Below are 44,799 nucleotides of genomic sequence, written 5' to 3'. Positions count from 1 at the left end.
GCCCTCGCCCTCGCCCTCGCCGGTCGCCCTCGCCCGTCACCGTCGAGCGCCGGTCCGTGAAGGCCTCCTTACCTACCCTGAAGGTAGTGAAGGAGGCCTTCACTACCTCCCGGATCGTCACGGACGCCTCGGAATCACCAGCGGTCACAACGGTTGCGCGTGAAGGCCCCCTGGCCGAGTACATGAAGGCCCCCATCCTTGCGCTAGACGCAGTGAAGGGGGCCTTCATGTACCGGCAGGCAGGCCACCTCGACCCAATGAGCTCCGGAAGGACCCAGCGTCGCGAAAGCCACTTTCGAGGCACCAGACGTCCCGGAAGTGGCTTTCGCGTCGCGGCCGTCGGCGCGTTCCCCGGAAAAGGAATTGGACGATGGACCGTCGTGATCGCCCGAAGCTACCTTCAACGACATGGAGCGGTGCGATGACCACTTGTAGCTGTGACCATTTCGGTGAGTCCGGATGACGAGGAGTCCGTTGATGCTGCCCGGTCTCGTCCCGCGGAACGCGGTGCGCCGCCGCGACGACCGTGACCACGCGGACCGGATCGCGTTGTCGGCCGCGACCACCGACGGGGTGCACATGCGGACCGAGGACGTCCGCGCCTGGATCGCGGAACGCCGTGAGGCCAACACCTTCCACGTCGAGCGCATCCCGTTCGCGGACATGGACCAATGGTGGTTCGAGGAGGCGACCGGCAATCTCGTCCACCGCAGCGGCCGGTTCTTCGCCATCGAAGGCCTGCACGTGGTCGAGCACGATGGCCCGCACGGCGACGGTCCCTACCGTGAATGGCAGCAGCCGGTCATCAAGCAGCCCGAAGTCGGCATTCTCGGCATCCTGGCCAAGGAGTTCGACGGCGTCCTGCATTTCCTGATGCAGGCCAAAATGGAGCCGGGGAACCCCAATCTGATCCAGCTCTCGCCGACAGTGCAGGCCACCCGCAGCAACTACACCAAGGCGCACGGCGGCACCAACGTCAAACTGATCGAGTACTTCGCCCCGCCCGATCCCGAACGGGTCATCGTCGACGTTCTCCAGGCGGAGCAAGGGTCGTGGTTCTTCCGCAAGTCCAATCGCAACATGATCGTCGAGACCGTCGACGACGTGCCGGGAGTGGGCGACTTCCGCTGGCTCACCCTCGGTCAGATCGCGGAGCTGATGCACGAGGACGAGACGATCAACATGAACGCCAGGAGCGTGCTGTCGTGTTTGCCTTACCACGACACGGATCCCGGCGCGTTGTTCTCCGACGTCCAGCTCCTCTCGTGGTTCACCAACGAACGTTCCCGGCACGACGTGCGGGCACAGCGCATCCCGCTCAAGGACGTCGGCGGCTGGAAGCAGGGCGTCGAAGCGATCGAGCACGAGGACGGCCGGTTCTTCAACGTCCGCGCGGTGGCGGTGAAGGGCAGCAACCGCGAGAAGATCAGCTGGACCCAGCCGTTGCTCGAATCCGTCGGTGAGGGTGTCGTGGCGTTCCTCAGGCGTGAGATCGGCGGCGTGCCGCACGTCCTGGTGCACGCCCGCGCCGACGCCGGGTTCCTGGACACCGTCGAGCTGGCGCCGACGGTCCAGCGCACGCCGCTCAACTACGCGCACTTGCCGGCGGAGAACCGTCCGCCGTTCCTCGACTTCGTCCAGGACGCTCCCCGGTCGCGGATCCGTTACGAGGCCGTCCATTCCGAGGAGGGCGGCCGTTTCCTCAACGCGAGGGCCCGCTATCTGGTGGTCGACGCCGACGAGACGGTCGATCCGCCGCCCGGCTTCGCCTGGGTGACCCCGGCGCAGCTGACCACGCTCACGCGACACGGGCACTACGTCAGTGTCGAGGCCCGCACGTTGCTCGCCTGCATCAACGCCGCGGTCGCACAGCCGCGCGCGAACGCCGTCATCGATTTCCCCTCAGTACATGGAAAGGCTCGCGCATGACCACGCGTGTTTGGGACTATCTCGCCGAATACCGGGCCGAGCGGCTCGACCTGCTGAACGCGGTCGAGACGGTCTTCGACTCGGGACAGCTCGTGCTCGGCGCGAGCCTGCGCGGATTCGAAGCGGAATTCGCCGCGTACCACGGCACCGGGCATTGCGTCGGTCTCGACAACGGGACGAACGCGATCAAGCTCGGCCTGCAGGCGCTGGGAGTCGGCCCGGGTGACGAGGTCATCACGGTCTCGAACACCGCCGCGCCGACCGTGGTCGCCATCGACGGCACGGGCGCCACCCCGGTCTTCGTCGACGTCCGCGAGGACGACTTCCTGATGGACACCGACCAGGTCGAGGCCGCGATCACCGAGCGCACCAAATGCCTGCTGCCGGTCCACCTGTACGGGCAGTGCGTGAACCTGGCCCCGTTGAAGGCGCTCGCCGCGAAGTACGGACTGTCCCTTTTGGAGGACTGCGCCCAGGCGCACGGCGCCCGGCAGAACGGCGTCGTCGCGGGGGCGACCGGCGACGTGGCCGCGTTCTCGTTCTATCCCACCAAGGTGCTCGGCGCGTACGGCGACGGCGGCGCGGCCATCACCTCCGAGGAATCCGTGGCGGCGAAGCTGCGCAGGCTCCGGTACTACGGCATGGAAGAGCGGTACTACACCGTGGAGACGCCTGCCCACAACAGCAGGTTGGACGAGGTCCAGGCCGAGATCCTGCGGCGCAAGCTCAAGCGGCTCGACACCTACACCGACGCCCGCCGTGCCGTCGCCCAGCGCTACGTCGAAGGCCTCGGCGACACCGAACTGAAGCTTCCCCGGACCGTCGACGGCAACGAGCACGTGTACTACGTGTACGTGGTGCGCCACCCGCGACGCGACGAAATCCTGGAGCGCCTCAAGGCCTACGACATCCACCTGAACATCAGCTACCCGTGGCCGGTGCACACCATGACCGGATTCGCGCACCTCGGCTACGAGAAGGGCTCGCTCCCCGTCACCGAAAAGCTGGCGGGTGAGATCTTCTCGCTGCCGATGTACCCCGCGCTCTCTCCCGACCTGCAGGACAAGGTCGTCCACGCGGTCCGCGAAGTGCTGTCCACCCTCTGACCGCCGATCACAGGAGAAAGCTGTGCAAGCACGCAAACTCGCCGTCGAAGGCGCGATCGAGTTCACTCCTCGCGTCTTCCCCGACGACCGGGGCATGTTCCTCTCGCCGTATCAGGAAGAGGCCTTCGTCGAGGCCAACGGCGCTCCGCTGTTCCGGGTGGCGCAGACGAACCACAGCGTGTCGAAGCGCGGGGTCATGCGGGGCGTCCACTACACCGTGACGCCGCCTGGCGTCGCGAAGTACGTCTACTGCGCACGCGGCAAGGCGTTGGACATCGTGGTCGACATCCGGGTCGGCTCGCCCACGTTCGGCAAGACCGACGTGGTCCTGATGGACCAGGAAACCCACCGGACGATGTACTTCCCGGTCGGGCTCGGCCACGCGTTCGTGGCGCTCGAGGACGACACCGTCATGTCCTACATGATCTCCGGAACCTATGTGCCGCAGAACGAGCTGGCGCTTTCGGTGCTGGACCCGGCCCTGGAGCTCTCCTTGGACATCGGGGTCGAACCGATCCTGTCCGAACGGGACCGGGTGGCGATCACGCTCGCCGAGGCGAAGGAACGGGGTCTCCTGCCGGATTACGCCACCAGCCTGGAACTCGAACGACGGCTGACCGAAGCCCCGGTCACGGCCTGACATGCTCGAAAAGACGAACGGAGACAACGGAGATCCCGTCGCCGCCTTGCGCGGTGCCGGGGTCGTCGTCACCGGCGCCGGCCGGGGCATCGGTGCGGCGCTGGCGAGGGGATTCGCCGAGGCGGGCGCGCGGGTCGTGGTCAACGACCGGCACGCCGACCGGGCCGCCGTCGTCGCCGCCGAGATCGGCGGGTTCGCGTTGCCCGGCAACGCTTCGGATCGCCTGGTGCCCACGGCCCGTGAACTGCTCGGCGGGCCCGTCGACGTCTACTGCGCCAACGCCGGCGTCCTGAAGACCGGCGGCCCCGAAGCCTCCGACGACGACTGGGCGACGTCCTGGGACATCAACGTCATGGCGCATGTGCAAGCCGCCCGTGACCTGTTGCCCGACTGGCTGGAGCGCGGGCGGGGCAGATTCGTTTCGGTCGCTTCGTCGGCGGCGCTGCTCACCCTGATCGGGTCCGCGCCGTACGCGGTTTCCAAACACGCGTCGCTCGCGTTCGCCGAATGGATGTCGGTGACCTACCGGCATCTCGGCATCCACGTGCACGCGATCTGCCCGCGTGCCGTGCGCACCGAAGCGTACGAAGCGGAACTCGAATCCGCCGAACTGAGATTGCTTTCGACAGCCATCGGTCCCGAGAAGGTGACGGAAGCATTGTTCGAAAGCATCGCGGAGAACCGGTTCCTGGTCCTCCCGCATCCCGAGGTCGCCGACCACGCGGCCCAGCGCGTCACCGACCGCGAACGCTGGCTCAGCGACATCAACCGGATGCAGACCAGCACCTCGCGCTGAAAGATCGCCATCGCGGAAACCAGACGGGCTTCGCGATGGCGATTTTTCTTGTCTCACAAAGGTTTACGGGCTTGGACGCGTTGACCGCCGTGATCGGCGAAGCCTAATTTCGAAATGTCCGCCGACTTCCGCGAAAGGTGAGGGCCATGCGCGCTGCGCCGTTCAAGCAGCTGCTCCGAAGCAAGCTCAGAACATGGGGGTGGATGTACCGATGACTGCCATCGTAGAACCGGCCGAAGAGCTTTCCGTTTTCACCGGCCTGACCGAGATCACCAGGTTCGCCGGCGTGGGGACCGCGGTTTCCGCGTCGTCCTATTCGCAGTCCGAACTCCTCGAAATCCTCGACGTCGAGGATCCGAAGATCCGGTCGGTCTTCCTGAACAGCGCCATCGACCGGCGCTTCCTCACCCTTCCGCCGGAGAGCCCCGGCGGCGGACGTGTGTCCGAACCGCAGGGCGACCTCCTCGACAAGCACAAGAAGATCGCCGTCGACATGGGCTGCCGGGCGCTGGAAGCCTGCCTGAAGTCGGCGGGCGCGACACTTTCCGACCTGCGTCACCTGTGCTGCGTCACCTCGACCGGGTTCCTGACCCCCGGCCTCAGCGCGCTGATCATCCGCGAGCTGGGCATCGACCCGCACTGCAGCCGCTCCGACATCGTGGGCATGGGCTGCAACGCCGGTCTCAACGCGCTCAACGTGGTCGCGGGCTGGTCCGCGGCGCATCCGGGCGAACTCGGCGTCGTCCTGTGCAGCGAGGCGTGCTCCGCCGCCTACGCGCTGGACGGCACCATGCGGACCGCGGTGGTCAACAGCCTCTTCGGCGACGGATCCGCGGCGCTGGCCGTCATTTCCGGAGACGGGCGCGTGCCGGGGCCGCGCGTCCTGAAGTTCGCCAGCTACATCATCACCGACGCGGTCGAAGCGATGCGTTACGACTGGGACCGTGACCAGGATCGCTTCAGTTTCTTCCTCGACCCGCAGATTCCCTACGTGGTCGGCGCGCACGCCGAGATCGTCATCGACCGGCTGCTGTCCGGGACCGGCCTGCGCCGCAGCGACATCGGCCACTGGCTGGTGCACTCCGGTGGCAAGAAGGTGATCGACGCGGTCGTCGTCAACCTCGGCCTGAGCCGGTACGACGTCCGCCACACCACCGGTGTGCTGCGTGACTACGGGAACCTCTCCAGCGGCTCCTTCCTCTTCTCCTACGAGCGGCTCGCCGACGAGGACGTCGCCCGCCCGGGGGAGTACGGCGTGCTCATGACCATGGGGCCCGGCTCCACTATCGAAATGGCGCTTATTCAATGGTGACGCGTAACGAAGACAACGGCGACCTGGTGCTGCGGTTCGACGGTTCCCGTCCGCTGTCGATCGCGGCGGTCGAGGAGATCGACGCGCTCTGCGACCGGGCCGAGGACCGGCGTGAGCCGGGGCCGGTCACGGTCCACCTCACGGGCGCACCTCCGGCCGGCTGGGCGAAGGGGCTGACGGTCGGCCTGGTCTCCAAATGGGAGCGGGTCGTCCGCCGGTTCGAACGGCTCGGCAGGCTCACCGTCGCGGTGGCGTCCGGCGAGTGCGCCGGAACGGCACTCGACCTCCTCCTCGCCGCGGACGTCCGGATCGCCGAGCCGGGGGCGAGCTTGCGGTTGTCCAGCGCGGGCGGCGGCTCCTGGCCGGGAATGACCGTGTACCGCCTCACCAAGCAGGCGGGCGCGGCGGGCATCCGGCGGGCCGTGCTGCTGGGGACCCCGATCGACACCGAGCGCGCGCTTGCCCTCAACCTGATCGACGAGGTGACCGACGACCCGGCGAAGACGCTGGCCGAGCTGGCCGGGGTCACCGACGGCGCCGAGACGGCGATCCGCCGTCAGCTCATCTTCGAAGCGGGCTCGACCACCTTCGAGGAGGCACTCGGTTCGCACCTGGCCGCGGCGGACCGGGCCCTGCGTCGGGAAGCCAAGTCGTGACGACTCTTTCGCCAGGGCCCGATCTCCGGGCCCTGGCGGGGGAGGCTCACCGGGTCGACGACGAAATCCGGGCGCTGCGCACGGCGTTCGTCGAGGAGCACGCCGAAGAGATCTACGCCGGACTCACCGATGGCCGGACGCGATACCTGCGGATCGACGAACTCGTCCGCGCCGCCGCTCTCGCCTGTCCCGGCCTGGTTCCTTCGGAAGAGCAGATGGCGGCCGAGCGTTCCCTGCCCCAGGCGGAAAAGGAAGGGCGCGAGATCGACCAGGGCATCTTCCTGCGCGGGATCCTGCGAGCCCCGAAGGCCGGTCCGCATCTGCTCGACGCCATGCTCCGGCCCACCGAAAGGGCGCTGAAGCTACTGCCCGGGTTCCTCGAAACCGGCGTCGTGGAGATGGAGGCCGTCCGGCTGGAACGCCGTGACGGTGTCGCGCACCTGACCCTGTGCCGGGACGACTGCCTGAACGCCGAGGACGGCCGTCAGGTCGACGACATGGAGACCGCTGTCGATCTGGCGCTGCTCGACCCGTCCGTCCGAAGTGGACTTCTTCGGGGCGGGGTGATGAGTCACCCCCGGTATCTGGGACGTCGGGTGTTCTGCGCGGGGATCAACCTCAAGAAACTCAGCTCCGGTGACATCCCGCTCGTCGATTTCCTGCTGCGGCGGGAAACCGGCTACATCCAGAAGATCTTCCGCGGCCTGCTCACGGACGGCTCGTGGCATTCGCGGCTGACCGACAAGCCGTGGATGGCGGCCGTCGACTCCTTCGCCATCGGCGGCGGGACCCAGCTCCTGCTGGTCTTCGACCACGTGCTCGCGGCGTCGGACGCGTACCTCAGCCTGCCCGCGGCCAAGGAAGGGATCATCCCGGGGGTGTCGAACTTCCGGCTGTCCCGGATCGCCGGACCTCGGGTGGCCCGGCAGGTGATCCTCGGCGGGCGCAAGCTCCGGGCGGACGAGCCGGACGCCCGGTCCATCGTCGACGAGGTCGTCCCGCCGGAAGAGATGGACACGGCGATCGACAGCGCGCTGGCCCGGCTCGACGGGGAAGCCGTGGTGGCCAACCGCCGCATGCTGAACCTGGCCGAGGAACCGCCGGAGGAATTCCGCCGGTACATCGCCGAATTCGCGCTACAGCAGGCTTTGCGCATCTACGGCGCGGACGTGATCGGCAAGGTCGACGGTTTCGCGGTGGGTGCTCGATGAGCGAAACCGTTGTGCGATACGAAAAGAAGGACCACGTCGCCTACGTGACGATGGACCGGCCCGGCGTGCTGAACGCGATGGACCGGCGGATGCACACGGAACTCGCCGGGATCTGGGACGACGTCGAGGCCGACGACGACGTCAGGGCCGTGGTCCTGACCGGCGCGGGGGACCGCGCGTTCTCCGTCGGGCAGGACCTGAAGGAACGCGCGCGGCTGACCGAGGAGGGCGTGGAGGCCTCGACGTTCGGCAGCGGCGGGCAGCCGGGGCATCCGCGGCTGACCGACCGGTTCACGCTGTCGAAGCCGGTGGTGGCCCGCGTGCACGGTTACGCGCTGGGCGGCGGGTTCGAATTGATGCTGGCGTGCGACATCGCCATCGCGTCCGAGGACGCGGTCTTCGCGCTGCCGGAGGTCCGGCTCGGCCTGATCGCCGGGGCCGGGGGAGTGTTCCGGTTGCCGCGCCAGCTGCCGCACAAGGTGGCGATGGGCCATCTGCTGACCGGTCGCCGGATGGACGCGGCGACCGCGCTCCGATACGGGCTCGTGAACGAGGTCGTGCCGGTGGCCGAACTGGACCGGTGTGTCGCCGAATGGACGGACAGTCTCGTGCGCGCCGCACCGCTTTCGGTCCGTGCGATCAAGGAGGCCGCGCTGCGATCGCTGGACGTCCCGCTGGAGGAGGCGTTCAAAACCTTGTATCCGTGGGAAGAACGGCGACGGCGGAGCGCGGACGCGACCGAAGGCGCCCGGGCCTTCGCCGAAAAACGGGACCCGATTTGGACCGGGCGTTAGCTTTTCTCCCCGGGTGACAAATGGCAGAAGATTCCGGCGTAAGAGAAATCACGGTAACGTCCCTCGCGTCACGTGATGCCGGGCTTTCCCGAGCTTCGTCGTTCACCCGAGACCGCCGTCCGGGCCGGGAAATCCCGGCTTTCCCTCGCCCGATGCCGGCAGAAATCCTGGATACCTGTGATGACAACCATCGCCGCCGTCGATCTCGACAACCAGCGCATCGACCGCCTGGTCCCGTTGGTCACCCCCGCCCTGCTGCACCACGAACTCCCGCTCAGCGCCACCGCGGCCGACACGGTGCGACAGGGGCGCGAGGCCGTCGTCCGCGTCCTCGACGGCACGGACGACAGACTGCTCGTGATCGCCGGGCCCTGCTCGATCCACGATCCCGCCGCGGCCCTCGAATACGCCGACCGCCTCGCCGCCCTCGCCGGCCGGTTCGTCAACGACCTGCTGATCGTCATGCGCGTCTATTTCGAAAAGCCCCGTACGGTCGGCGGCTGGAAAGGGCTCATCAACGACCCGCACCTCGACGGCACCGGTGACGTCAACCGCGGCCTGCGTATCGCCAGGGACCTCCTCCTCGAACTCGCCGAGGGTGGCCTGCCCGCCGCGTGCGAATGGCTGGACACGACCATTCCGGCGTACCTCGCGGACACTGTCTCGTGGGGCGCGATCGGCGCCCGGACGGTGGAAAGCCAGAACCACCGCATGCTGGCCAGCGGTCTGTCCATGCCCGTCGGCTTCAAGAACCGGCGCGACGGCGACGTCACCGTCGCCGTCGACGCGATCCGCGCCGCCGAGGCGCGCCACGTCGTTCCCGGCGTCGACCCCAGCGGCCTGCCCGCCATCCTGCACACCGTCGGCAACCCCGATTGCCACGTCGTCCTGCGCGGGGGCAACAGCGCGCCCAACCACAACCCGGCGTCCGTCCGCGCGACGCTCACCACCCTGCAGAACGCCGGTCTGCCGCGCCGCGTCGTGATCGACGCCAGCCACGACAACAGCCGCAAGGACCACCTCCGGCAGGCCGTCGTCGCCGAGCAGATCGCCGAGCAGGTCAGGAACGGCCAGCGCGGGATCGTCGGCGTCATGGTCGAATCCAACCTCCAGGCGGGCCGCCAGGACCTCCACCCCGACCGGCCGCTCACCTACGGGCAGTCGATCACGGACGCCTGCATCGACATCGCCGCCACCCAGGAGGTCCTCGAAACCCTCGCCGTCGCGGCCGCCGCCCGGCGGACCGTGAAGTGACGCTGGACGTTCGGGCGATCACCGCTGACCGATCGCGTCGGCGCACCCCATCGCCGTGTTCGGCGCGCCCTCGCCTTGGATGTGCCGAAGATGCGCCTCGCCCCAGACCCTGACCTCTTCGACCACGGGCAGGACCGTGGTCCCGTACGGGGTGAGCCGGTAGATCACGCGCGCCGGGACCGGCCCGGTCACCACGCGTTCGACGAGCCCGTCGGCTTCGAGTTCCCGCAGCTGCTCGGCCAGCACCTTGGGCGTGATCGGCGCGCCCCGGCGGCGAAGACCGGCGAAATGGGACTCGCCGTGGGCGAGCCAGTACAGCAGCGTGAGTTTCCATTTCCCGCCGATCGCGGCGAACGCGGCGGCCATCGGGCAGCCGGGCAGTGGGTTGGGGCGCGAAAGGTTACCCGCAGGTGCCTTCTTGTCCATGGCCGTTCTCCGCTCCGATAGTCGGACCATGACCGTGCCATACAAACGAATCCTGACAGTGTGCCTTTCGGCCGTCCTGCTGATCGCGACGGCGGCGTCGGGCGACGCGTCGACGTCACCCGACGGCCAACGAGCCTTCGATTGGGAGATCGGCACCTGGCGCTCCTCCGTACGGGTCCTCGCCGAACCGCTTTCGGACTCCGCGGACCAGTGGCTCCCGTTCACGGGCACCAGCACCGTGCGCCCGCTCATGGACCGGCGGGCGAACGCCCTCGAGTTCGAGGTCGCGGGACCGAACGGCCGCATCGACGCGCTCAACCTGCGGTTGTACGAACCGCGGACACAGCGGTGGAGCCTGACCTTCGTCAACCTGCGCGACGGCCTGCTCACCCCGTCGGTCCACGGCGGGTTCCGTGACGGCGTCGGCGACTTCCGCGGCGACGACACCCTGGGCGGCCGTCCGATCAAGGTGCGTTTCCTGATCTTCCGGCCAGGGCCGGACGAGGCGCGGTTCGAGCAGGCGTTCTCGGCCGACGGCGGGACGACGTGGGAGACGAACTGGGTGGCCGTGGACCACCGGATCCGCAAGTGACCTGATCAGTGGCCGAACGGGTTGCCTGCGGTACATCAAGGCCCCCTTCACTGCGTCTAGCGCAAGGATGGGGGCCTTCACGTACTCGGCTAGGGGGCCTTCACGCGCAACCGTTGTGACCGCTGGTGCTTGCGAGGCGTCTGTGACGATCCGGGAGGTAGTGAAGGCCTCCTTCACTACCTTCAGGGTAGGTAAGGAGGCCTTCACGGACCGGACTGTCAACAACAGCAGCCAGAGGCTGGCAGGTCCCTGAGACCCGGCTGGTTCCACCCCGAACCGCCACTCACGACCACCTGTACCTCAGCCGGCGCGGCCGAAGACCATGCCGCGCAGGGCGTAGAACCGCGCGAAGTCCTCGTCGTCCACGTAGGCGTCTTGCTGGCCGTGCGGGCCGGTCCCCGACGGGTTGTTCATGACCAGGCCCGACTCGGTCACGCCGGTGACCAGCACCAGATGCCCGCCCTTGCGGGGCGGCTCGCTCTTCGGCTCCCTGATCGACTTGTGCACCGACGCCATCACCTGGTGCCCCTGGGCGACCAGGCTCCGCAGCTCGGACAGGCCGAAATCGATCCGCACCTCGCCGTCGATCCCGAACCGGTCCGCCGCCCAGCCGAGGAACGGCGCGTAGATCAGGCCGTGCACGCCGGTCTCGTGCCGCACGTAGCCGCCGAACCGCTCGCATTCCTTGGCCAGCTCGACGCTCGGCGGGACCTCTTGCCCCCGATGGGCCAGCATCATCCGCAGACAGGCCATCCCGCAGGCGCGCCACGACCAGAATTCGTATTCCCGTGCGGAAACGGCGCCGGAATCCGCCCAGCGCGGATCGTCCGCGGCGGACATCGCGCCGGTGACGATCGCCGCGACGAGTTCGGGGGATTCCCATTGCGAGAAATACGGAATGGGCATGCGCGCAGTCTTCCACACGCGAATCGGCTACAGGCCGCCGACCGTCTCCGCGATCCAAGGGCGGACAGCCGGCGAGGTCAGGTCGACATAGATCGACGGGCTCGCGCCACAGTGGATCCCGGTGCCCCGGCTGTCGCTGCCGATCAGGTTCCAGACACCGTCGACCTTCGTGATCTGCGGGCCGCCGGAGTCGCCGTAGCAGTCGCCGCCGTCGTTCGGGTTGTCGGTGCAGATCTCGTGCCCCGCGTTGATCTTGTAACAACTGCTGTCCGGGAGGACAGAGGTGTCGAACTCGTTGTTGTGGATGGACATCGGGCCGCAGCTGGGAAGGTCGCAGGTCTGCCCCCAGCCGAGCAGCCGGGTGGCGGTGCCCACGGTGGCGGCCTCGGGGCCGGGGATCCGGATCGGCGCGTACGACACCGGCGCGGCCAGCCGCAGCAGCTTCACGTCGGCGTAGCGATGAGGGACCTGCTCGACGACACTCACGCTCTTGGCCTTGGTCCGGTCGTTGTTCCCTATCCGCACCGAGTTCACCGCCGGGTTGCAGTGCTTGGCCGTGATCACCCAGTTCGGTTTGATCAGCGAACCCGTGCAACCGTCGACGATGTAGACCGCGAAGGGATAGGGCTCGGTGGCTTTGCGGCCACCGACGATCGAGGTTATCGGACCTTCGGCACCGGCCGCCGTCGAGGCGAAACCGGAAACCGTGGTCGCCACCGTGACGAATAAAATCGCCAGCAGGGATCTGACCTTCAAGGTGACTCCGTTCATTCGGTGAAGGAGTTGTGCCAATAAGGGTCACGGGAAATCGGCGAAGACCGCAAGCTGTCCATTTCGGCTCGATACCGGAAAAGAATGGCTCACTCGATCGGGTGGAGACCGGTCACTGAAAGTAACGGCGTCGCCCCGGCTCCGGCGCTGTCGGCATCCGGCCGTCCGCGGGGGTCGGCGAGGTAAGATCTTCGGGTCGACTTCGGGGAACCGACACGCTGCCGGGTGCGTCGATGTACACGAACGGCGGCATCGCCGTTTCCGGAAACGGCGCGCACGGGTGGGCGGGAGCTCATAGGGTGCGCGGTACAGCTGTGTGGGCAGACGAAGTGCGGGCGCAGGCGCCACGACTGGAGGGATCATCCATGACTCGCCGATTCGATCCGGAGCAGATCGCGTCGTTGGCCAAGAAGGTCGGCGGGCTCAAGGAGGGCTTCAGCGGGACGAGCAAGGACCTGGGCGACGGCGACCCCGGTGGCGCGTTCGGTGACCTGAAGAACGCCGCCGGCACGGGCAAGACGATGAAGGGGTTCCACCAGGGCGTGAACGCGCATCTGGACGCCGCCTCGAAGCTCGTCGACGCCGCGTCCATCGCGCTGTCCAACGCCGCCCAGCGCATGCGGAACGACGAAGCCGCGGGTGTGCACACCCTCCGCGGCAACGACCGCGAGCGGGATTGATCGGACTGAAGACGGGAACCAGGGGGATTTACCGATGACCACCGCGGAGCGGAATCCGGGCACGCTCGACGACCCGTCGCACGACCGTCCGAAGTCGCTGGACGCCATCGACAAGCACGCCCAGCAGACGCAGAAGCTCGACTCGGGCGCGGTCAACGACCAGGCCAGGAAGGTCGGCGGAGCCGCCACCAGGGCCAACGACCTCGGCGACGACCTCAAGGTCTTCCGCGACGACGTCCTGCGCCACTGGGAGGGCAAGGACGCCGACGCCGTCGCCGACCACCTCGAGAAGCTCGGGAAGGCCAGTTACAAGGTCAGCGACAAGGCCGAGGCGGCCAAGAACATCCTCCAGCGCGTGTCCGAGATCCTGGACGACGTCAAGAAGAAGGTCGCGCAGCTCGCCCAGGAGGCCAACGACAAGGACGCGGACAACCGCGCGCTGATCGACTCGGCCCGCCGCCGGAAGAACAGCTCCAAGGACGACAACGAGATCGCCATCGCCGCGTCCGACATCGAGCGGCTCCGGCAGCTCAACGAGAAGGACTCCAACGGCAAGAAGGACGAGATCGAGAAGGCGCTGGACGACGCCGAGAAGCAGATCGACGACCTTCTCAAGCCGCTCGGCCTGGAGATCGAGGGCGGTTTCCTGGAGCTGGTGCCCGCCGACACCGGCGGGACCACCGCGTCGAGCGTCCACGCCACCCCGGTCAACCACGTGCCCAGCCATGGCGGCGGGGACGGCGGCGGTGGAGGCGGCGGCCACGGCGGCGGCGGGGGTGGTGGCGGTGGCGTCGCCGGGGTCCAGGGCGACGGGCGGCCCGCCAAGCCGATCGACGCGCGGGGCGACAACCCGGCCAAGATCGCCGAGAAGTTCCTCGGCCGCAACGCCGGCGACCTCAAGGGCAGCGGTGAGCTGCCCGCCATGCAGTCGTGGGTGCCCAACAACGTCAACTGCGCGAACTTCGTCTCCGGCTGCCTGGAAGCGGCGGGCCTGATCGACAAGGGCCAGGCCAGCGCCTCGGTCGCGGGCCTGACGGCCAACCTCCAAGCGGACGGCTGGAAAGAGGTACCGCTCTCCCAGGCGAAACCCGGCGACGTGGTGATCTCGAACAACGGCGGGCACGTCGTGCTGTACGCGGGCGACGGCCAGTTCATCGGTTCGAACAACGTCAACCCCGACGGTTCGCAGAAGATCAGCATGGGCGGCGGTGGCGGCCTCGTGAAGATCCTCACCCCGCCGACCTGATCCGACAGAACGCCATAGCGGTACCGGGCCAGCCGACGCTGCCCCGCCAGTGGGAGGAAGCTTGATGTACACCCGATCGTTCCCGGTGTCGCTGAACCCGGGCGACCCGGCCCGGGAGGCGGTGCTCCAGGCCGCCACCGCCCGGCTCGACGAGGAGTTCGGCGATCAGGTCCAGGTGGCCGTGGAGCAGCTCGACCGGATCGGCCCCTGGGTGTTCCTCCAGGGGACGATGCGCGGCACCCAGGCCGGTCGCCCGTACTACGCCGGCACCATCTACGAGAACAAGCGAGCCGACGGCGTCATGTCCGACGTCTACGTCGCCCTGCTCAAGAAGACCAGCGAGACGACGGTCGACGACGACCCGCGGTCCTGGCGCGTGGCGCGCTACGCCATCGGGCCGACCGACGTCGCGTGGCTGACCTGGCCGGACGAGCACGAGGTGCCGCAGTCCCTGTTCGGGTTCTGACCTGGCCTTCATGTACTTGGGCTGTACTTGGGCTGCGGCAAGGCGCGCGTCGCGAAAGCCACTTTCGGGACATGGTGCCGGGGACGACACGCGTGATCAGACGGACGACACACGTGATCAGGCGGACGACACACGTGGTCAGGCGGACGACTTGCGACGGGACTCGGGTCGCCGCGTGGCGTCCGTCCAGTCACGTGTGTCGTCCGTCTGATCACAGGTGTCGTCCATCCGGTCACGTGAAAGTGAGGTATCGATCGCGCGGGACGCCGATCGTCGTGTTGCGCGGCACCGGCCGCGCCGCTAATCGGATCGCCGGCGCGCGAACCGGTCTGGCAGCCCCTTCGGTCGCCTTCGTCGCTCGTTCTCCGCTGACACGGGTCGTGGACCGCGGGGGACTTCGCCGCGTTCTGTGTGAGGTACTCGGGCTCGCCTGACGCTAGGCCCATTTCGGCAGGGTGCGGGCCACCTCGTCGGGGGAGGGCATGCGCGCGATCTCGTCAGCGATCGCCAGGGCCGCGTCGCGATGTTCGGGGTTTCCGTGCCTCGGCAACAGCTTCCGGGTTCGTTCGGCGACCGCTTCCGCGCTCAGCTCGCCGGGGAGGAGGCTCAGCGCGGCGCCCGCGGCACCGAGGGCTTCGGCGTTGGCGAAGTGGTCGGCTCCCTGAGGGAGGATCAGCTGCGGGGCGCCGACGCCGAGCGCGCCGAGGGTCGTGCCGCTGCCGCCGTGGTGTACGACGGCGTCGACGTGCGGCAGCAGTTCCGCCTGAGGCAGCCACGCCCGCACCGTGACGTTGTCAGGTAGCGCGCCGAGTTCCTCAGGGCGGACACGTCCGGAAGCGACGAGCACCTCGGCGTCCAGTGTGGACAGTCCCCGGATCGCCGTGGCGAGGACTTCCGGCGTGCCGAAAGCGGTGCCGAGGGTCAGGTAGATCAGCGGGCGCGAGGTCTTTTCGAGGCGCCACGGATCCGGTTCGGAACAGGGGACGGGACGAAGTTCGATACGTTCCGTTGTCGCGAGGAAACGCTTGTCCTGCAACGAAGGCGGGCAGATGTCGAAATGCGGCCGGGTCCCGGCGGGGAGCTGGAGCCCGATCCCCTCGGGGAACATACGCCCGAACCCGTGCCAGAGGGAGGGAATCCCGGCCCGCTCCGCCGCGATGGCCACTCCCGGTTGGCCCCATTCGTGTAAGACGAGGTCCGGCCGAAGACGGGCCAGGTCCGGTTCGAGATCCTCGGCGTAGATCTCGTAGAACACGTCCGCCGGGCGAAAGGGCCGCAGTCCGTTCCTGAGCAAGGGCGCGTGGACGTTCTCGCCCGCGGCGAAACGCACCTCGTGTCCGGCGTCCCGGGCGGCGACGGCGAGCGGGATCAGGGGATAGGTGTGGCCGACCGAGGCGAGGGCGGCGAAGAGTACTCGCATGCGACTCCGTCCAGGATGTTTCGAATGTTTATATCAGATGATCTGAACATCTGAATCTCCTGTCCGACGGTGTCCTGCGCGGAGGCCGACATCGCCAAAGCCACTTCGGTGGCGTCCGACGTCCCCGAAGTGGCTTTAGCGAGGGGTCAGGGGTGGTAGATCTCCTTGACCGTGGCGATCTTGTCGTCACCGTTCACGCTGATCTGCGCGCGCACCGGGTTGCCTTCCTGCAGCTGCTGGATCAGCTGGGCCTGGCCGCACGGTCCGTTGCCGAGGCCCGCGTCGTCGATGGTGACCGTGCCCGACTCGCTCGGGCACAAGGTGGCCGCGCTGAACACCTTGCCGCCCGGCTGAAGCGGCAGCCGGTAGGTCTTGCCGTCGACCGGCCTGGCGTCGCCGCCCTTGCCGGGGACGGTCAGCTGGAAGCGGGCCATCCGCACGTCGGCGTCGTAACCGGTGAACTGCACCGAGTGGGTGGAGTTCGGGAACTTGCGGACCTGCTTGTCGGGAGCCTGACCGGTGCCGCCCGAAGGCCGGGTCTCCAGCTGCAGGGAGTCGTTGGGCACGCCGCAGGTGACCGCGCCCTGGGCGCCCGCGGCGTCCGCCTGGCGGGCGCAGGTCCACCGGCCCTGGACGTCGAGGACCCGCTCGCCCGGGCCTTCGGCCTGCGGCAGCTTCTGGTAGTACTCGGCGATCACGTTGAACGCCTCGGTGCAGCCCGGCGTGGTGCCGTCGGTGGCGGCCACCGCGATCAGGTCCATCTTCTGCCTGCCGGGCGCGCCGACCTGGCCGCCGTTCTTGCTGCAATTGACGTCACCGTTCGACGTGGCGCCGGATCCGCCGGTCCCGCCGGAGGCCGCCCCCTGGCCGACGCCTTCCGGCACCTGCTCGGCCGCCGCCGTTTCCGCCGCATTCCGTACCGGAGAGCCATTTCCCGCGACGCCGTTCCCGCCGCACGCGGAAAGGAGTGCGGTGGCGGCGACCGCCCCGCCCACAATGGCCATTTTGATTGTCTTCTTCGCGGTGAAATTCATTTCTGCGCCCCTCTCGCGTCAATTTTCGAAGCTTTGTCAGGAAGACGCGAGAACCGTGATCGGGTTGCTCCCGGGAGCCCTCGCGGCACAGGGTTGCCCGAAGGTTCCGGCGGCCCTGCCCTCACGGGCAAGTCTGGTTCGGGGGAAGCAACCTCCCAGGTCGGTGGACGCGAGAAGGCTGTCGTCGAGAGGTTATTGAGAGGTAGGTCAAAGGTGTCTTGGTCGATTCTGTCGAGCAGGGCCGGTCGCGGCCCGGGTGTCCGTAAAGCCACGCAAAGTTCCCAAATGGGCGTTCTGGCCTGGAAGAGGTGTCTCGGGTGGACGGCTGAAGTCGTGATCTGCTCCCTCAGGCCAGTTCAGGCAGGGCTGCGAAAGCCCTGCTCGGCAGGAGACTCGATCACGCCACTTTGCCTTACTTCTCGATAGGCGGGTGGGGTGTGTGGAAATAGGGACGTTGAACGTCCCTATTTCCACACACCTCTCACCCTGGATGGCAGGTCCCTCGCCGCCGACCTGGATCAGGGCGGCAGAGAAGGAGACTGCCCGGGCGACACGCCGGCGTCAGTGGATCGCGCCGCGGCGGATCACGGAATGACGCGGTTGCGCAGGTTGTTCGGGTACGGGCCTTCGCCGTGAATGTTCAGTTCGTTGCCCACTTCGAAACTGTAATAAGGGTGCGAGGTGAAGTAGCTGTCCAGATTGGTGCCGCCGAAGCAGATCAAATCCGCGCCGCCACCCGAATTGGGGCCGTTGCACAGACTCAACGTCGGATAGCGGAACGAGTCCAGCGGCCGGAAGCCCGCGCCGCTCGGACCGGGTACGGGCAGGTGTCCGATCAGCCCGCCGGGGTCACCCGGCCAGTTCGACTCGCCCGGCTGCCGCCGCCCGTCGGCGAACAGCACGCCCTGGATGTTCCGTCCGGGCGGCTCGGTCTCCAGCACCGTGCCCGCGACGAGCGCCCCGAGGCTGAACCCGACGATGTAGACCTTGGTGTCGAGGTCGCAGCCGTAGGTGACATACAGGTTGTAGAGCGCGGTCCTGAGGTTGGCGACGCCGGCGTCGACGTCGGTGTACAGGTTGATGTCCGCCTCGGCGTTCGGGTACGGAATGCGCACCGGGTTGGCGCCGCCCGGCGCGAGCCCCGGGTCCAGGAGTTTCTGTGCTCCGCCGTCCCGGTATCCCGGCACGACGAACATGACCGGCCCGCACGCGCCGTCCGGTCGGGCGACGGCCGCCTGCGCCGCTCCCGAACCGGCGATCGCGCCGGTCAGGGTGACGATGGACAGGACGGCGGTCGCGAGCAGGCGCGCTTTGAGTCTCTTCATCGGTCTCTCCCCACTGTCGATCTTCCGTGTCGAACAGTAAGGAGGGGCGATGAAATAACGATGAAACGCCGATAATGGTTACTGTCCGACAGGTCGGCGCTCCCGGGCGGCTCGGCGATGTCCAACGATCCGGTCGTGCGTTCGTGGCCGAAAGCTGCTTCCGGAACGGAACGTGACCACCCCGGCGGCCAATGATCCGGATTCCGCGAGTCGCGTCACCCGTTGGGGTAACTCGCGCTCGTCGACGACGAGATCGCGGCCGATCAGCAGCAGACAGGCTCGTTGGGTGACCGCGAGTTGTTGCCACCGTTGAGGAAGGTCGACGTCGGCGTGGCTGAGCAGGGGGCGGACGCGCGGCCAGTGGACGGTGAGACGCGTCTGTCTCCCGTGAGTGGACTCCTTCGAGGTCGCCTCGATCAGCCAGCCGGGAACGGGCGCCAGCGGAACACGCCGGATGTCCGTGGTCAGTGGCAAGCCGCGGGATCGCGCCGCGTGCGGCAAGGCGCCGGGTCCGTGCGCCGAGTGCCGGTCCATCAGGAGCGCCGCGAATTCGCGTTCCCCGAATGTCCAGACGATGCCTTGAAAGCGGATCTGGGTCCCGTGCATCGACAACCCCCCCCCGGTTTCGAAAGTGAAACGATCACCCGAGGGTAGGCCTGGAATACCTGTGCGCCAGGGGCTTCGGAGCGAAGATCACCTCAAGTGACCAAGGTGATTAAATGGGAGGCAATGGTTCGCAAATCTGCTGGGGAAGGCGACCGGTGGCCGATTTCAGTCCTGCTCATCAAGCCGCCGAGATCGACGGCCACGTATAGTCCAGCGAGCCGCTGCGGACCCCCGGCGTCCTTCCGGCGGCGGTCAAGGACGCCAATGCGCCCCTGAAGGCGGATCTGTAAGCGATCCCGCTACCTGGTCGGGTGGGCGCCGCCGTTGACGCCGAAAGTCTGCCCCGTGATGTGCCGGGCACCGGCGGAAGCGAGGAAGTACACCGTTTCGGCGATGTCGGCGGGAATTCCAGCGCGGCCGGTGCTGGTCGCGTCGACCAGTTGCTCGGCTCGCTCGGCGGGGAGCTTGTCCCGGAAGAACTCGGTCTCGCGGATGTAGCCCGGTGACACCACGTTCGCCGTGATCTTGCGGGCACCGAGCCGCTTGGCCAGGTCGACGTTCCACGACGCGAGCCCGGCCTTGGCCGCGCCGTACGATCCGGCGCCCTGGTCGGCGGCGATGGAGCCGATGTGGACCACGGATCCGCCCGGTGCCAGGTCGTCCTCTGCCGCGGTGGTGGTCAGCACCGCGCTGATCAGGTTGGCGTCCAGATTGGCCCGCCAGCGCGCGAGGACCCCGGCGAGCCCGTCCGGCTCGGGGAGGTCGAAGTCGGTGTTGCCACCGGCGTTGTTGACCAGCACGTCGATCGGCCCGTCCAGCTCGGCCAGCGCGGTGGTCACCTGCTCGGGATCGGTGCTGTCGCAGACCAGCGGCCGGACCGACGAGCCCAGCCCGGCCGCCGTCGAGACCAGCACGTCCTTGCGTCGTCCGGTGATGTACACGACGTCGCCGGACACCGCGAATTTTGCCGCGACGGCCTTGCCGATGCCCGTACCCCCGCCGGTGACCAGGATCGTCCGAGTCATTCATCCTCCTTGGTATGCGCCGGTTCCCGCTCACGTTTAGGCCTAAATGATAGGCTCGGTGCCGTGCTCCTGACAACCGCGGTGGAGGGCTGAGATGAGTGAAGCGTCCGAAAAGGACGCCGCGGACGAGATCGAGGCGGCGTGGCAGCGTGAACGGCCCGGCACGTCGACCGCGTCCATCGGCATCGTGACCCGGGTGTGGCAGCTGGCCAAACTGTTCGGTGAGGACCGTCGCCGCGTCCTGCTCGACTCGGACATCGATCCGGCCACCCTCGACCTGCTCAGCGTGCTCCGGCGCAGCTCACCGCCGTACTCGCTGACGACCAGGGAACTGGCGAGGCTGACCCTGGTCACGGCCGGAGCGATCTCGCAGCGGGTGGCTCGCGCCGAACGCGATGGGCTGGTCGAACGGCACACCGAACCGCCCGGCCGCAGCGTGTACGTGACGCTGACCCCGGCCGGGCACGCGCTGGTGGAGCAGACCGTCGATCGGGTGCTCGAACGAGAGCTCGAACTGGTTTCCGGGCTGAGCGAAGAGCAGCGGGACCAGTTCGCCTCACTGCTGCGCGTGCTCCTCGGTCACGTCCAGAGCCGATGCGGTGATCACAGCGTTTCGCATGTCGGTGATACCGGTACGGTGCTTTGACGAGCGCGGCGTCAAGAAGCCACCGGGGGAGAAACGTATGACCACCACACCATTCGCGCCGGACAGCGAAGCGGCGTTCGCTCGTGCCCGGCGCAAGTACCTGATCGCGATGTCGCTCGGCCCGATCGCGTTGGTGGCGGTGTGCGTCGTTTCCTTTGCGGGGCCACGAAACCGGAGTTCGATCCTGCCGGTGCTGGGGCTCCTCGCGTTCGCGCTGATCCTGTTCCTGATCGGATACGCACGGCGGGACTCGCCCGTCCGCTGGAACCGGGTCGCGGCGATCAGCGGGGTCGTCGCGGGGGTTTATGGCGCTGTCGTGGTGCTGGGCTGGCGCGAGGCGGAGAACCGGCTGCTCATCGCCATCGCCGTGCTGGTCGTCCTCTCGCTCGTGCCGTGGCTCGCCGTGCGGAACGCGTCGGCCTCGGTGCTGGCCAGGCCCAACGGCGCCCTCGCCGGCGCCACGGCAGAGTTGTCCTTCGCGCTCCGGGACGAGGCCGACGGCTGGTTCCTGATCCGCGAGGACGAGGTCGCTGTGCGGATCCGGCGCAAAGTCCGCCGAAACCTCGACGACGATCACGACGCCGTGGTCTCGTTCTCGGGCATCGCCGGGATCGAGGTCATCGACCTGCCCGGTGACGACGAGGTCGAAATCGGTCTGTCGTACGCCATCACACCCAGTGCCGGGCCCGCCTTGCGCGTCCTGGTGGACGACAAGGAGATCGACCTCCGGGACGAGTGGATCGTGCCGATCGACGAGGCCCGGCAAGCCGCCGAGGCACTGCGTTCGCGGAAGGGCATCGCATGAAGATCGTCATCGCCGGTGGCCACGGACAGGTCGCCCTGCGGTTGACCCGGATCCTTGCCGGACGTGGCGATTCCGTCCTGGGCATCGTGCGCGACCCCGGCCACGTCGACGACATCGAACGAGCGGGCGGGGAAGGCGCGGTCCTCGATCTCGAACAGGCCACCGTGGACGAGGTGGCCGCGATCCTCGCCGGCGCGGACGCGGCCGTCTTCTCGGCGGGCTCGGGCAGCAACGCCACCCCCGAACGCCGGGACAGGATGGACCGGGCCGCGGTCGTGCTGGTCATGGACGCGGCGGAACAGGCCGGTGTGCGACGGTTCCTGCACGTCAGCTCCATCAACGTGGGCAGCGCCGACGACAGCGGCATCGGTGACGGGTACGCCACCTACCTGCGGGCGAAGCGGGCCGCCGAGGAACACATTTTCGCCAGGGACGAGCTCGACTGGACGGTACTGCGGCCCGGCGTGCTCACCGACGACGATGGCGACGGCACCGTCGAACTCACCACCGGGGACAGGGTCGGGCCGAAGGGCGCCAAGTTCGACCGAGTCGCCAGGGAAGACGTCGCCGCCGTGCTCGCGGCGCTCCTCGACCGGCCCGGCACCGCCGGCCGGATCTACGTGGTGGTCGGCGGCGAAACCCCCATCGCCAAGGCGATCGACGGCTAGCCGAAGTCAACGGGTGAGGGGGATGGAACTCGTTGGCCCTGAAAACGCCTACGTTGTCCGCCAACCGAAATCGTCGATGGCGGCGGCCAGTTCGTCCGGACCGCAGGGCGCCCCGCAGTGGTCGCCCAGCGCCAGTTCGGCTCCGGTGGCCTGCCAGAACCGCGCTCGTCCGGCGGTGGCCAGACCGTCCACGATCACCTCCGCGCCCGCCCGGTGCGCCAAGCCGGGCAGTTCCCGCAGCAGGCCGGCCACCGGCGAGTCCGGCGCGGACCCGTCCAGCAGCCCGCCGTCCAGCCGCACGCCGTGCACCGGCAAGTCGGCCACCACGGCCAGCGCGCCTTCGCCCAGCCCGCCGACGCTGATCACCGGCCGCACGCCCAGATCGGCCAGCGCCCGCAGGTTGTCCCTGGTCTCGCCGAGATCGGCGCTCAGGGCGGACATGGGCAGCTCGACCAGGAGCCGCTCGGCCGGGAACCGCGTCTCCTCCAGCACGCCGACCACCCGGGTGAGCAGGTCCGTGTCGGCCGCCTGGTGCGGGCTCAGGCTGATCAGCAGCCGCAGGTCGCGGTCCAGCCGTTGCCGCCACCAGCCCACCTGCCGGCAGCCGGTGCTCAGCAGCCACTCGCCCAGCGGCAGCATCAGCCCGGTGGCCTCGGCCAGGCGGCGGCAGCTCCGGTCGGACAGCGCGCCCACCCCGGGCGGGTCCCAGCCGAGCAGCACCTCCATCCCGTGCACCGCACCGTCGGCCAGCCGGACCAGCGGCCGGTACCGCGCCCGCACGTCCCCGTGCTCGAAAGCGCCCGGCATGACCGCGGCCAGCGCGTCGGTCTCGCGGTCCAGCCGGTTCTGCTCAGGGTGGGACAGCTCCCACTGCCCGTGCCCGTTGGCCTTGGCCCGGCGCAGTGCCTGGTGGGACTCGCGCAGCAGATCGGCGGCCTCGCGGTCCTGGGCGGGCCGGTTGACCACGCCGACGCTGACCGACAGAGCCAGTCCGTGACCGTCCACATAGGTCGGTTCGGCCAGCTCCTGGCGTAGCTCGTGCACCAGGCGCACCGGGTCCGGGGTGTCCGGCGCGTTCTCCACCAGCACCGCGAACTCGGCACCGTCGAACCGGGCGAGAAGCGCCTTCTCCCCGGCCAGCACGGATTTCAGCCGCTGCGCCACGGTGACCAGCAGCTGGTCGGCCACGCGCTCGCCGAGGCCGTTGCGCACCACGGCGAAGGAGTCCAGCTCAAGCCGCAGGAGCGTCACGCCCAGCTCCGGGTCGGCTCTGCCCAGCGAGGTCTCCATCCGCGTGCCGAAGCACTGCCGGTTGGGCAGGCCGGTGAGCACGTCGTGCAGGGCCTGCCGGTTGATTTCGTTCTGCAGCAGCAAAAGCTCGGTGCCGTCCTCGAGAACGGTGACGAAGTGGCTGGGCTCGCCCCCGGCGCCGCGCAGCAGCGAGGCGGTCAACGACACCGACACCGGCTCGCCGTCGCGATGCAGGAGCCGCTGGGACTGTTTGATCCGCTCGACCTTGCCCGCCAGCAGCGCGCGATAGTCCTCGCGCAGCACCGGCGTGTAGTCGGGGTGCACCAGCTCGAACAGATCGCGTCCGGTCAGCTGATCCGGGGCGTGCCCGAGCATCACGCCCGCCGCGGCGTTCACGGTGACCAGGGTGCCGTCCAGGTCGGCGACCAGGATGCCGCTGGCCGAGGACAGCGCGACCTCGTCGAACCGCGCCTGCGCGGTCCGCAGCTCGTATTTGGCGTCCCGCACGGCCTTGAGCAGCGACAACTTCAAGGTCTCCTGCTGGGCGAGGGTTGCGCCCTGCGCGGCCACCAACATGCCCGCGGCCAGTTCGCCGAGCACGCCCACCACGCGTTCGGCGAACTCGCCGGCGGGCTGGAATTCGGGCAGGGTGAGCAGGCCTTTGCCCAGGATGCCCATGGTGACGGTGAGCGCCTGCCCGCTCGCGCAGTTCAGCTCGACCAGCCGGGCGCCCTCGGCCTCCAGCGACGGCGAGTGCTCCTGCCCGCTCTCGTGGATTTCGGCGCACACGACGTCCAGCAACGCGGTCAGCTCGGTCTCGAAGCGGGAGTGCGTCAGCGGCACGTAGCCGATCCCGCCCAGCAGGTACGCCCACTTACGCGCGAGCAGGCCGCGTTCGTGGCGACCGTCCCTGGACGGCGCCGGGATGTGTCTGCCGGGTTCGGTCATGGGTTCAGGACTTCCGCGCCACGCCTGCGTAGAGCAGCTCGTTCCAGATCGGGTCCTCGGCGATGTCGGTGGGCCCGGCCGGTCGCCAGCTGCCACAGCCCACCAGGCCCGGCTCGACCAGTTCCAGGTCCCCGAGCAGGCCGAGGACCTGGTCATGGGAACGGTCGAGCGGCACTTCGCCGCGCTGCTCGGCCATCTGGCCGGTCGCCGCGGCGATCAACTCCGGCTGGGCGTCGGACGTGACGTGGGTGAAGGCGAGCAGACTGCCCGGGGCCAAGGGTTCCTGGTAGGCGTGTACCAGTCCGGCCGGGTCGTCCTCGTCCGGGATCCAGTGCAACAGCAGCATGCACAGCAGGCCCACCGGCTCGGAGAAGTCGATCAGCCGCCGGACCGCCGAGCTGTCCAGCACGCCGTCCACGTCGCGCACATCCGCGTGCAGGACCGCCGTGCGATCGTCGCCCGCCAGCAGCAGCTCGCCGTGCGCGACCGCCACCGCTTCCTTGTCGACGTAGACCACCCGCGTATCGGGAGCCTCCCGCTGGGCGATCTCGTGCACGTTGCCCACGGTGGGGATACCCGCGCCCAAGTCGAGGAACTGGCGGATGCCCTGCGCGACCATGAAGCGCACCGCGCGGCCGAGGAAGGCGCGGTTGAGCCGCACCGATTGCCGGACCCAGGGCAAGGTTCGCTCGAGGTGGTCCGCGGTGTTTCGATCCATTTCGAAATTGTGGCTGCCGCCTAGCCAGTAATCGTAGATCCGGGCGACGTTCGGTGTTGCCGTATCGACTCCGGCCGGGACCCAGTCCCGTGTACTCACCATCACGCACCTCATCGGGTTCGGGAGACGGACCAGCATACTCACCCCGGTGACAATGGCTTAATCCGTCAATCGTGGTCGCGTTCTACCCGATCGGGTGCTGTCGGCGCGGCCGAATGGTCGTAAGGTGACGGCCTTCCAGTTTTTCCTTCAATACCAAGGAGTTTCTCGTGGCCCTCCGGGTGGCACCCGGACGGTGGCCGTTGCTGGGGCATACAGTCGCGCTGGTCCGCCGTCCCGTCCGATTCACCGCCGGACTGAGGGAACACGGTGACGTGGTCCAATTGTCATTGGGGCCACTTCAAACATATTTCCTCACGAATCCGGAAATCATTCACCGCGTACTGGTGACGAACGGATCGAGCTTCGGAACCGGGATCATGTTCCGCAAATTCCGCCCGTACGCCGGCAATGGCTTGGCCTTGTCCGACGAGCCTTTCCACCGCAGGCAGCGCAAGCTGATGCTGCCCGCCTTCGGACGGCAGCACCTGCGTCGCTACGCCGATATCTGGGTCCGGGCGACCACCGCCCTGGTCGAGTCCTGGCGGCCGGGCGAGGTGCGGCAGCTCGACGCGGACATGCACGCCTTGGCCATGACCAACGTGGGCGAGACGCTGTTCGGCACCGAACTGGGCGAAGAGGCGATCCGCGAAGCCCGCCGCTCGATCCCCCTGATCATTCGGCTGGGCATGTACCGGGTGCTCTCCCCGGGCTTCGCGGAGAAGCTGCCGTTCAACCGGCGTTTCGACCAGGCCACCACGCGGATGAAGGCCGTCGTGCACGAGCTGCTGGCGGGCCGCGACGCCGACACCGACCACGGTGACCTGCTGTCCACGCTGCTGCTGGCCAGGGACGCCGAGACCGGGGAGCGGATGACCCGGGAGCAGGTGCACGACGAGGTGATGACCCTGCTCACCGCGGGCACCGAGACCACCGCGCTGATCCTGGCCTGGTCCTGCCACGAATTGGGGCGTGACCCCGGGATGGCGGAACGGGTGCGGGCCGAGGTGGACCGGGTGCTGGACGGGCGCCCGGTGACCTTCGACGACCTGCCCGCGCTGGTCTACACCGGTCAGGTGGTCAGCGAGGTGCTGAGGAAGTACGCGTTGTGGATCCTGATGCGCCGGACCGAGCAGGAGATCGACCTCGGCCCGGTGCGGCTGCGGCCCGGCGACGAGGTGATGTTCAGCCCACTCGCCCTGCACACCGATCCCCGGTATTGGGATCACCCGGACCGCTTCGATCCGGATCGCTGGTCCACCGAACGCGTGCGATCGTTGCCGCCGGGTGTGTTCATCCCGTTCGGCAGCGGGAACCGGCAGTGCATCGGCCACCTGTTCGCCCGGGCCGAGGTGGTCATCGGCCTGGCCACGATCTTCGCGCGATGGCGCCTGGAACCCGTCGGCCCGGTCCGGGTGCGGTACACCACCATGGCCTACCCGCGTGGCATGCCGATGACAGTGCGCCCGAGGAAGTAGTTGTCCCACAACGGAATATGGAGATACTTGTGCGTTTGCCCTTGCGCCGCCTCATCGCTGCGGCGGCGACCTTGCTGTGCGTCGGCACGGTGCTCACCCCGGCGCAGGCGTCCGCCGCCGAGGCGACCTGCCAGGACCTGAACATCCCCGTGTCACTGGCGGCCACGCCACTGCTCGGGATCAAGGACCAGACCATGTACGGCAGGCTGTGCGTCCCGCCGGGCGGTAGCCACACCCTGCAGGTGCTGGTGCCCGGCGGTACGTACAACTCTTCCTACTACGACCCGCCCGGCCTTTCGGAGACCCACTCGTTCCGCAAGGCGGTGAACGACGCCGGGTACGCCAGCCTGGCGGTGGACCGCGTCGGCTCGGGGCGCAGCTCCAAGCCGTTGAGCGCGCTGCTGTCCGCGAGCGCCCAGGCCAACGCGGTGCACCACGCCATCCAGGCGATGCGGACGGGGACGTCGGGGCCCGGGTTCGACAAGATCGTCCTCGTCGGGCATTCGCTCGGATCGGCCACCACGATCATCGAGGCGGGCACTTTCCACGACGTGGACGGCGTGGTGATCACCGGGTTCACCCACCGGATCGCCCCGCTGACGGTGGTGCCCACGGTGGCCTCGCTGACCCCGGCGTTGCCGAACCCGGGGTATCTGACCACGGCGCCGGGCATGCGGTACACCGCTTTCCACCACCCCGGGCCCTTCGACCAGCAGGTCATCGACGTGGACGAGGCGACCAAAGACCTGATCGCGCCCGGCGAGATGGTGGACGCCGTCGTGCTCGGTGTGGTGCTTCCCTACAGCAGGCAGATCAGCGCGCCCGTTCTGCTCGCCATGGGAGAGCGGGACGGCGTGTTCTGCGGCCCGCTGGCCAGCGACTGCTCCAGCGCGGAAAGCCTGCGGCAGAGTGAGGCCGGGTACTACTCGCCCGCGGCGAACCTGCGCACGTTCGTGCTTCCGGGCTACGGGCACTCGATCAACCTCGCGCCCAACGCGCCGCTGCTGCACGACGCGGTGACCGGCTGGACGAATGAGACGGTGGGGCGGTAGCCGCCGGATCGAGATCTTTACGCCGAGCTGTGGACAGGAGCACCGAGGACGTGTTGGGCTGAGACCGGCCGAACCTGACGTGGTCGGCGATTTTCTCCCTGCTACGTCGAGGAGTGGCGCCCTGAGCCTGTCGGAGTATCTCCGGGAGAACTGGATCGACGTCGTCAACGACGCGATCCTGCACGTGGATCTCACTCTGGCGGCGATGGCACTGGCCGTGCTGATCGGGATGACGATCGGCCTGCTCACCTACCGGCGGCGATGGCTCGGCGCGATGGCGACCACGACGACGGCGGCGTTCCTGACCGTTCCGTCGATCGCGCTGCTGGGCATCCTGATCGGCCCGTTCGGGTTGGGGCTGACGAATGTCCTGTGCGCACTGGTGCTCTACGCGCTTCTGCCGATCACGCGCAACACGATCGTCGGGCTGCGCGGCGTCGATCCGGCCGTGGTGGACGCGGCGCGCGGGATGGGGTTCGGCCGCGCGCGGCTGCTGTTCCGCGTGCGCCTGCCGCTCGCCTGGCCGGTGATCCTTTCCGGCATCCGGGTCTCGACGCAGATCACGATCGGCATTGCGGCGATCGGCGCGTATGTCAAGGGGCCCGGCCTCGGCAACGAGATCTTCGACGGGCTCGGCCGGTTCGGTTCGGTCAACTCGCTGAACCAGGTCCTCACCGGAACGCTCGGGATCATGGTGCTGGCGCTGCTGTTCGACCTCGCCTTCGTGGTGGTCGGCAAGCTGACCACCCGGCGACGCCCCCGTGCCGGCCGGGCGGCGGCCCCGGCGGCGTCGACGGCTGTGGCCGGCAGTAGCGGTAAGGCGATCGAGCTGCGGGACGTCGGCAAGCACTACCCCGGACGAGCGGTACCGGCGGTGGAAGGTCTGACGATGCGGATCCCCGCGGGCGAAATCGTCGTGCTGACCGGTCCGTCGGGATGCGGCAAGACGACGACCATGCGGATGATCAACCGGCTCGTCGAGCCCACCGCGGGCGTCGTCACGATCGGCGGCACCGACGTGTCGGCGCTCGACCTCGACGAACACCGGCGCAACACCGGCTACGTCATCCAGCAGATCGGGCTCTTCCCGCATCTGCGGGTGGACGCCAACATCGGCGTGGTGCCGCGGCTGCTCGGCTGGACTCGACGACGTGTCGCCGACCGCGTGCGCGAACTGCTCGACGTCGTCGGCCTGAACCGCGAGCACGGCAGCCGGTATCCGCGTGAGCTTTCCGGCGGTCAGCAGCAGCGCGTCGGGGTGGCGCGGGCGATGGCCGCGGACCCGCCGGTCATGCTGATGGACGAGCCGTTCGGCTCCACCGACCCGATCACCCGCGCCCGGCTGCAGGACGAATTCCTCCGCCTGCAACGGGAAGTGCGCAAGACGATCGTGTTCGTCACACACGATTTCGACGAGGCGCTGAAGGTCGGCGACCGGATAGCCGTGCTGCGGCCCCGGTCGGTGATCGCTCAGTACGACACGCCCCAGGCGATCCTCGCCGCGCCGGCGGACGACTACGTCGCGAGCTTCGCCGGCTCGAAGCGGAACCTGAAGCGGCTCGCGCTGATCCGGGTGGGCGACCTGGACCTCCGGCAGGTGGCGAGCCCGGACGGCCTGCCACCGGCCCGGCCCGACGCCACCCTGCTGGACGTGCTGGACGTGATGGTGCGGACCGGAAGCACCGCGGTCGTCGTCACCGGCGAGAACCCCGCGCGGCCGCTGGGGGTGTGCGACGTGGACGGTCTCGTCGCGGCGCTCGGACATACCGGCGAGACAACCACGCCCGCGATCCCGGAGGCGCCTGCCCCCGGTCCGGACACCACGGCACCCGCGCGGCCTCGCCGTCGACGGCTCGGGCTGCTGGTGCGCCCGATCCTGTTGACCCTCGCCCTGCTGACGCTCTTCTTGATCGTGCGCGCGCACCCGATCGACTCGATCGAACAGCGTTTTCTCAACGCCGGCGAGATCTTCACCGAACTGGGCCAGCACCTGCGGCTCACCGTGATCTCGACAGCGTGCACCGTCGCCATCGCCCTTCCGCTCGGCATCCTGCTCACCCGCGCCGGCGCCCGCTGGGCCAGGCCCATCGGGCTGGGGCTGGGGAACCTCGGCCAGGCGATCCCGTCGATCGGGCTCGTCGTGCTGCTCGCGCTCTGGATGGGCACGGGCACCGCCACGGCGGTGACGGCGCTCGTCGTCTACGCGACTTTGCCGGTGCTGCGCAACACGATCGTCGGGCTCGACGGCGTCGACCCGACCCTCGTCGACGCCGCGCGAGGCATGGGCATGGGCAAGACGGCCATCCTGTGGCGGATCGAACTGCCGCTGGCCGTCCCGGTGATTCTCGCCGGGATCCGGACCGCGCTGGTGCTCACGGTCGCGAGCGCGACGCTGGCGACGTTCGTCGACGGCGGCGGCCTCGGCGGCGGGCTGGTCGCCGGGATCGGGCTGTACCGACCGATCCTGAGCCTGACCTTCGGCATCATCGTCGCCGCACTGGCGCTTTTCGTCGACTGGCTGGGCCTGGTCGCCGAGGAGGTCCTGCACCCGCGCGGCCTGTAGCTCGACCGACTTCGAAGGAGGACCAACCATGCGGATGCTCCAGCGCACGACCGCCGTTGTGCTCGCGCTCGTCGCGACCGCGGCGCTCTCGGTCGGCTGCACGATCGGCAAGGACGAGACCGGTGCCCAGGTGGGCGCGGGATCCATCAAGAAGATCGACGCGCTGAACGGCGTCCAGATCCGTGTCAGCTCCAAGGAGTTCGACGAGCAGCTGCTGCTCGGCCAGATCGCGCTCGTCGCACTGCAAGCGGCCGGGGCGAGCCCGCAGGACAAGACCAACATCACCGGCTCCAGCAACGTCCGCCAAGCGCTCACCAGCGGCGCTGTCGACCTGTACTGGGAATACACCGGCACCGCCTGGATCAGTTATCTCAACCAGACCAAGCCGATCAGTGACCCGCAGGCGCAGTACGAAGCGGTCAAGCAGGCCGACATCGCCAACGGCGTCACTTGGTGGGCACGCTCGCCCGCCAACGACACCTACGCCCTCGCCGGCAACCCGGCGACAGTGGCCCGGACCGGCGTCAAGACGCTGTCCGACTACGCGGCCCTGGTGAAGCGGGATCCGGCAGCGGCCTCGACCTGTATGGGGCCGGAGTTCAAGAGCCGGGACGACGGCTTCCCCGGCCTGGCGAAGGCGTACGGGTTCGCACTGCCCGACCCGCAGGTGCATCTGCTCAACGACGCCGTCGTCTACCCGAGCATCGGCAAGGGGGAGCCCTGCGGCTTCGGCTCGGTCGCCTCCACCGACGGGCGCGTGGCCGCGCAGCAGCTCACTGTGCTCGAAGACGACAAGCATTTCTTCCCGACGTACAACCCCGCCATCACGATCGCCGCTCCGCTCGCCCAGAAATACCCGCAACTGGAACAGGTCTTCACGCCGATCGCCGCGAAGCTCGACACCGCGACGCTCACGGACCTGAACAAGAAGGTCAGCGTCGACGGCCAGAAGGCCGCCACGGTCGCTCACGACTGGCTCAAGTCGGCGGGCTTCGTCAGCTGAACCTTCCGGGGCCGCGGACCTTTTGACTGCGCCTGAAATCCCCGAAGCCTGCGAGGAGGCTGCCATTCGCGCGGTCGATCACGACAAGCCTGAAGATGCGTTGGTCTTTTCGAACTTGGCGATCTCCAAGGCGATCAGCCGACTGACAGATATCGTCGGTCGGCCGGAGGGGTGAACCGGTCCTTCCCTTTTGTTCTGATTGATCCCGCCGCTGTGCTGGTATCAGTGGCTGTGTCTTTGGATGTGGCGTCGTCGGCGATCTTGCGATGCCGAAAGCGATCGTGGTCTGGAAGCAAGCGTCTGTGTCGTGTGCCCACAGCACGGGTAAGTCCGGTCCTCCTGTTCTGTCGTTCCCTCCGGATCCGCGGTCGGCTGGCTGGCCGCGGATTCGATGAATATCGCGAAACTCTTCGTGAAGTTTGCCTGCTTATTCGAGTGTCATAGTGGCGGATGCATGGTTCTTGGCGTGCAGCTGCGAACCGAGTGCGGCTGGGGCGATGCCCGAATCTGTGAGCGCGAGCCGCCCCCAGGGCCCCGGATGCTCGATGAGCAGCCATCGTTGCGCCGGAGGAGCCGTGCCCTCGCTGGGGTCGTTCGCGGCGTCGGCCAGGTCCGCGCATCGGTCCCGATCCGCGTCCGGAGGGGCTGTCATGGCGTAGTGGCCATGAGCACGCCTTCCCGGAGCAGCCGCCGCACGAGCACGGCTTGATCGTCCACGCTCAGCCCCGGGATCTCGCCGACGGTCCATGTGCTCCCATCGAGCAGTGCGGTGAGAGCGATCGATGTGGAAGAAGGGAGCGAAAGCCGTCGGTCCGGCAATTCGAGCACGACGTTCCCGTCGCCGTTGTCGCGAACGCGAAAGCGCAGGCCGCCGCGACGGCGCACGGTGTCTCCGGCGGCGAGATTCGAAACGAATGTCGCCGCGGCGATCGGGGCAAGCGGCTCGGGCCTGTTTCCCGTCCACACCTGACCGCGAACGTGCCGTGCGATGTCTTCGGGGGCGACGGCGGTCAGCGCAGCGATCAAGTCCTCCCGCACCGCACCGATGTGTGGACCGAGTGCGGCCGGGTCGGCGACATCGATGCCCAGCGGCAGGGAAACGCGCAGCCGTTCATCAGAGGCGACCAGCGCGGCGATGGCTTCCACCAACGCGAACCGGGTGACGACATGGATGCCGACGGTCAGATGAGCGGAAATCTCCCCGAGAGCGGTTGCGGAGTGCAGCCAGCCGCGGGGGAGGTACATGACGTCGCCGGGTTCGAGCACTTTGTCGATGATCGGAGCATCGTCTCGGGCCCGGGTGGCGACGGCGCCGGCATGCTCACCCCAGGGCTGACCGCGTAGCGGGGCCGGGTGGACGGGCGCGTGGACCTTCCAGTGTTTCCGGCCAGTGAGCTGGAGGACGAACACATCGTGCACGTCGTAGTGGGCGGAAAATCCTTGAGACGACGGCGGGGTGATGTAGGCGTTGACTTGCGCGGGGTGCCCCAACTCCTCGGTCAGCCTCGTGGTGAAGTCGATGATGCTCGGCCAGGTGCGGTGCAGCGCCTGCAGCACGATCGTGGCGCCTTCCGCGAACAGCGCGGCGACCTGGTCGTCCCGGATTTGGTCGCCGATATCCGCGCCGACACCGCCACCGCCGGTGAACGACCTCGAATCAAGTATCGAACCGTGCCGTGCCAGGCGTAGGAACGGCGTGCGCAAACCCCGCCGGGAGAGCAACTCGTCGACCGCATCGAGATCGAGGAGATCTCGGAAAGAGCCGCAGTTTCGCTTCAGCAGCGGATTCTTTCCCCAATGACGGTCGGAGAAGCCCGCGACGTCGGGGCCGACCAAGCGAGGCAAGACAGTTGTCGGGGAGTGCCCGTCGACCGGTACCGGGAGGCTTTTGATGCCTTGCCCGGTACCGGTGATAGACGGACGCGGATCAGCTGGCGCCACTGTCCGCGCCGCCGTCGGCTCCGCCGTCGTGCTGACCGGGGGTTCCTGATCCGGCACCGGAATCGGCCGGACCCTCGGCACCGCCGTCGGCTCCACCGTCGTGCTGGCCGGGTGTTCCCTGGGAGGCACCGGAGTCGGCGGGGCCTTCCTTTTCCTTGTCCGATGTGGTGGAGATGTCGTCGTCGTTCAGGCTCACTTCGGTTCCCTTCGCCATAGCCCGGCTGATCGCCGGGTTGATCACCGCCCGGCTACCCCCTTTTCGTGCCGCGCACACCTGACGAGACAAATTCGGACGGGTTTTCGGCTTGGACGTCGGAAGTGTGTCCTCATGTCCGAGGCCGCCGGGCTGCGCGCCGGACCCGGGGTAGTTCAGCACGAAGCCGTGGTCGTCGGCGTCGAGGTTGTCCTGGAACCTCGGCTCTGGCGGCACGACCTTGCCTACGTCGAACGTCGTTACGCCGTCGGAGCGAGCGGACGTGGCCGAACCTCTGGACCTCACGCCGAGGCGAGCTGATCCGGTTCGTCGAGTTCGGCGAGCCAGGCACGGAATGTTCAACTCTCGGAGACGGCGGAGTTTCGCGGTGTCGGCCCGGCTGCCGCTGCCGCTGAGTACGACGTGGTCGGCGATCGCGCAGACCAGTGCGGGATGCGGAATCTCGACGGCGCCGAAACCACGCGACGCGGCGGCCCCGATGATCTTTCCGAGGACGGCGGGATCACCCAGATAAAGGACCGTCCTGCCGTGCGGTGGCGAGGTCATCCGCTTCCACCATGTTCGCATGACGTGCGAATGCCTGTGAGCACGCGAACAAACCATGAGCGGGCACGAAATGTGGCCGGCCCCGTGCTGACGGGCCGGCCACATTCTGGGCAAACGGCGTGGGCCGGGAGGACCGGCCGTTCTCCTCACCGTCTGGTCGGGCAACGACCCTGGTGTGGTGAGGTGGTCCAAGGAGCTAAGGCTGGCCGGGGCGTTTCACGTCGCCGCGCCAGGCGCCGGTCTCGGAGCCGCCGCGGTTTTCGAGGAAGGTCTTGAAGCGGTCGAGGTCGCCTTGGACGCGGCGGTCGAGGATGCCGAGTTTGTCGGCGACGTTCTCCACGAACCCGTCGGGGTCGATGTCCATTTGGACGGTGACCCGGGTGTGCTGGTCGTCGAGCCGGTGCACGGTGACGACTCCGGCGTGGTTGGGGCCGTCGTCGGACTTCCAGGCGACCCGTTCGTCCGGGTGCTGTTCGGTGATGGTGGCGTCGAACTCGCGCGTGACGCCGGCGATGCTGACCGTCCAGTGGGTGTGGGTGTTGTCGCGCTGCTCGATGCGCTCCACGCCTTCCATGAAGCGCGGGAATTCGGTGAACTGGGTCCACTGGTTGTAGACGTCGCTGACCGGCGCCTCGACGTCGACGGACTTGGTGATCGTGCTCATCAAGCGCCTCCTTTGGGTGCTGGTCCTGTTTCATGTTTGCCTCCTGATACCCCGCCATGTCCGGTCGAAACCAGGCCAACCGGAATCGAATCTTGTCGCCAGTGACGACAGGGACGACGAAGCGAGTGAGTTTGACGCGTCATCAGGACCTCCAGGGGGTATACCGCGTTCGGTGAAGTGAGCGCGACATCAGCCCGAGCGATCAGTCCGGGCGTCGGGAGTCGACAGGAAAGAGTGCCGAGTGTCTTCTGAGGATGCCGGGGGCGGCGGGGCTGACGTGTTCGCCGCGGATGGGGAGGTGGGGCGTGACCTGGCCGCGGTGGATTGGACGGCCACTCCGCTCGGCCGGCCCGACGGCTGGCCGCTGAGTCTGCGGACGGCTGTCGGCATCGTCCTGTCTTCGCGGTTCTCCATGTGGATGGCGTGGGGGCCGGAACTCACTTTCTTCTGCAACTCCGCGTACCGCCGCAACACCCTGGGGCGGAAATACCCGTGGGCCCTCGGCCGCCCCGCGAACCAGGTGTGGTCGGAGATCTGGGACGACATCGGACCGCGCATCGACACCGTGCTGTCCAGCGGCAAGGCGACGTGGGACGAGGGATTGCTGCTGTTCCTCGAGCGCTCCGGCTATCCGGAGGAGAGCTACCACACGTTTTCCTATAGTCCGCTGCACGACGACGCCGGACAGGTGGTCGGCATGTTGTGCGTGGTGAGTGAGGACACCGACCGGATCATCGGCGAGCGCCGCATGGCGACATTGCGCGATCTCGGCTCGGATCCCACCGTGATCACCACTGAGGCCCAGGTTCTCGCTTTCGCCGTCCACCAGCTCGGCCGAAACACCCGTGACCTGCCCTTCACCTCGACCTATCTGTTCGAAGACGACGGCTCGGCCCGGCTGGCCGCTTCGACGGGATCCACCGTTGACGCCGCGCTGCCTCTGCCGGAGTTGCCGGTGGAGCAGCTCGCCGACGGGGCGACGATGCTGATCGAGCTCGACGAAGACCGGACCGCCGAGCTGCCCGCCGGGGTCTGGCCCGAACCTCCCACCCAGGCGTTGGTCATTCCCCTGCGGCAGCAGCAGGGAGGAGTGCCCCACGGGTTTCTGGTGGCCGGGCTGAACCGGTACCGAGATCTCGATGAGGGGTACCGCGGCTTCATCGAGCTGGTGGCGGCGCATATCGCCGCGGGGATCGCCAGCGCCCGCAGCTATCAGGCACAGCAGCGGCGGGCGGAGGAACTCGCGGAACTGGACCGGGCGAAGACGGCTTTCTTCTCGAACATCAGTCACGAGTTCCGCACCCCGCTCACCTTGATCATGGGGCCGGTACAGGAACTCCTCTCCAGGAAACCCGGCTTGGACGACGCCGCCCGCGCGGACCTGGAAGTCGTCCACCGCAACGGGTCGCGACTGAGCAAGCTGGTCAACACGCTCCTGGACTTCTCACGGCTCGAAGCAGGTCGTATGCAGGCCCGCTTCGAGCCGGTGGATCTCGCGGCCGTCACCGCGGAACTGGCCAGTGTCTTCCAGGCCGCCGTCGAGAGAGCGGGCCTGCGCTTCGTCGTCGACTGCCCACCGCTGGGCGAGCCGGTGCACCTGGACCTCGGACTGTGGGAGAAGGTCGTCTTCAACCTTTTGAGCAACGCCGTGAAGTTCACCTTCGAGGGTTCCATCACGATCGCCGTGGCCAAGGACGCGGCGGCGGCGACCGTCGTCGTGGCCGACACCGGTGTCGGGGTGCCTGATCACGAGATACCTCGCCTGTTCGAGCGGTTTCACCGGATCGAGAACACTCGCGCCCGCTCCCACGAGGGCAGCGGGATCGGGCTCGCGCTGGTGCGGGAGCTCGTGGAGCTGCACGGCGGCACCATCGCCGCTGCCAGCACCGAAGGCGTGGGAACGACCTTCACCGTCCGGTTGCCGTTCGGCTCCGGTGACCTTCCCGTCGGAACGCAGGCCACATCCGCCGCCACGGCCGAACCGTATGTGCTGGAAGCGATGCGGTGGTCCTCCGGCCCTCCTGCCACCGAAGGCGCCGAAGACACCGAAGCTGCCGCAGCCACGGTGGGGCGTCCGTCCATCCCCGCCCGGGTCGTGATCGCCGACGACAACGCCGATATGCGGGAGTACCTGACCCGGCTCCTCGCCGCGTCGGGGTACGTGGTCGAGGCCGTCACCGATGGCGACGCGGCGATCGACGCCATTCGTTCCGAGGCGCCGGATCTCGTCATCAGCGATGTGATGATGCCGGGTCTCGACGGGCTTGGCCTGGTCGAGAGGCTGCGAAGCGAACCGCGCACCGCCACGGTGCCCGTCCTGCTGCTCTCGGCGCGGGCCGGGCAGGAAGCGTCCATCGAGGGGCTGCAAGCCGGCGCTGACGACTACCTCGTCAAGCCGTTCGCCTCGGCCGAGCTGCTCGCCCGCGTTCGGGCGAACGTCGAACTCGCCCGGCTGCGCACACGGTCCGCCCGGTGGCGTGCGGCGCTGATCGACTCGCTGCAGGAAGCCTTCTTCGTCTGTGACGAACAGGGCGCTGTCGTCGAGATCAACAGCGCCTTCACCGCCATCCTCGGATACGGCCCGAAAGGCCTGCCGTACCGGCCGATCCACCCGTGGTGGCCCGATGCGAACACCGATCCCGACGCGTACCGGCTCGTCGCCGACGCCTTCGACACGGTGCTGATGGATCAACGGGGCGGCTACACCATTCCCGTGGTGCACCGTAACGGGCACCGGGTGTGGGTCACCGCCAGCTTCAACCAGGTCGAGGAGCCCGACACCGGCAGACGCGTCACGGTCGGCACGTTCCGCGACGTGACCGCGGAGCACTACGCGGTGCAGCGCCAGAGCGCCCTGGCCGGTTTGAATCAGCAGCTCGCCCAGGCGGACTCCGTCGAGGAAGCAGTGCTCGCCGCGATGGACGAACTTCGCCGCGTCTGGAAGGCGCGGCGAGTCCTGGCCGTCCTCTTCTCCGCCCAGGCGGGCAAAACCGATCCAGTGGTCATCGGTGAACCTGTCCGCTGGGAGGACCTGACGGCTCAGTGCCGGAGCGCCGTCGCTGCCTTGCGCGATTCCGATCCGCTCGGTTTCGCGGCTGGTGAGCTCGGCACGGCGGGGGTTTCGCTTCAACACCCCGACGGTGACCTGGTCCTCTGGCTCGAGTTGGGCGAATCGCGGCCGATCACCGGTGAGGACGAGACCTTGTTGACGGTGCTGGCCGGACGGCTGGGCCAAGGATTGGCCCGGGTGCGTCAAATCGATCAGCAACGGGAGACCGCACTGGCGCTCCAGCACGCGATTCTCGGCCCACACGATCTACCCGACGGCTTCGTGGCCCGATATCAGCCTGCGAACAGCCCACTGCAGGTCGGCGGCGACTGGTACGACGTGGTGGAGCTGGAGGACGGGCGCGTCGCCCTGGTCGTCGGTGACTGCGTGGGGCACGGCCTCGCCGCGGCCACCGTCATGGGGCAGTTGCGCAGCGCCTGCCGTGCCTTGCTGCTGGAGAACCCGAGCCCGGCGGCCGCACTGACCGGCTTGGATCGGTTCGCCGCCCGCCTGCCCGGCGCCGTCTGCACCACCGCGTTCTGCGCGGTGCTCTCGCGAGATACCGGCGAGATGAGCTATGCGGCCGCCGGCCATCCGCCGCCCGTGCTGATCCACGCCGATCGCTCCACGCGGTTGCTGGAAGACGGACGATCGATCCCGCTGGGTGTCCGGCCCGGCAGGCCACGATCCGAGGCTCGGACGGTCATCCCCGCCAGGGCCACCCTGGTGTTGTACACCGACGGTCTTGTCGAACGGCGTCGGTTCCCGCTCAGCGACGGTATCGAGCGCGTCGCCGCCTTGGTCGCCGATAACGGTGACTCCACCCTCGAAGGCCTGGCAGGACTGCTCATGTCCGAGTCGGCCCCGGAAGAAGGTTATGAGGACGATGTGGCGTTGTTGACCTATCGCGGGCCGGGCCCGCTGGATTTGAGCTTTCCCGCCGAGGTGGGGGAACTCGCGTTCGTGCGGAAGGCTTTGCGCGACTGGCTCCAGCGTTGTGAGCTCGATGCCGACATGCTCCAGAACATCCTCGTCGCGTCGGGCGAGGCCACCGCCAACGCCATCGAGCACGGTCATCGTGATGCCCCCGGGGGCCTCGTCCGGCTGCAAGCCACTGTCTTGACCGACGGTGTGAGCCTGATCATCAGCGACAACGGCTCGTGGAAACCCCCTCGGCCGGAACCCGACTCCGATCGTGGCCGCGGTCTGGTCCTCATGCGTGCATTCATGGACGAGGTCATCATCGAGCACGGGAAGGCCGGGACCACCGTCTATCTGAAGGCGAGGATCGTTCGATGACCACTGAGCTCACCCTCACCACGGACAGCCGTCAAGACGGCACCGTCTCGCTGATCGCATCCGGGGAGATCGATCTGAGCAATGTCGGCACCTTCTGCAGCGCGCTCGCCGAGGCCACGAAGAACGGTACAGCCACCGTCGATCTGCGCGAGGTGGACTACCTCGACAGTGGCGGCATCAACGTGCTGTTCACCTACGCCGACCGGATCCGCATTCGCGCCAATCCGTTGCTGAGGCCCGTGCTCGATGTCAGCGGACTCGCCGAACTCGTCGACGTCGAGTAGCGATCACGTGAGACGCGATGAAAGGGTCCCGCGGGTTCACAGGACGGTGGCGGCCGCCGCGGCGAGGGAGAGTTCTTCTCGCGACTGCACAGTCAGGACGGGGACCGGCGAATTCCGGTCGCTGATGACCGCGTCCCGGGTGCGCGTCCGGGACAGACCGCCTCGGAGCCCGAGCATGCCGGGTCCGCTCGCGATGGCTTCGGCGGCTTCTGGTTGGTTCCAGCCGATGTCGCCGGTGAACACCAGTGCGTCGACGCGGGGGAGGCTCGCCGCGACGGCCGTCAGTTCGCGGCGGTCCGGTGCTCGAACACGGCCATGGCGAACCGTGCCTTGACGTCGCCCGCGCGGCGCGGACGAGTTCACGGGTGTCGTCCGACGTGCCGGACAGTCCGAGCAGCCCGGAGTGGTGGTAGAGACCGTCTTCGAGTTCGCCGAGCGAGACGTGCCCCTCGCGGAGCAGCCACAGCAGCATGCCCGGGTCGACTCTGCCGGACCTTTTCGCCATCATCGTGCCCTCCAGCGGGGCGAAGCCCATGGAGGTGTCGACACTGTGGCCGCCCGCGACGGCGTATACCGAGCTGTCGCCGGACAGGTGCGCCACCAGGAGGTGCAGCTCGTCCACGGGGCGGCCGAGCAGTTCGGAGGCACGTCGTATCGCCCATGCGATGCCAGCTGATGGACAGCGCATTCGAATGAGTCGAAAGTATGCTTCGTCCCGTCCACAGTGCGGACTTCGAAAGTCATCTTCATGATGACGCCTTGGAGTCGTTCGTCCGCTGGCGGTCGCTCCTGTGACCGCGCTGGCGGTCCAGTGTCTTCGAAGTGTCCTCGCAAGGAGAGGGAACACGAGCGAGCATGCCGTCGGCCGCGATCTTTCGACGGTCTGGCGATGCGGATGTCGTGATTCCCGGCAGCGCATCAACTGCCGGGAATCACGACGTTCACAGACCCCGCGAGTGCCGAGAACATGCCCGCACCGCGTCCCTGATAGCGAGCGGGAAACGGCTCGGACGAGTCGCCCCCGTCGCGCACCCAGTGCTGGACTGTGCTTCTGACCAGGGAGTATGGGGCGATCAGCAGCGCTCCCGGTTCTGCCGTGGCCGTTTTGTTAAAGGCTTAGAACCTTAGATGTTGCGGAGGTAGTGGCGTGGTAAACCCGAGTTGGTTGGGGATGCGTTGCTGACCGTCATCTCGATCGCCGGTTCTTGCTACGCACGATAGCGATCACTCCGAGCAGGATCGCGGCCAACAGGACTGCGATGCCGATCCAGGATGTCGTGGTCATTAACACGCCTTACTGTCGATGGTGAGGCCGCCGGCACCACCAGCGGCGAGGCCCGTGATGGCCAGCCCAACCCCCAGAGTGTCCGCTGCGATGAAAGCGCCGACCAGACCGATTCCTCCACCGAGCAGGGCAACACCGAGTAAGGCCACCCCCACAACCGCGCCTGCGCAGCCGTTCAGTGCCGATGCATTACCGGAGGGGTCACTCCGATTCAGAGGGTCGCCTTGGGCGTAGGCGTAGTCGTTGGGTTCCTGGCCGGTGGGGTCGGGTTGGGTGAAGCGGCTGTAGACGGGGTTGTAGTGACGAGATCCGGTCAGGGAGATCCCCGATGCAAGCTGGTAGGTCCCGATCCAGCGGATCCGGTTGGCCTCGGCGCCGGAGCCGAGGACGTTGGTGGCTGCGGTGGTGCCGTAGGGGGTGTAGTCGTAGCGGGCGGTCAGCTGTCCGGTGTCGTTGACCAGCGCCAGGACACTGCCCTGGGAATCCACGATCGCGTTGTGGTGTTTGCCGGTGGTGTCGGTGACGGCGGTCAGTTTTCCGTCGGTGTCGTGGGTGTAGTTGGTGGCGGCGCCGTTGACGACGGTGCGGGACACGCCGATGGCGGTGCGGGTGAAGGCGTGGCTGGTGGTGGTTCCGTCGGTGGTTTCGCTGATGGTGTCGGGCTGGGTCTGGTCGAGGGTGTCGTAGGTGGCGGTGAACAGGGTGTCGGTGCCGGAGGTGATCGAGGTGAGCTGGTTGGTGGGGCTGTAGTGGGCCTGGCCGCCGGGGGTGGTGGTCGAGAGGTTGCCGGCGCCGTCGTAGGTGGCGGTGGTGGTGTCGACCTTGGTCATCTGGTTGGCGGTGTTGACGGTGTAGGTGCGTCCGTCGCCGGAGGTGAGGTTCCCGGCCAGGTCGTAGGCGTAGCCGCGGGTGCCGGCTTGGGTGAGCCTGCCGAATCCGTCGTAGGTGTAGCGGGTGGACTTGGCCGAGTCGGTCCGGGCCTGGATCTGGCCGGTGTCGGTGCCGTCAGTCCGGGTGTAGCGGTAGCTGCTGGAGAACACCACGCCACCGCCAGGGTTCTTGACGGTGATGGCTTTCTGCCGTCCGCTGGCGTCGACCTCGATGGTCTGCGTGCTGCCGCCGGGCAGGGACGCCGAGGTGCGGTTGCCGGCGTTGTCGTAGCCGTAGCCGGTGACTTTGCCCGCCTGGTCGGTCAGCGAGGTCAGCTGGTCGGCGGCGTCATAGCCGTAGAGGGTGCGCCCGCTGGGGTCCTCGACTCCGGTGACGTTGCCGGCGCGGTCGTGGGAGTAGATCGTCGCCTGGCTGCTTCCGCCGGCGGTGCGGGTGACACGGGTCAGCAGTTGCCGGTTGTAGGTGCTGGTGAACTCGGCGTGCGCGGTGCGGGCGCTGGTGCGGTTGCCGATACCGTCGTATCCGTAGGCGGCGAGGCCGGTGCCGTCGGCGGTGGACACGGCGACGATGTGGTCGAGTTTGTCGTAGCCATAGTTGATTTTGACGCCGTTGCCGTCGGTCACGCTCGACACCCTCGACAGGGAGTCGTAGGTGTAGGCGGTGGGCTTGAGCGGCGCGGGCGGTGTCACCGTGGTCAGGTTGCCGGCGTTGTCGTAGCCGTAGCGGGTGATGTTGCCGTTGCCGTCGGCCTTGGTCGCGACCAGGCCGGTGGCGGTGTAGGTGTACTTGGCCACGTCGGCGCCGAGACCGTCGGAGCGTACGGTCTTGACGTTGCCGTTGCTGTCATAGGTTTTACTGACCTTGGTGCCGGAGAAGTCCGACACCTGGGTGGGCAGATGCGGGTGCGCGGTGTCGGTGTAGCCGACTGATGCGGTCGCGCTGGTGGGGAGCTTGCCGCCCTTGAGGTTGTTGAGCGCGTCGTAGTCGTAGGTCACCGAGTTGTTCATGCCGTCGGTCACGCTCGCGACGTCACCGTTCGCCGACCACGACTGGGCCCGGGTGTGGCCGAGCGCGTCGGTGGCCTTGGTCTGGCGCTGCTTGTCGTCGATGGTGTAGGTGCTCTGGTGACGGTTGGGGTCGGTGACCGTGGTGGTCGTGTCGCCGTAGGCGTAGTCGGTGACGCTGGGGACGCCGTCGGAGTTCGGTGCCTTCACCTGCGTCGCCCGGCCCGCCGAGTCGTAGGTGAGGGTGTAGGTCCCGCCTGCCGGCGGTGTCACGGACGTGACCCGCCCCATGTCGTCCTGGGTGAAGGTGGTCTTGCCGCCGTTACGGTTGGTGATGCTCGACAGTCGGCTACCGAGGCCGGGCTCGGTGTAGGCGTAACCGCCGGCGACCAGACCAGCCGGGTCGGTGATCGCGCTGATGCGCCCGTCGGCATTGGTGGTGGCGGTGGTGACCCGGCCCTGGGTGTCGGTGATCGAGGCCAGCGTGCCGTCGGTGGCGTTATAGCGGTAGGTGAGGCTGTTCCCGTTGCGGTCGGCCTGCGAGATCAGCCGTCCGGCGCCGGTGAACGACCACGTCTCACCCGAGGCGTGCTGGGACAGCGTGTACTTGCCGTCGGCCAGCTTCACCAGCGTGGCGTGCGCGCCGATCGGGGTGGCGTAGCTACCGTCGGGATTCTTCAAGTACTCCGAGCAGTACCCGGTCTGGTCCTGCACGATGACTCCGCTGGCACTGACGTCAAGCTGGACGTCCGGCCCGCTCGACACCGTCCACAGCTTGCCGAATGCGCCACCGAAACCGCGGCTGTTGTAGACCGCGTTCACCGACAGATCCAGTCCCGTGCCCTTCACCGTCAGCGCCCGATCGGTGATCACGGCATTGCCGTTGGCCCGGTTGACCAGCAGTTCGGTGCGGTCGGAGATCGGGTACCTATCCATCGGGAACCATGGCTGAATCCCCAGCCGAGCAAAGGTCGCGCAGGTCACCGACCTGGTCGACGGCCCCGAACCCGGTCTTGCTTCCGCCGGTCTCTGCGTCACCTGATCAGCCGGGACACCGGTCGGGGTCCGGTTCACCTGCGCCGGCGGCGTCCACGTCACCGGCAACGGCACACCACCAGAGACCTCCGCGGCCGTAGCGGGCGACGCGGTCGCCGGAACCACGGCCACCAGCACACCGGCGGCGGCCGCCCTGATTGTGCGCAGCACAAAGGGCCGCAACAATTTTCGTTGCATAATAAGAAAAAACTCCCCTCAAAAGCCCGAAGGCTCCCCAGACGGCGGGTTCGCCGCCAGACCAGCCGACGCTAGCGCCCGCCGATCACCACGCGCAGTGCGAGAAAATCACGACCACTCGAACAGCCCAGAACACTCCACACCGGATGATCCATCCGGCGGCATCCGCGAGCGCCATCTGCCGCCAGCGACCGCGAGCGTGGAGATCGCCATCGTCGTGCCACCAGCCACAGGCACCCCATCCTGTCCGCCAGCGCCGCACCGGATCGGTGACCCCGGCGTCTACGCCGGGATCGCCGAAGCCCCCGTGACCAGAAACTGACCGGCGGCCCGCGCGGGCCGCCGCGCTGATCTCATCCCAGATGGCGCCGCGGCCACCACGACGGTGTGCGCGTCGAGGACTCGTCACCGGCGGGGCGGGGCGGGGGCCACGCGTTCATGCCGATCCTTCGACTTCGAGATCGCCGTGCTCATCACGTTCGACAGAGCGACATACGCGCTGCGCTGGGCCCGTGAGGTCACGGCCGCCGACATCGAGGCGGCCGGACGACACTCCTCGCACGTGAACGGGCATCGGATCGCGATCACCGCCGGCGCCCGGCTCGGTGTCGACGTCACCTCACGATTCCGCGCCGCCATGTCGAACTTGTCCGGCCAGCACGGCTGACGCGGCCGTCCTCAGCGTTGCGTCGACAGCTCTGGGCAAGGCGAGCGTTGATCCGTTCGGGCGTTTCCGCGCGGGCCATGGCGCTCGTCGCCCGCGCTCGCGCGGCGAGCGCTGTAAGGGGGGCGCCGACTGGTGAAGTCGCGTATTCAACTGTCAGATCGGAAGAGCACACGCCTGAAACCCAGTACCTGAGCATCTCGTATGCCGTGTTCTGCCTGGAAAAAAAATTAAAGGCAGAAAAGTTTCTATTTCTCCAGATCTGACTCCCGTCAGTATGGTCTGCCGTTTACTGACCT

Annotated in this window: 39 protein-coding genes and 1 pseudogene; 23 read left to right on the top strand and 17 right to left on the bottom strand. The window is 68.0% G+C overall.

Annotated features, from left to right (window positions below; genetic code table 11):
- The first annotated feature begins 477 nt into the window (after positions 1-477).
- The 9 genes from CFP71_RS19745 to CFP71_RS19705 all read left to right on the top strand — a co-directional run bounded on the left by CFP71_RS19745 (position 478) and on the right by CFP71_RS19705 (position 9,698).
- Positions 478-1,929 carry an NDP-hexose 2,3-dehydratase family protein gene (locus CFP71_RS19745; RefSeq protein ID WP_093935341.1) on the top strand — a complete coding sequence of 484 codons (1,452 nt, stop codon included), beginning with the start codon at positions 478-480 and terminating at the stop codon, positions 1,927-1,929.
- Positions 1,926-3,035, top strand: coding sequence for a DegT/DnrJ/EryC1/StrS family aminotransferase (locus CFP71_RS19740; RefSeq protein ID WP_093935340.1), 1,110 nt, complete (start codon positions 1,926-1,928; stop codon positions 3,033-3,035). The genes CFP71_RS19745 and CFP71_RS19740 overlap by 4 nt, the downstream gene beginning before the upstream one ends.
- Positions 3,036-3,057: 22 nt before the next feature.
- Positions 3,058-3,675 carry a dTDP-4-dehydrorhamnose 3,5-epimerase family protein gene (locus CFP71_RS19735; RefSeq protein ID WP_093935339.1) on the top strand — a complete coding sequence of 206 codons (618 nt, stop codon included), beginning with the start codon at positions 3,058-3,060 and terminating at the stop codon, positions 3,673-3,675.
- A gap of 1 nt (position 3,676) precedes the next feature.
- Complete coding sequence (locus CFP71_RS19730) at positions 3,677-4,471, top strand: SDR family oxidoreductase (RefSeq protein WP_093935338.1); 795 nt, start codon at positions 3,677-3,679, stop codon at positions 4,469-4,471.
- 211 nt (positions 4,472-4,682) lie between these two features.
- Positions 4,683-5,783, top strand: a complete 1,101-nt coding sequence (gene dpgA, locus CFP71_RS19725) for a 3,5-dihydroxyphenylacetyl-CoA synthase DpgA (RefSeq protein WP_093935337.1) — start codon at positions 4,683-4,685, stop codon at positions 5,781-5,783.
- Positions 5,777-6,439, top strand: coding sequence for an enoyl-CoA-hydratase DpgB (dpgB, locus tag CFP71_RS19720; RefSeq protein WP_093935336.1), 663 nt, complete (start codon positions 5,777-5,779; stop codon positions 6,437-6,439). The genes dpgA and dpgB overlap by 7 nt, the downstream gene beginning before the upstream one ends.
- Positions 6,436-7,650: a (3,5-dihydroxyphenyl)acetyl-CoA 1,2-dioxygenase DpgC gene (gene dpgC, locus CFP71_RS19715; RefSeq protein WP_093935335.1), complete on the top strand. Its 1,215-nt coding sequence runs from the start codon at positions 6,436-6,438 to the stop codon at positions 7,648-7,650. Before dpgB ends, dpgC begins: the two co-directional genes overlap by 4 nt.
- Positions 7,647-8,444, top strand: a complete 798-nt coding sequence (gene dpgD, locus CFP71_RS19710; protein WP_093935334.1) for an enoyl-CoA-hydratase DpgD — start codon at positions 7,647-7,649, stop codon at positions 8,442-8,444. The genes dpgC and dpgD overlap by 4 nt, the downstream gene beginning before the upstream one ends.
- Before the next feature lie 180 nt (positions 8,445-8,624).
- Positions 8,625-9,698 carry a 3-deoxy-7-phosphoheptulonate synthase gene (locus tag CFP71_RS19705; protein WP_093935333.1) on the top strand — a complete coding sequence of 358 codons (1,074 nt, stop codon included), beginning with the start codon at positions 8,625-8,627 and terminating at the stop codon, positions 9,696-9,698.
- An 18-nt stretch (positions 9,699-9,716) separates the two neighbouring features.
- Here the strand turns inward: CFP71_RS19705 and CFP71_RS19700 are convergent, their stop codons facing one another.
- A complete protein-coding gene (locus CFP71_RS19700) occupies positions 9,717-10,124 on the bottom strand; it encodes a winged helix-turn-helix transcriptional regulator (RefSeq protein WP_244199749.1) in 408 nt (135 codons plus the stop codon).
- 28 nt (positions 10,125-10,152) lie between these two features.
- Between CFP71_RS19700 and CFP71_RS19695 the strand changes: the two genes are divergently transcribed.
- Positions 10,153-10,716: a hypothetical protein gene (locus CFP71_RS19695; protein WP_244199748.1), complete on the top strand. Its 564-nt coding sequence runs from the start codon at positions 10,153-10,155 to the stop codon at positions 10,714-10,716.
- Between the two features lie 300 nt (positions 10,717-11,016).
- Here CFP71_RS19695 and CFP71_RS19690 read toward each other — a convergent pair whose 3' ends face one another.
- Positions 11,017-11,622, bottom strand: a complete 606-nt coding sequence (locus CFP71_RS19690; RefSeq protein WP_093935332.1) for a C39 family peptidase — start codon at positions 11,620-11,622, stop codon at positions 11,017-11,019.
- A 27-nt stretch (positions 11,623-11,649) separates the two neighbouring features.
- Positions 11,650-12,378 (bottom strand): S1 family peptidase, encoded by a 729-nt coding sequence (locus CFP71_RS19685; protein ID WP_167406192.1) that lies wholly within the window; start codon positions 12,376-12,378, stop codon positions 11,650-11,652.
- A gap of 380 nt (positions 12,379-12,758) precedes the next feature.
- On the opposite strand from CFP71_RS19685, the gene CFP71_RS19680 reads away from it, so the two are divergent.
- The 3 genes from CFP71_RS19680 to CFP71_RS19670 all read left to right on the top strand — a co-directional run bounded on the left by CFP71_RS19680 (position 12,759) and on the right by CFP71_RS19670 (position 14,785).
- A complete protein-coding gene (locus CFP71_RS19680) occupies positions 12,759-13,073 on the top strand; it encodes a hypothetical protein (protein WP_093935330.1) in 315 nt (104 codons plus the stop codon).
- A gap of 34 nt (positions 13,074-13,107) precedes the next feature.
- Positions 13,108-14,319, top strand: coding sequence for an NlpC/P60 family protein (locus CFP71_RS19675; RefSeq protein WP_093935329.1), 1,212 nt, complete (start codon positions 13,108-13,110; stop codon positions 14,317-14,319).
- 64 nt (positions 14,320-14,383) lie between these two features.
- Entirely contained in the window at positions 14,384-14,785 is a 402-nt protein-coding gene (locus CFP71_RS19670) for a hypothetical protein (RefSeq protein WP_093935328.1), read from the top strand.
- A gap of 436 nt (positions 14,786-15,221) precedes the next feature.
- Here the strand turns inward: CFP71_RS19670 and CFP71_RS19665 are convergent, their stop codons facing one another.
- The 5 genes from CFP71_RS19665 to CFP71_RS19645 all read right to left on the bottom strand — a co-directional run bounded on the left by CFP71_RS19665 (position 15,222) and on the right by CFP71_RS19645 (position 20,195).
- On the bottom strand, positions 15,222-16,205 hold the full coding sequence (locus CFP71_RS19665) for a glycosyltransferase (RefSeq protein ID WP_093935327.1): 984 nt from the start codon (positions 16,203-16,205) through the stop codon (positions 15,222-15,224).
- Positions 16,206-16,351: 146 nt separating this feature from the next.
- Entirely contained in the window at positions 16,352-17,239 is an 888-nt protein-coding gene (locus CFP71_RS19660) for a hypothetical protein (protein ID WP_093935326.1), read from the bottom strand.
- Between the two features lie 584 nt (positions 17,240-17,823).
- A complete protein-coding gene (locus CFP71_RS19655; RefSeq protein WP_093935325.1) occupies positions 17,824-18,564 on the bottom strand; it encodes a hypothetical protein in 741 nt (246 codons plus the stop codon).
- Between the two features lie 78 nt (positions 18,565-18,642).
- On the bottom strand, positions 18,643-19,170 hold the full coding sequence (locus CFP71_RS19650) for a hypothetical protein (protein WP_093935345.1): 528 nt from the start codon (positions 19,168-19,170) through the stop codon (positions 18,643-18,645).
- A 299-nt stretch (positions 19,171-19,469) separates the two neighbouring features.
- Positions 19,470-20,195, bottom strand: a complete 726-nt coding sequence (locus CFP71_RS19645; RefSeq protein WP_093935324.1) for an SDR family NAD(P)-dependent oxidoreductase — start codon at positions 20,193-20,195, stop codon at positions 19,470-19,472.
- Between the two features lie 94 nt (positions 20,196-20,289).
- On the opposite strand from CFP71_RS19645, the gene CFP71_RS19640 reads away from it, so the two are divergent.
- The 3 genes from CFP71_RS19640 to CFP71_RS19630 are packed head-to-tail and all read left to right on the top strand — an operon-like array spanning position 20,290 to position 22,314.
- The gene (locus tag CFP71_RS19640; RefSeq protein ID WP_093935323.1) at positions 20,290-20,841 is read left to right on the top strand and encodes a MarR family winged helix-turn-helix transcriptional regulator; all 552 of its coding nucleotides are present in this window, start codon (positions 20,290-20,292) and stop codon (positions 20,839-20,841) included.
- 37 nt (positions 20,842-20,878) lie between these two features.
- A complete protein-coding gene (locus CFP71_RS19635; RefSeq protein ID WP_093935322.1) occupies positions 20,879-21,646 on the top strand; it encodes a hypothetical protein in 768 nt (255 codons plus the stop codon).
- Entirely contained in the window at positions 21,643-22,314 is a 672-nt protein-coding gene (locus CFP71_RS19630; RefSeq protein WP_093935321.1) for an NAD(P)H-binding protein, read from the top strand. Before CFP71_RS19635 ends, CFP71_RS19630 begins: the two co-directional genes overlap by 4 nt.
- Positions 22,315-22,362: 48 nt before the next feature.
- Here CFP71_RS19630 and CFP71_RS19625 read toward each other — a convergent pair whose 3' ends face one another.
- The gene (locus tag CFP71_RS19625) at positions 22,363-24,513 is read right to left on the bottom strand and encodes a putative bifunctional diguanylate cyclase/phosphodiesterase (RefSeq protein WP_093935320.1); all 2,151 of its coding nucleotides are present in this window, start codon (positions 24,511-24,513) and stop codon (positions 22,363-22,365) included.
- A 4-nt stretch (positions 24,514-24,517) separates the two neighbouring features.
- Positions 24,518-25,333 carry an SAM-dependent methyltransferase gene (locus tag CFP71_RS19620; RefSeq protein ID WP_093935319.1) on the bottom strand — a complete coding sequence of 272 codons (816 nt, stop codon included), beginning with the start codon at positions 25,331-25,333 and terminating at the stop codon, positions 24,518-24,520.
- Between the two features lie 167 nt (positions 25,334-25,500).
- On the opposite strand from CFP71_RS19620, the gene CFP71_RS19615 reads away from it, so the two are divergent.
- The 4 genes from CFP71_RS19615 to CFP71_RS19600 all read left to right on the top strand — a co-directional run bounded on the left by CFP71_RS19615 (position 25,501) and on the right by CFP71_RS19600 (position 31,426).
- The gene (locus tag CFP71_RS19615) at positions 25,501-26,808 is read left to right on the top strand and encodes a cytochrome P450 (RefSeq protein ID WP_093935318.1); all 1,308 of its coding nucleotides are present in this window, start codon (positions 25,501-25,503) and stop codon (positions 26,806-26,808) included.
- 29 nt (positions 26,809-26,837) lie between these two features.
- Positions 26,838-27,860 (top strand): alpha/beta hydrolase, encoded by a 1,023-nt coding sequence (locus CFP71_RS19610; RefSeq protein WP_244199747.1) that lies wholly within the window; start codon positions 26,838-26,840, stop codon positions 27,858-27,860.
- A 79-nt stretch (positions 27,861-27,939) separates the two neighbouring features.
- Positions 27,940-30,423: an ABC transporter permease subunit gene (locus CFP71_RS45605; protein WP_425266626.1), complete on the top strand. Its 2,484-nt coding sequence runs from the start codon at positions 27,940-27,942 to the stop codon at positions 30,421-30,423.
- Positions 30,424-30,451: 28 nt separating this feature from the next.
- On the top strand, positions 30,452-31,426 hold the full coding sequence (locus tag CFP71_RS19600; RefSeq protein ID WP_093935317.1) for a glycine betaine ABC transporter substrate-binding protein: 975 nt from the start codon (positions 30,452-30,454) through the stop codon (positions 31,424-31,426).
- Positions 31,427-31,853: 427 nt separating this feature from the next.
- Here CFP71_RS19600 and CFP71_RS19595 read toward each other — a convergent pair whose 3' ends face one another.
- From CFP71_RS19595 to CFP71_RS19580, 4 genes are all read right to left on the bottom strand, one after another.
- Positions 31,854-32,078 (bottom strand): hypothetical protein, encoded by a 225-nt coding sequence (locus tag CFP71_RS19595; protein ID WP_093935316.1) that lies wholly within the window; start codon positions 32,076-32,078, stop codon positions 31,854-31,856.
- The gene (locus CFP71_RS19590) at positions 32,075-32,983 is read right to left on the bottom strand and encodes a cupin domain-containing protein (protein WP_341866895.1); all 909 of its coding nucleotides are present in this window, start codon (positions 32,981-32,983) and stop codon (positions 32,075-32,077) included. The genes CFP71_RS19595 and CFP71_RS19590 overlap by 4 nt, the downstream gene beginning before the upstream one ends.
- A gap of 370 nt (positions 32,984-33,353) precedes the next feature.
- Positions 33,354-34,127: a hypothetical protein gene (locus CFP71_RS45010; protein ID WP_244199746.1), complete on the bottom strand. Its 774-nt coding sequence runs from the start codon at positions 34,125-34,127 to the stop codon at positions 33,354-33,356.
- Between the two features lie 196 nt (positions 34,128-34,323).
- Positions 34,324-34,791 carry an SRPBCC family protein gene (locus tag CFP71_RS19580; protein ID WP_093935315.1) on the bottom strand — a complete coding sequence of 156 codons (468 nt, stop codon included), beginning with the start codon at positions 34,789-34,791 and terminating at the stop codon, positions 34,324-34,326.
- A gap of 241 nt (positions 34,792-35,032) precedes the next feature.
- Between CFP71_RS19580 and CFP71_RS19575 the strand changes: the two genes are divergently transcribed.
- Both CFP71_RS19575 and CFP71_RS19570 read left to right on the top strand, forming a co-directional pair.
- On the top strand, positions 35,033-39,139 hold the full coding sequence (locus CFP71_RS19575) for a SpoIIE family protein phosphatase (protein ID WP_093935314.1): 4,107 nt from the start codon (positions 35,033-35,035) through the stop codon (positions 39,137-39,139).
- Positions 39,136-39,423, top strand: coding sequence for an STAS domain-containing protein (locus CFP71_RS19570; RefSeq protein ID WP_093935313.1), 288 nt, complete (start codon positions 39,136-39,138; stop codon positions 39,421-39,423). Before CFP71_RS19575 ends, CFP71_RS19570 begins: the two co-directional genes overlap by 4 nt.
- Before the next feature lie 36 nt (positions 39,424-39,459).
- On the opposite strand, the gene CFP71_RS45005 is transcribed toward CFP71_RS19570, so the two are convergent.
- The 3 genes and pseudogenes from CFP71_RS45005 to CFP71_RS45355 all read right to left on the bottom strand — a co-directional run bounded on the left by CFP71_RS45005 (position 39,460) and on the right by CFP71_RS45355 (position 43,539).
- Positions 39,460-39,786, bottom strand: a complete 327-nt coding sequence (locus CFP71_RS45005) for a hypothetical protein (protein WP_244199745.1) — start codon at positions 39,784-39,786, stop codon at positions 39,460-39,462.
- 37 nt (positions 39,787-39,823) lie between these two features.
- Positions 39,824-40,111 (bottom strand): annotated as a pseudogene (locus tag CFP71_RS45360) (acetate kinase); the annotation flags it as partial.
- A 596-nt stretch (positions 40,112-40,707) separates the two neighbouring features.
- A complete protein-coding gene (locus tag CFP71_RS45355; protein WP_279629231.1) occupies positions 40,708-43,539 on the bottom strand; it encodes an RHS repeat-associated core domain-containing protein in 2,832 nt (943 codons plus the stop codon).
- Between the two features lie 763 nt (positions 43,540-44,302).
- On the opposite strand from CFP71_RS45355, the gene CFP71_RS19550 reads away from it, so the two are divergent.
- On the top strand, positions 44,303-44,503 hold the full coding sequence (locus CFP71_RS19550) for a hypothetical protein (RefSeq protein ID WP_244199744.1): 201 nt from the start codon (positions 44,303-44,305) through the stop codon (positions 44,501-44,503).
- The last annotated feature ends 296 nt before the right edge of the window (positions 44,504-44,799 follow it).

The sequence above is a fragment of the Amycolatopsis thailandensis genome (assembly GCF_002234405.1).
Taxonomy (GTDB): Bacteria; Actinomycetota; Actinomycetes; order Mycobacteriales; family Pseudonocardiaceae; genus Amycolatopsis; species Amycolatopsis thailandensis.
Note: the sequence above shows the minus strand (reverse complement) of the source record. Positions and strands in the feature narration are given on the sequence as shown.

Excerpts from the sequence above, each read along its gene's own strand:
- CFP71_RS19650 (WP_093935345.1), bottom strand. The coding sequence starts at position 19,170 with ATGCACGGGACCCAGATCCGCTTTCAAGGCATCGTCTGGACATTCGGG.
- CFP71_RS19665 (WP_093935327.1), bottom strand. The coding sequence starts at position 16,205 with ATGCGAGTACTCTTCGCCGCCCTCGCCTCGGTCGGCCACACCTATCCC.
- CFP71_RS19620 (WP_093935319.1), bottom strand. The coding sequence starts at position 25,333 with ATGGTGAGTACACGGGACTGGGTCCCGGCCGGAGTCGATACGGCAACA.
- dpgD (WP_093935334.1), top strand. The coding sequence starts at position 7,647 with ATGAGCGAAACCGTTGTGCGATACGAAAAGAAGGACCACGTCGCCTAC.
- CFP71_RS19695 (WP_244199748.1), top strand. The coding sequence starts at position 10,153 with ATGACCGTGCCATACAAACGAATCCTGACAGTGTGCCTTTCGGCCGTC.
- dpgB (WP_093935336.1), top strand. The coding sequence starts at position 5,777 with ATGGTGACGCGTAACGAAGACAACGGCGACCTGGTGCTGCGGTTCGAC.
- CFP71_RS19635 (WP_093935322.1), top strand. The coding sequence starts at position 20,879 with ATGACCACCACACCATTCGCGCCGGACAGCGAAGCGGCGTTCGCTCGT.
- CFP71_RS19670 (WP_093935328.1), top strand. The coding sequence starts at position 14,384 with ATGTACACCCGATCGTTCCCGGTGTCGCTGAACCCGGGCGACCCGGCC.
- CFP71_RS19745 (WP_093935341.1), top strand. The coding sequence starts at position 478 with ATGCTGCCCGGTCTCGTCCCGCGGAACGCGGTGCGCCGCCGCGACGAC.
- CFP71_RS19680 (WP_093935330.1), top strand. The coding sequence starts at position 12,759 with ATGACTCGCCGATTCGATCCGGAGCAGATCGCGTCGTTGGCCAAGAAG.
- CFP71_RS19600 (WP_093935317.1), top strand. The coding sequence starts at position 30,452 with ATGCGGATGCTCCAGCGCACGACCGCCGTTGTGCTCGCGCTCGTCGCG.
- CFP71_RS19730 (WP_093935338.1), top strand. The coding sequence starts at position 3,677 with ATGCTCGAAAAGACGAACGGAGACAACGGAGATCCCGTCGCCGCCTTG.
- CFP71_RS19655 (WP_093935325.1), bottom strand. The coding sequence starts at position 18,564 with ATGAAGAGACTCAAAGCGCGCCTGCTCGCGACCGCCGTCCTGTCCATC.
- CFP71_RS19675 (WP_093935329.1), top strand. The coding sequence starts at position 13,108 with ATGACCACCGCGGAGCGGAATCCGGGCACGCTCGACGACCCGTCGCAC.
- CFP71_RS19645 (WP_093935324.1), bottom strand. The coding sequence starts at position 20,195 with ATGACTCGGACGATCCTGGTCACCGGCGGGGGTACGGGCATCGGCAAG.
- CFP71_RS19740 (WP_093935340.1), top strand. The coding sequence starts at position 1,926 with ATGACCACGCGTGTTTGGGACTATCTCGCCGAATACCGGGCCGAGCGG.
- CFP71_RS45010 (WP_244199746.1), bottom strand. The coding sequence starts at position 34,127 with ATGACCTCGCCACCGCACGGCAGGACGGTCCTTTATCTGGGTGATCCC.
- CFP71_RS45355 (WP_279629231.1), bottom strand. The coding sequence starts at position 43,539 with ATGGATAGGTACCCGATCTCCGACCGCACCGAACTGCTGGTCAACCGG.
- CFP71_RS19570 (WP_093935313.1), top strand. The coding sequence starts at position 39,136 with ATGACCACTGAGCTCACCCTCACCACGGACAGCCGTCAAGACGGCACC.
- CFP71_RS19595 (WP_093935316.1), bottom strand. The coding sequence starts at position 32,078 with ATGACAGCCCCTCCGGACGCGGATCGGGACCGATGCGCGGACCTGGCC.
- CFP71_RS19660 (WP_093935326.1), bottom strand. The coding sequence starts at position 17,239 with ATGAATTTCACCGCGAAGAAGACAATCAAAATGGCCATTGTGGGCGGG.
- CFP71_RS19580 (WP_093935315.1), bottom strand. The coding sequence starts at position 34,791 with ATGAGCACGATCACCAAGTCCGTCGACGTCGAGGCGCCGGTCAGCGAC.
- CFP71_RS19625 (WP_093935320.1), bottom strand. The coding sequence starts at position 24,513 with ATGACCGAACCCGGCAGACACATCCCGGCGCCGTCCAGGGACGGTCGC.
- CFP71_RS19630 (WP_093935321.1), top strand. The coding sequence starts at position 21,643 with ATGAAGATCGTCATCGCCGGTGGCCACGGACAGGTCGCCCTGCGGTTG.
- dpgA (WP_093935337.1), top strand. The coding sequence starts at position 4,683 with ATGACTGCCATCGTAGAACCGGCCGAAGAGCTTTCCGTTTTCACCGGC.
- CFP71_RS19705 (WP_093935333.1), top strand. The coding sequence starts at position 8,625 with ATGACAACCATCGCCGCCGTCGATCTCGACAACCAGCGCATCGACCGC.
- CFP71_RS19700 (WP_244199749.1), bottom strand. The coding sequence starts at position 10,124 with ATGGACAAGAAGGCACCTGCGGGTAACCTTTCGCGCCCCAACCCACTG.
- CFP71_RS19690 (WP_093935332.1), bottom strand. The coding sequence starts at position 11,622 with ATGCCCATTCCGTATTTCTCGCAATGGGAATCCCCCGAACTCGTCGCG.
- CFP71_RS19640 (WP_093935323.1), top strand. The coding sequence starts at position 20,290 with ATGAGTGAAGCGTCCGAAAAGGACGCCGCGGACGAGATCGAGGCGGCG.